The sequence below is a fragment of the Prevotella sp. CAG:255 genome (genome assembly GCF_000431195.1).
Classification (GTDB): domain Bacteria; phylum Bacteroidota; class Bacteroidia; order Bacteroidales; family Bacteroidaceae; genus Prevotella; species Prevotella rara.
The window spans coordinates 81,622-139,292 of the sequence record NZ_HF986820.1; the positions used below are offsets into that span (position 1 = coordinate 81,622).

Consider the following 57,671-nt stretch of genomic DNA (forward strand, 5'->3'; position numbering starts at 1 on the left):
CGCCTGCTGAACCGAGGAAGCCTTCTTCTTCTCCCACGGTGCAGAAGATGAAGTCGGTGTCCTGTTCGGGCACGAATTTCAGCTTGGTCTGTGTGCCGTTCAGAAATCCTTTGCCTTTAAGTCCGCCCGAGCCTATGGCTATCTCGCTCTGGTGGACGTTGTATCCCGCTCCGGCAAGGTCTTCGTCGAGGCCAAGCAGAACGTTGATACGCACCCTCTGGTGGGGCTCCATGATATTGTTGAGCACATAGTCGGCCGAATAGAAGAAGGCTATTGAGCCGATTGTGAACAGCAGGATGTAAAGATAGTGCTTTATGCGCCTGTTCATCCAAAGGTAGACCAGATATCCCACAAGACCTGCGCTGACAGCCAGCTGCACCCATACGATGTCGAACGGGATGACGAACACGGCGAAAAGAAGTGCAAGGAGAGTTATGCCTACAGAGTAGACAAGTATGGTCAGGGCCTGCTGCTTGTCCTTGCAGTAGACGTAGACCATGCCCGACGTGAATATCTGTACGAGCAGCAATACGGCAAACTTGCCTATTGATGTCGTAGTGTCGAACATCAGAGCTTCCTCGTAACGTATGCCCACAACGAAATAGATAACCATTGCAACGCCCGTGAACAGCACGCTGCCGGTCATTCCTTCGCGGTAGAACATGAGGAAGAAGGATATGTAGACCAGTGCCGAGCCTGTTTCTTTCTGTGCCACGATGAAGAGCATCGGCAGCAATACCACCGCGAAGGCGGCCGCCATGTCTTTCCATCTGTGCATGTTGAAGCCGTAGGTGCTCATCAGTTTCGACACGGCAAGGGCTGTGGCAAACTTGGCAAACTCGGCAGGCTGCAGTCGCAGCGGGCCAAGCACGAGCCATGAGCGCGAGCCTTTTATCTCGTGGGGGTTGAATATCGTTGCAAACAGCAGCAACAGCAGTATGGCGTATATGATATAGGCGAACGTGTCGTAGAAGCGGTCGTCGAGCATCAGCAGCACGAAGCCGAGGCAGATAGACGTGCCTATCCACACTATCTGCATGCCCGAGCGTGTGCTCAGACTGAATATGTCGGTGTCGCCGTAGGTATAGCTTGCACCGCACACGCTCAGCCAGCCGAATGCCAGCAGAGCCAAATATATGCCTATCGTCCACCAGTCGAGCGAACGAAGTACGCTTGGTTGTTTATCTGTTTGCTGCCCCATAACTTATACGTCTGCGCTGGAAGTCGGTCGCCCTCTTCTCTGATTCGGGCGAGAGCTTGCCTTTGATATACTGTTCCATCATAAGTGCGCCGATAGGCACACCATAGTCGGCGCCGAATCCGCCGTTTTCAACATACACGGCGATGGCTATCTTAGGATTGTTCATCGGCGCGAAGCCCATGAATATAGAGTGGTCTTGTCCGTGGTTCTGTGCCGTACCGGTCTTTCCGCACACCTCATAGTCGGCCCTGTCGGCGGCGCGGCAGGTTCCTCCGGTTACTGCACGCCTCATGCCTGCCACGATATATTCGTATGCCCTGCGGCTGGCTTTTGTGTAATGTTTCTCTCTGAACTTGGCTTCGAGCTGTTCGCCTTTCACCTTCTTCACCACGTGCGGTGTGTAGAAGTATCCGCGGTTGGCTATCGTTGCCCCGAGGTTGGCTATCTGCAGCGGCGTAAGCAGCACCTCGCCCTGTCCTATGGCGATGCTGATTACGGTCAGGGCATTCCATGAACCCCTGTATGCCTTGTCGTAATATTGTGCGTTTGGTATCAGGCCTCGTTTCTCTCCGGACAGGTCGATGCCCAGTTTGTAGCCGAATCCCATGCTCACCATGTAGTCGCGCCATGTGTTCATGCCTTCCTGTACATTCTTGTATTTCTTCCTGTTGCCGAGCATATAGTAGAGTCCCCAGCAGAAGTAGCCGTTGCAGGATGTTCCTATTGCGGGTACTAGGCTTATAGGTGAGGCGTGGCCGTGGCATCCTACGTGTAGTCCGCGGCAGTAGAATCCGTGGTGACAGGGGAACGATGTTCCCGGGCCGATTATGCCTTCTGTAAGGAAGGTGAGGCCTTGTGTGGTCTTGAATGTTGAGCCCGGAGGATACATACCCATGATTGAGCGGTTGAGCAGCGGCTTCCACGGGTTGCGTGAGAGCATGGCGTGCATCTTTCCGCGCTTGCGTCCAGTTACCGTCCTCGGGTCGTATGTAGGCGATGATACCATGCACAGCACCTCGCCGGTGGACGGCTCGATGGCCACGATGCTGCCTATCTTTCCCTCAAGGAGCCTCTCGCCCAGTGCCTGCAGCTTTATGTCGAGGCTCAGAGTGAGGTCTTTGCCCGGCACAGGCCTGCGGTCGAACTTTCCGTTCATGTAGCTGCCCTGTATCCGGCCGTGGGCGTCGCGCAGCATTATCTGCACGCCCTTCTCGCCGCGCAGCTGCTTTTCGTATGACTTCTCCACGCCCATCTTGCCTATGTAGTCGCCGGGCTGATAGTAGGAATCTTCCTCTATGTCGGCTGCCGACACTTCAGCCACGTCGCCAAGTACGTGTGCGGCATACGGCATGGTGTATTGTCTTACGCTTCGGCGCTGTACGTAGAAGCCCGGAAAACGGTAAATCTTTTCCTGGAATACGCTGAACTCTTTTTCTGACAGCTGGCTCATGAAGAGCTGCTGCGTGAAGCGTGAGTAGCCGGGATTCTTGTTGCGGTCTTTTATCTCCTCCATTCTCTTGATGAAAAACTCTTTTGTTATGCCAAGAGAATTGCAGAATTCGGTGGTGTCGAGTCTTCCTTTCTCCTCGTTCATCACCACCATTATGTCGTAGGCATTCTGGTTGTATACGAGCAGTTTGCCGTTTCTGTCGGATATGACGCCACGCGCCGGAAACTCAACTTTCTTGAGGAAAGCGTTGCTGTCGGCGTTTTTCTTGTAGTCGTCGCTCATTATCTGCAGCGTGAAAAGGCGTATGATGTAGACGGTGACTATGAATATAGCCACTCCCGCAATGACATAACGTCTGTATTCAAGTCCGTATTCCTTGTCCATAATCCGGCCTTTCCTGCTTTTAGAACATTATCTTTTTCTGACGTTTTCGATTACAATTATCAGGATTACGGTGAGCACGGTGCTTCCACCGATGTTTTTGAGCCATTGCAGCCAGTTGAAGAAGTTGAACGACTCAATGGTGAAGAATATGATATTGTAAGCGAAAACGCATATTATCGTGTAGTAGATAAATTTTGCCATGCCCAGCGATCTTATCGTAGGCTTGAGGTCTTCAGGCGAGTCACGCTGTATGAACAGATTGAGGACGTATGGCTGCATCAGGCCGAGCAGTGTGGTCGACGTTGCCGCCACGCCCGGAGTGTTGGAGAAAATGTCGATGCAGAGACCTGTGAAGAAGCTCCAAAGCAGTGTGCCCCATCGGGGATAGTCGTGTCTGAACAGCAGTATGAAATATACATACAGCAGCGGCGTGGCGCAACCGAACAAGTTGATGTGGTTGAGCACCAGGGCCTGTGCCAGACATAGGATGATGAATGTGAGAAACTGTTTTATTATTTCTATGTTCATTCTGTTGTCGTTATCCTTAGTTCTGCTTTATTTTTAATGAGTCTTCAGCCGAGCGGAGCAGGTTGATGCGCTCCTCCATTGCCGAATTGTCAATGATGCATACGTCGCGGATGTTGCCGAAATCAGTTGTAAGACGCACCTGTATTCTGTAAGAGAGTCCGTCGTGCGAGTTGTATACGTGCAGTATCTGTCCTACGATAATGCCCGGAGGGAATATCGAAGAGTAGCCGCTCGTCTCAACAAGGTCGCCGAGACGGAAGTGTGCGTGGCGCGGGATGTCGTCTACATAGGCCAGCTCTGCCGCACCGCCTGTCCAGTGCAGATATCCGTAATAGCCGCGCTTCTTGATGGTGACGCTGATGTTCGACTTGGAGTTGAGCACCGGTATGACCACAGAATAATGCTCTGACACCATGTAAACTACGCCCACGACGCCGTTTCCACAGGCCACGCCCATGTCCTTGCGCACGCCGTCGGCCGAGCCTTTGTCAAGGGTTATAAAGTTGTCTCTCTTGTCGATAGAGTTGGTTATAACCTTTGCCGGTATGAGCTTGTAGTCTTTCAGTATCTCCATCTGTGCGCGCTGAAGGCGTGTAGAGTCGCCCGTGTTGCTCTTTATCTGTTCAGACAGCTTCCTTACTGTCTGCTCGAGATAAAGGTTGCGCGTATTGAGTTGCTGGTTTATCTTTGTCAGGTTGAAGAATGTCTTCACTGCAGCGTCCCATTCGTATACCTTTCCGGTTACGGCATTGGCCGACGAGAAGAACACGCTGCCCTGATAGCTGTTGAATCTGAACAGCAGCGTCAGGCTGATAACTTCAAGTATGACAAAGAGAAACCAGTGGTTATATTTCGCAAGAAATTCCAGTAGGTTGCGCATGGCTTATCTCATCAAGAACGAGAAGCGGTCAACGTTCTTCAATGCAATACCCGCTCCTTTTGCTACGCTGTGCAAAGGATCGTCGGCCACGTGGAACTGGATGTTAATCTTGTCGGTGAGACGTTTGTCGAGACCTCTGAGCAGTGCGCCTCCTCCGGTGAGGTAGATACCGTTCTTTACGATGTCGGCATAAAGCTCAGGCGGAGTCTTCTCGAGAGCAGAGAGCACGGCGTTCTCTATCTTGGCGATGGTGCGGTCAAGACAGTGTGCTATCTCCTGATAGCATACGGGCACCTCCATAGGCAGGGCCGTAATCTTGTTAGGTCCGTGTACTACATAGTCTTCGGGAGCTTCTTCTCCAAGGTCTGTCAGTGCCGATCCTACGTGTATCTTGATGCGCTCGGCCATACGTTCGCTGACCTTGACATTGTGCTGGCGGCTCATGTACTCCTGAATTTCGGCAGTGAGGTCGTCGCCGGCAGTGCGGATAGAGTTGTTCGACACGATGCCTCCGAGAGAAATTACGGCAATCTCGGTGCTTCCGCCGCCGATGTCGACAATCATGTTACCTTCGGGAGCTTCAACGTCGATGCCGATGCCGATGGCAGCAGCCATAGGCTCGAATATGAGGTAGACGTCGCGTCCGTCGGCATGCTCGGCAGAGTCGCGCACGGCGCGCAGCTCAACTTCGGTAGAACCAGACGGCACGCCTATCACCATGCGGAGTGAAGGCGAGAAGAAACGTCTTCCGGTGTGTACCATCTTGATAAGTCCGCGCATCATCTGCTCACAGGCAGTGAAGTCGGCTATGACGCCGTCGCGCAGCGGGCGTATCGTGCGGATGTTGTCATGAGTCTTCTCATACATCATCTTAGCCTTTTCGCCTACGGCTATCATTTTGTCTGTGCGGCGGTCGAGCGCTACTACAGACGGCTCGTCAACAACAATCTTGTCATCACTGATAATGATGGTGTTGGCCGTGCCGAGATCCATTGCGATCTCCTGGATAAAAGAAAAAAATCCCATTACTTGATAAAGTTTATAGCTATAAATATAATTTTATTGTCTCTTCTTGAAGTCTTACGTCTTTCGCCCTGCAGGGCGAAAGACGTCGAGCGGATTGTCTTGTCTGTGTCTTATTTTTCAAACCATTCGTGAATGGCGGTGTCGTAGTGGCTGCTTACGCCGAAGGCGCGTGTAGCCAGCATGCGGCGGTCTTCGATGTCGGTCTGTGCGCCCTTCTTGTTGAGGATGTCGAGCAGCACGCCGTATTCAGCCTTGCTGGGCACGATCACCACGTCTTTGAAGTTCTTTGCTCCGGCGCGTATCAGAGATATTCCGCCAATGTCTATCTTTTCGATTATGTCGGCCTCAGAAGCTCCGCTTGCAACGGTCTGCTCGAAAGGATAGAGGTCTACGATAACCAGGTCGATTTCAGGTATTTCATACTGCTTCATCTGCTCCTGGTCGCCTTCGTTGTCGCGGCGGCCGAGGATGCCTCCGAATACTTTGGGGTGAAGAGTCTTCACGCGTCCTCCCAGGATAGAGGGATATGTCGTTACGCTCTCTACGGCCTGGCATTCATATCCGAGCGACTCGATAAACTTCTGTGTGCCGCCTGTAGATAAAAACTTTACTCCTTCTTCGTTCAGCTTAGCCAGCAGCTCGTCGAGTCCGTCTTTGTGAAACACGGACACGAGTGCGGTCTTGATTCTTTTTGTTTCAGCCATGTCTTTAAAAATTATCTGTTTTTTAGAGTGCAAAGTTACTAAAAAACGTTGATTTTACAATATATTTCAACCAAAAATTATAAATGTTTTGATTTAGGACAATAAATGCGGGCAGTGCATGGTGTTTTGGCGTTTGAAATGTGTTTCGCCGGGTTTTGCCGGGCCTTTCCGGCTTTGGCTGCGCCGGACTTGTCTTTTTGTGGTATGCTGCGTCATGTCTGTATCGTGTTTTGCGTGTATGTTATGGCACGTTGCTGTGCATCTTATGACCTGATACCAAGTGATTTGGCAGTCTTCCGTCCGTATGCTTTGATGCTTGTTTCTGTTCCGGCTGTTGTCTGCCTGCGGTCAGGTTCTGTGTCGTAGGGTGTAAGCATTATGGCTGTTTTATGGTGCAATGTGTCATTATGATTTTGTACGCGTTTCTGCTCGAAATAGAATTTGTGCAGCCGTTGTTTTGCGGCTTGTTCGGAATTTTCTTTACGAAACAATGCAAAAGCATAGGTTTCACATTTCCGTTTGATGCCTTTCGCTATGTAAAAGGCAAGCTTTCGCGTCCGTATTGACCGGCTTTTGCTGCTTGAAACGTGGCTTTTCGTACTGCTTTCCAGTGATTTTTATTGCACATTTTGTCTGTGCCCTTCGTATCGTCCGGTATTACAGTGTTTTATGATTGCACACGATTTGCGCGTTATTTTAAGCCGTATGCGTGTCTGTTTCTGAAAAGCTGAGTTCTGAAGTGTTATTGCAAATCAAAAAGCAAGCGTTTTGCGGCTTATTCTGTCAATGTGTCGTGTGCTGCTGTGGCTTGTCTGATAGTGGTTTATCTGTTACTGCTTGATTTTATTGTCTGTTGTGGTCGTCTTGTTTTGTTATTTATTTTGTGCTTTGTCTGCTTCGGGGTTTCTTTTGTGTGAGCGGCAACTTGTTTTACGTGCAGGCTTTGTCCGTTCATGCGTCAACCGGTTGCCGGTCTTTTTTTTGTTGGTGCGTGTGGGGAGGGTTGGGGCTTAAATTGGCTTAAGAGAATGTAAAATAAAAGAGCCGCAACGTCTGTTGCGGCTCTTGTTGTAGCGGGGGTGGGACCCGAACCCACGACCTCCGGATTATGAATCCGACGCTCTAACCAGCTGAGCTACCCCGCCATCATTTTTCTTTGCGGTTGCAAAGGTAATACAATTTCTTTAAACACCAAAAAATATTTCAACTTTTTATCAAAATCTTATGCAAAAGGCGTAAATTTGTGGCAAATAACCAATGAAATGCCTTTAAACTATGGAGAAAAACAAAGTAAACATTGAACATGAGCTGCGCTCTAAGTCGGCCGGATTTATATGGTCGATGCTGAGCACGCCTGAAGGATTGGCCAAATGGCTTTCGGATGAAGTAAGGCTTAATGGCGATTTGTTTACCTTCACATGGGGTAACGTGTGGAGCGACCATGAGATAAGAACTTCGGCTGTGATAGACAAGAAAAAGTTCGACTATATACGCTTCAGATGGTGCGGCGAGGAGTATAAGGACACGTATTGGGAACTGAAAATGAACAAAAGTGACGTAACGGGTGATTTTGTCCTGATGATAACCGACTTTGCCCCCGAGGGCGAAAAGGATACCGTGGTGGATATCTGGCAGGCAAATCTCAGTGCGCTTAGACGGGCTACGGGGCTTTAGAAGCTTCGTAGCCTTTGTTTTTTGCGTGTCCGTCATCCCGCGTTGTGCGGCTTCGCGGCTCTCGCCGGCATATTGTTTCGTGCCGGTGTCCGTGGCTTTGGCATGCCGTTTGCATGCGCTTTTAGGGCGCGGTGCCGTGCCTTGTGCTGTTGACTGCTTTGCGTTGCGGCGTGGCAGGATGGCGGTGCCTTATACATCTTTTATTAAATAAAAAACGCAAAACGTTGTGGTTTGTGATATTTTTGTGCTAATTTTGCAAGCTGGTAAATCTGCTGTATAAATGTCAGAATTAGCATAAAAATGATTCTTAGAGTCAAAAAATTAGATAAATTTATCGCAAAACAGTTCGGACTCCTCTTTGTCGGAACGTTCTTTATATGTCAGTTCGTGCTGATGATGCAGTTTCTTTGGCGCTATGTCGACCAGCTCATCGGTAAGGGTCTGACCATGGACGTGCTGGCCCAGTTCTTCTGGTATATGAGTCTTATGCTCGTGCCGCAGGCGCTTCCGCTGGCCATCCTGCTTTCGTCGCTTATCGCCTTCGGTAACTTGGGCGAGAGCAGCGAGCTTACGGCCATCAAGGCTGCGGGCATATCGCTTATGCAGGCGTTCCGCTCGCTTGTGGTCATCGTCATATTCATAGCCTTGGGCTCTTTCTATTTTCAGGACGTAGTGGCTCCGAGCGCCAACATGTCGTTCTCGAGGCTGCTCCTTTCCATGAAGCAGAAGAGTCCCGAACTGGAGATTCCCGAGGGCATATTCTATGACGGCATTCCGCAGTGTAACCTTTATGTGCAGAAAAAAGACATAAAGACAGGCATGCTCTACGGTGTGATGATTTATAAGATGACCGACAGCTATGACGATGCCGCCATAATTCTGGCCGACTCGGGCATGCTGCAGTCTACGGCAGAGAAAAAGCATCTTGTGCTTACGCTGCACAGCGGCGAATGGTTTGAGAACATGAAGTCGCAGGAGTTTTCGGCAGGCGTAAGCGTGCCTTATCGCCGCGAGACCTTTGTCAAGAAGAGAATAGTGCTCGATTTCGATGCCGACTTTAACGTTGCCGACGCAAGCGCGCTCTCGAACAACGCACGCGGAAAGAGCATCGGACAGATCAACCGCGACGTCGATTCGCTTAACCACGTGTACGACAGCGTTGGCCGTGTGTTCTACAAAGATGCCAAGATGTCGTATTATTCTCCCGTGGCTGTGTCAAAGAAAGACTCTCTGAGAGCCGTCAAGATGGCCGGGACAAAGACTTACAGCTTCGACTCTGTCTACTCGAGACTTTCTGCCGACAGAAAGCTTGAGGCTGTTGATGCGGCCCTCAGCAAGGTGCAGCGCGAAATGAACGACCTCGACTTTAAGGGCATGATAACGGCAGACGGCGACAAACTTATACGACAGCACAAGATAGAGGCCATCAACAAGTTTACTTTGTCGCTTTCGTGCCTGATATTCTTCTTTATCGGTGCGCCCCTGGGCGCCATCATCCGTAAGGGCGGACTTGGCGTTCCGGTGATTATCTCCGTGCTGGTGTTCATCGTGTATTACATTTTCGAGAATACGGGCTACCGCATGTCGCGAGGCGGTATGTGGGCAATATGGTTCGGTAAGAGCATCGCTACGGCTGTGCTTACGCCGCTCGCAATATTCTTCACATACAAGGCCAACAACGACTCTGTCGTGTTCAATCTCGATCTCTACCGCAACTTCTTCATGAAGATATTCGGACTCAGGATAAAGCGTGCCGTGTTCAAGAAGGAGGTTATAATAACCGATCCCGACTATGCGGCCGACTCGGCAACTCTGACCGAAGTGAACCGTGAGATTGGCGACTATGCCCGCGAACACAATCTTTGGCTTGCGCCTAATATAATTAAGGTGTTCTTCAAGTACAGGCCTGACCATACAATCGAGGAAATCAACGAGAAGATAGAGACTGTCATCGAGGATTTGTCGAACACGAAGGACAAGGTGATACTTTCATGTCTTAACGCCTATCCTTTCATGGCAGTAAAGGCACATACGCGCCCGTTCGACCGCAAATGGATGAATGTGGTTGCGGCAATCATCGTTCCGGTGGGCCTGTTCCTCTATTTGCGCATGTGGCGCTTCCGCCTGCGGCTCATGCGCGACCTGAAGGTCATCAGACAGACCAATGATGCCGTGATAGCACGTATAGAAGAGTTAAATAGCTCAGGCACGTCAAAGGCCTGATATATATAATAAGGTAAACGCTGTTTATGGAAAATTTAAAAATTAATACAATCGAAGAAGCTCTTGAGGACTTCAAGAGAGGCGAGTTTGTAATTGTCGTAGACGATGAAGACCGCGAAAATGAGGGCGATCTTATTATTGCCGCTGAAAAAATTACAGCAGAGAAGGTTAATTTCATGCTGAAGCATGCTCGTGGCGTGCTCTGTGCGCCGATAACGATAAGCAGATGCGATGAGCTTGACCTTCCGCGTCAGGTTGTAGAAAACACTTCTGTGTTGGGCACTCCTTTCACTGTTACAGTGGATAAGCTCGAAGGCTGCTCTACCGGCGTGTCGGCTCACGACAGGGCCGAGACAATTAAGGCTCTTGCCGATCCGGAGGCTACGCCAAGGACATTCGGACGCCCTGGCCACGTAAATCCCCTTTACGCACAGGACAACGGCGTGCTCAGAAGAAGCGGACACACGGAGGCAACAATAGACCTCTGCAAGCTCTCTGGCCTTTATCCGGCAGGTGCGCTGATGGAGATAATGAACGACGACGGTACGATGGCACGTCTTCCGCAACTCGTGGAGTTCGCAGCAAAATATAATCTTAAAGTCATAACAATTAAGGACCTCATTGCATACAGACTGCAGCGAGAGTCGCTGATAAGCGTAGGCACTATGGTGGATATGCCGACTGAATACGGACATTTCAAGCTTGTTCCGTTCCGTCAGACCAGCAGCGGACTCGAGCACATGGCCCTGATAAAGGGTGAGTGGAAAGAAGACGAGCCTGTGCTCGTGCGTGTTCATTCTTCATGCGCCACCGGAGATGTATTCGGAAGCATGCGCTGCGATTGCGGCCAGCAGCTGCACAAGGCAATGCAGATGATAGAGAAAGAAGGCAAGGGCGTGCTGATATATATGCAGCAGGAAGGACGCGGCATAGGACTTATGAACAAGATTGAGGCCTATAAGCTGCAGGAAGAAGGCCTTGATACCGTTGATGCAAACATACATCTCGGATTCAAGCCCGATGAGCGCGACTACGGCTGCGGCGCGCAGATGCTGCGCAAGCTCGGCGTGCACAAGATGCGACTTATCACCAACAATCCTACAAAGCGTGTAGGCCTTGAGGCTTACGGCCTTGAAATTGTTGAAAATGTTCCAATCGAAATAACGCCTAACGAGTACGATTATAAGTACTTGAAGACAAAAAAAGACCGCATGGGGCATACTTTACATTTGTAATTGTAAAAAAAACATTTGTAAAAAAATCATTTTAATAATTGGAATAAAAATATAACATCATTTATTTTTATAGAACGAATAAATTGCTTAAATTTGCAGGAGCATAAATTTAATATATGACAATGGCACAATTATCAGACCGTCTTAATCGCTTGGCACCTTCAGCCACTCTCGCCATGTCACAGAAAAGTGGCGAGATGAAAGCACAAGGTATTGACGTTATTAATATGAGCGTGGGTGAACCAGACTTTAACACGCCAGACCACATTAAGGACGCTGCCAAGAAGGCTGTTGACAACAACTTCTCAAGATATTCACCTGTTCCGGGATACATGGATTTGAGAGAGGCTATTGTTGCAAAGCTTAAGAATGAGAACGGCTTAACATATACAGTCAATGAAGTATTGGTGTCTAACGGCGCAAAGCAGAGCGTTTGCAACGCTGTGATGGCACTCGTTAATGAAGGTGACGAAGTTATCATACCGGCACCATATTGGGTTAGTTATCCGCAGATGGTTAAACTGGCAGGAGGAGAGCCTGTAATTGTAGAGGCAGGGTTCGAGCAGAACTTCAAGATGACTCCGCAGCAGCTTGAGGCGGCTATTACACCTAAAACTAAAATGCTGATATTGTGCTCTCCGAGTAATCCTACTGGAAGCGTCTATTCAAAGGAAGAGCTCGAAGGACTGGCTGAGGTCATAAAAAGACATGAAGACCTGTATGTCATTGCCGACGAGATTTATGAGCATATCAACTATATTGGCAAGCATAACAGTATAGCGCTTGTTCCCGGAATGAAGGAGAGGACAATTATCGTAAATGGTGTGTCAAAGGCTTATGCAATGACCGGATGGCGTATCGGATATATTGCTGCTCCCGAATGGATCGTGAAAGGCTGCAACAAGCTTCAGGGACAGTATACCAGCGGTCCTTGCTCAGTTAGCCAGAAGGCTGCAGTTGAGGCATACACTGCTTCGCAGGAGTGTGTCGAGACAATGAGACAGGCATTCCATCGCCGTCGTGACCTTATAGTAAAACTTGCAAAGGAGATTCCGGGCCTTGAGGTTAATGTTCCCGAAGGAGCTTTCTACCTGTTCCCGAAGTGCAGTAATTTCTTCGGCAAGAGCTATGAAGGGCATGTCATAAATACTTCTACAGACCTTGCGATGTATCTGCTTGAAGTGGCTCACGTAGCTACAGTGGCAGGCGATGCTTTCGGCGATCCTGCTTGTTTCAGAATGAGCTATGCCACAAGCGACGAGAATATTTGTGAGGCTATGAGGCGTATAAAGGAGGCGCTGGCTAAGCTTAAATAACAGCCGAGATAACGATTGCACAAATATATTTTAATGTAAAATACAGAGGAAACGCTGTTAAAACTTATTAATAAATCTTCTTATTGATCATTAATTGTTATCTTTGTGCAGTCTTATTTGGGATCTTGTTTGCAAATATAGGGAAAAACTGTAATTTCATTAATCGGAAACTTTATAACTTAAATTATTAATAACTAAAATTTAAATTCAAAATTATGGCAACTACACAAAAAGCAGCAAGCCCTACAAAGAAAAATCAGGGCTTCCAAGGTATTAGAGCAGCGATCTGGGTTATCGTTGTATGTTTCGTTATTGCGCTTTGCATTTTCAAGTATCTGCTTGGTAATCCGGCAAACTTCGCAGGTAACGATCCCGCAGGTCACCCGACAAACTTGCTCGGTACAATTTACAAAGGTGGTGTTATCGTGCCTATCATCCAGACACTTTTGCTTACTGTAATCGCTCTGAGCATCGAGCGTTGGATCGCTCTTCGTTCTGCATTCGGAACAGGCTCACTTGCTAAGTTCGTTCTTAACGTTAAGGCTGCTGTAAGCAAAGGCGACTTCGCTGAAGCACAGCGCATCTGCGACAAGCAGAGAGGTTCTGTTGCTAACGTTGTTTCTGCTTCTATCCGCGCTTACAAGGAAATGGAAGCTACAGCAGGCATGAAGAAGGCTCAGAAGGTTTCTAAGATCCAGCAGGCTCACGAAGAGGCTACTCAGCTCGAGATGCCTACACTGCAGATGAACCTTCCTATCATCGCAACTATCGTTACACTCGGTACTCTTACCGGTCTTCTCGGTACCGTTATCGGTATGATTCGTTCATTCCAGGCTTTGGCTGCCGGTGGTGGTGGTGACTCTCTGGCATTGTCTACAGGTATTTCTGAGGCTTTGATCAACACCGCATTCGGTATTTTGACTTCTTGGGTTGCTGTTATTTCTTATAACACATTCACAAACAAGATCGACAAGCTGACATACGCCCTTGATGAGGTTGGTTATTCAATTGCTCAGACATACGAAGCCAATCACGCAGACGAAGCTTAATTTTACTAACCCTTTAAAATTTTATTACTATGGGTAAAGTAAAAATTAAGAAAAAAGCGATCTGGATCGATATGACTCCGATGAGCGACGTGATGGTCCTCTTGCTTACATTCTTCATGTTGACATCAACATTCGTTAAGAATGAGGCAGTTAAGGTTCTCACGCCGGGTTCGGTATCGGAGCTAAAGGTTCCGGAGAATAACGTCTTGAGCATACTGATCGACAGTAGGGGCAAGGTGTTCTTGGGCTGGGACAAACCTGGCGATATGGAGGCCGCGCTCAGCACTATGGCTGATCAGTTTGGCGTAAGCCTTAACGGCACTCAGATGAAAAACTCTCGCAGCGCAACCAATATCGGTGTGTCTATGGAAGATATGGGCGCATTCCTGAGTCAGGATGCAGCTCACATGAACGACTATCAGAAAGATAAGGGCGTTCCTACAGACAGTATCGACGGCGGTATGAGCGAGTTCCAGTTGTGGGTTAAGACAGTTACTGACAACAACTCAGATATGAAACTGGCTATCAAGGCTGACGAGAAGACACCCTATAAGGTTATCAAGAAAGTAATGTCTGAACTTCAGGACATGAATCAGAATCGTTACTATCTTATCACTTCTTACAAAAAAGTGGAGGAATAAGTCATGGCAAAGCAGAAAGAAAGCAAACAGAAGAAGATTGACCTACGCGTAGACTTTACGCCTATGGTGGACATGATGATGCTTCTTATCACATTCTTCATGCTGTGTACGTCATTGAGCAAGCCTCAGACAATGCAGCTGACGATGCCAAGTAACGATGAGAACGTGCAGAAAGAGGACAGAACTGCTACCAAGGCTTCGCAGACTATTACAATCTACGTTGCAGGTAATGACAAAATTTATTACGTAGCAGGTATTCCTAATTACAATGATCCTAATTGCCTTAAAGAAACAACTTGGGGCAAGGAAGGTATCCGTAAGGTCCTTATCAACCATGTCACTGAAGACGGTACCATACCGGTGTCTACGATTATGAAGGCTAAGGCCGAGCTCGACAGCAAAAAGTTGAGCAATCCTGGAAAATACCCAGATTCTGTATATAATAGAGAATTGGAGAAGCTGAAAAATGGTGAAGTTGACGGGCAGAAGATTCCTACCCTGACAATCATTATCAAGGCAACTGACAATGCTTCTTATAAGAATTTGGTTGATGCTCTGGATGAGATGCAGATTTGCAGTATAGGTAAGTATGTCATCGATAACATTACTCCTGAAGACAAAGGCCTTCTTACTAAAAAAGGAGTGAAGTAATCGTTGAGTAACATTTAAAATGAAAAGACAATGTCAAAAATAGATCTTATATCTAATGCATGGTGTGACCTCGTGTTCGAGGGAAAGAACCAGGCATATGGAGCATACAAGCTCCGTAAGGGTACCGCAAAACGTAACCTTTGGTCTATCATTATCGTACTTATTGCTGCAGTTGCTATTTTCTCGGCTATAGCTATTAAGAATGTTATTGAGGCGAACCAAAAAGTTGCGATTGTCACTGAGGCTAAATTGTCTAAAATAGACAAGACGCCGAAAGTTGAGAAGAAAAAGGTAACTCCTAAAATCGAGCAGCCCAAAGTTGTAGAGAAGGTAAAGAGCTCTATCAAGTTTACTGCTCCTGTTATCAAGAAGGACTCTGAGGTAAAGCCTGAGGAGGAAATGAAAACTCAGGAAGACCTTCAGAAGACAAAAACTACTATCGGTGCGTTCAACGTAGTTGGTAATGACGAAATTGGCGGCGAGGTGCTCAAAGCTAAGGAAGAAATTGCCCAGCCTGAACCTCCAAAGAACGAGGAGGAGAATAAGGTGTTTGACGTGGTTGAAGAGCAGCCTTCATTCCCTGGTGGACAGGGCGCTTTGATGGCTTGGCTGAGAGACAACATCAAATATCCGGTTGTTGCTGCTGAGAACGGTATCCAGGGTAAGGTTATTGTACAGTTCGTTGTAGGTAAGAATGGTTCTATTTCTAATGTGAAAGTCCTGAGGTCTGTTGACCCGTCTCTCGACAGAGAGGCTGTGCGTGTTGTTAGCAGCATGCCTAACTGGACTCCTGGAAAGCAGAACGGTACGTCGGTTAACGTAAGATATACGTTGCCAGTAACATTCAAACTGCAGTAATTACGTGATATGAGAAGAAAACTATTCTACAATTTGGTAGGATTGATGCTGCTGTCGGGCATGTTGGCCGCTTGTGCCGACAAACCCAAAAGCGGCAGAACAGATACTTATTCGTCAGGAGCGATTTCGTTCGCTTCTGACGAAAGTTTTAGTCCTATAATCGACGAAGAAGTTCAGGTCTTCGAAAGTATATATCGGGATGCCAAGCTTACTCCGATTTATACAAATGAGTATGATGCTATAAAGATGCTGATGAATGATAGTCTGCAGCTGGTTATTGCATCAAGAAATTTCACAAAAAATGAGTTGGAGAATCTAAAGTCACGCAATTATTTGCCCGTGGCTATACCTTTGGCTTATGATGGCTTGTCGCTTATCATAAACAGAGAGAATAAAGATTCTTGTATTTCTGTCAAGAACATAAAGCGTGTTCTCAGCGGAGAGGCAAAGAAATGGAGCGATATAGTTCCCGGTTCAAGTCGCGGCGAGATACTTGTGGTGTTTGACAACAGCAAGTCGAGTACGGTTTCATTCTGTGTTGACTCGATATTGGACGGAAAGCTGATAAACAGTCCGAACATTGTTGCCACAAACACGAGCAAGGAGGTTATCGATTATGTCGAGAAAACTCCTAATGCCATTGGTATCATCGGTTCAAATTGGCTTAATGACAAGCGCGACACAACGAACACTACATTCAAGAAGAATATAACTGTTATGTCGGTAAGCAGGTTTGACTCGGCTACAGCCATGAATAGCTGGAAACCATACCAGGCATACTTACTCGACGGACGTTATCCGTTGGTAAGAACGATATATGCATTGCTTAATGACCCTATCAATGGTCTTCCATGGGGCTTTGCCCATTTTATAGAGCAGCCTAAGGGACAGCTGATAATATTCAAGTCAGGCTTGTTGCCTGTACGTGGTGATATTACAATAAGGTCAGTAAATGTAGGTGATGATTAAACCTTTGCATCCTGAGGCAGTCAATATTAATAAAGGCTGCCTTGTTTATGCAAACGGTTCTGAGTGAGAAAACTTAAACTATTTACAATTTAATTATAGCGATTATGAATGCGATTAAATATTTATTGGCTGGAGCCGCTCTCACATTGTTTTCGGCTCCTATGATGGCGCAGGACGTACAGTCTCAGATTGACGCCATTACTAAAGTTATTGTTAACAGCAAGTCTAATCCTGATGCTGCTAAGGACCAGGTTAAGGACTTTATCAAGGAAAACAAGAAGAATGCAGTTGCTATTGCAGGTGTTGGCCGCGCATATCTCGACATTAAGGACACTCTTAATGCCAAGAAATATGCAGAGATGGCTATCGACCGTGACAAGAACAACGCTGCCGGTTATCTCCTTATGGGTGATATCGAGGTTGTAAACAATGATGGCGGTGCTGCTGCAACATGGTATCAGCAGGCTACTCTTATGGATCCGAAGAATCCTCAGGGCTACATCAAGTATGCAAATATTTACCGTAAGCGCAGCCCGGAGCTTTCTGTCCAGATGCTCGAGAAACTTCGTACAGTTCAGCCTGATTATCCTGTAGATGCTGAAGCAGGACACTTCTTCTATACAGCTAACCGCTTTGACAAGGCCATTGAATATTTCTCAAAGGTTGATCTGGGCAAATTCAATGAGAACTATCTGACAGAGTATGCAACTGCCACATATCTTTCTTCTGATTCAAAGAAGAGCCTTGAGATTTCTCAGTATGGTGTTCAGAAGAATCCGCGTGACGCAGCCATGAACCGTCTCTGCTTCTATAACTACACAGACCTCAAGGATTATCCTAACGCCTTGAAGTATGCTGATGCACTTTTCAACAAGTCAGACAGCGCTAAGTTCTCTGCTCGTGACTATCAGTATTACGGATATGCACTGATGGGTGACAGCGCTTTCGACCAGGCTATTGCTCAGTTTGAGAAGGCACTTGAACTTAACTCTTCACTCAATGATGTTAAGAAGCAGCTTTCTGATGCATATATTGCAAAGAAAGATTATGTTAAGGGACTTGCTCTTTATGATGAATATCTGAAAGCTGTTGAGAAACCTTCTGTAGGTGATATCGACGGATTGGCTAAACTTTATGCTGATCAGGCTGCAAGTATTGCAACTCTTAACGAAGAGAAGATTGCTGCTTTGAAGAAGGCTGATGAGGTTTATGGCATGCTCGGAGAGAAATATCCTACCAACCTGCTTTATGCAACAATAATGAGAGCGCGTATCAACTCACAGCTTGACCCGGAAACAACTCAGGGCTTGGCTAAACCTTATTATGAGCAGTATATCGAGTTGGCTAAGAAGGAGAATCCTGATAATCCGAAGCTTCTTATTGAGCCTTACTCATATCTCGGATATTATTATTACATAAAAGAGGACAAGGCTAATTCTGATAAGTATTGGAAACTTATCCTCGAGATAGATCCTAATAACACTACTGCAAAGCAGGCATTGGGTATCTAATAAAGTAGTAACAACAATACGTAGTTTACATAAATATAGCCTCTGGCGCATTCTAATGCACCAGAGGCTTTTATTTTGTATTGTATGGGTAATTTTATATATGGCAGCTATTTGGCTGATGCAGAAAAGAAAATCCACCATTTCCCGAAAGATGAGAAAATGGTGGATTTTGTTAAATTTATACCTTAATGTGTATTCGACAGCAAACCTTGACTTTTACTCCAAATTGTCTTTATGTTTCGGCCGGATTGCCCGTTTTACATTGATTTTATTGCCATTTGCTTATTTCAGACGCAAACCATGCCAAGGCGAAGCAGATTGTATGCCCGCTATGTGGGATAAAAGCTGTATGAAACTTCTTAAAAACTGAAAATCAAACTATAGATGCCTAGATAAACTCTTAGTTTGCAGAGTGAAGCGTTCGGGCTTAAACTCCTTTTAGGTATTTAGGTGCCCTATGTTCAGCGCTTTGATATCTTCAGTCCTATGTCCGAAATGCCGGGCATAATCTCGCGCTTCATGATATGGCGGACGCATATATGAAGCGAATCGCCTTTGCGCAAGTCTATGTCAGAAACAATGAAACTATACTGAAAGCAGCTTACACCACGTCCGAGCACGTTACCTTTGTCATCAGCCAGCCTGCAGTTCACGGTGTCTGTATATAGCATGTGTCCCGGTTCCACGGTGCGGTCGACAACAAGGCTCAGGCCGGTGAAGGGGAACGAGGTGCTGGTGCGAAGTCCAAGTTCAAGACGGTAACGGCCAGACTCCTTCATTGGAGGTACGTCGAAGGCCAGAGTATCGTTCTTTTCCCATCCTGTCAGCTGAGTATGGTTGTATTTGTCGTACACAACATCGCTGTTACATGAGTACAAAGCCATGGCCACGCAGGCCATGGCTGTAAATATATGTAATCTTAATCTCGTCATTGCTTGTCTGCCTTCTCTTGCTTTTCGGCTCCATGAGGCTTCTGCTGTCCTTTCTCGGCCTGAGCCTTGCCGCGTCCTTTTGCTGAAGCCTGGCGTGCCGGGCGGTTCTTTGAACGGCGCTTCTTCTTGCTCTTGTCAAAACGCGTAAGACTCTCGTTGGCCAGCAGGTCAGCAGGATGACTGCTCTGTTCCTTTATGTTGCCGTCGCTCTGCAGCGACATGGGCTTTTCGCCCCTTCTGTTCATGTCTATTATGTCGAGCGCTCTCTTTGCTGTTATTGTCTCGAGGTTGGCCGGCACCTTCTTGTCTGATGAATATGTTACAAGTCCGGCAAGGATGTCAGACTTGAACAGATAATATTCGCCGTCTTGTGTCTCAAGCACAACTTCGCGGCTTGGCAGCCTGCGGCTCGCCTCGATATAGTTGTCAACCTCGTAGTTAAGACAGCATTTCAGTTTTGCACACATACCTGCCAGCTTCTGCGGGTTTAGTGATATTTCCTGATAGCGGGCTGCACCAGTGCTTACCGACACAAAGTTTTTCATCCAGGTGGCGCAGCACAGTTCACGGCCGCACGGACCTGTGCCGCCAATACGTCCTGCCTCCTGACGCGCTCCGATCTGTTTCATCTCTATGCGCACGTGGAATGTCTCTGCCAGCACCTTGATAAGCTGGCGGAAGTCTACTCGTTCGTCTGCTATATAATAGAATATAGCCTTGTTGCCGTCGCCCTGATATTCAACGTCGCCAATCTTCATCTGCAGATTAAGGTTCTTGGCTATCTGTCGGCTCTGTATCATCGTAGCGTGCTCGCGGCTTTTTGCCTCGCGGTATTTTTCCATGTCCACGGGCTTTGCTATGCGGTATATGCGCTTGATGTCGTCGGCCGATTTCAGGTTGGCCTTCTTTATCTGCAGCTCTACCAGTTTGCCGGTAAGCGTAACTACGCCAATGTCGTGCCCCGGGTTAGCCTCTACGGCAACGATGTCACCCTTTCTGAGGTCAAGGTTGTTGACGTTGTGATAATATCCTTTGCGGGTGTTCTTAAACTGCACCTCAACAAGGTCAGTACTTTGGGCGTTGCCCGGTACGTCTGCCAGCCAGTCGTAGGTGTTCAGCTGGCGGTCCTGCCGGCCACATCCTCTCAGGCACAGACCACGGTCGCACCCGTTGTATATAAAGAATTTCTTGTTTTTATAATCCATCTGCTGTTGCAATTAAAATATATATATGTTATTTCGGCATATTGCCTACGGTTTTCTGATAAGTGAAACTATGATGTGCGTTGCCATATCGAAGAACACTATTTTCGGATTTGCGTTTTGTCCTATGTCTCTTATGGCGCGGCTCATTAGTTCTGAGAGCTCAATGACATTGGCCTCGTTGACAAAGCGCGCAAAGTTTCGCGCAAAGTTTTCCTCGTCCTGCGTCATATAGTTGAGTTCGCCTATGCGGAAGTTGTAGACAAAGTTTTCTCGAATCAGGTGTACAAAATATGTGAGCATCCTGCGCTGGCGTTCACGCCCGTATGCCGCAGCCGTATCGCTCCATTTGCGCAGCTCCTTGATGTTGCGCGTATAGGCAAGTCTCATCAGGCTGACAAACATGTCGAGAAATAGCTTTTTCTCACTGTCTGAGTTGAGAGCTTCGAGAGCGTTAAGCCAGCTTCCGTTTGCGGCTCGTGCTATGCGGCGCGCTGCGTCTGCATCTATGCCCCTGCGGTCAATGAGAGCAGTCTCGATGCTTTCTGTCTCAATGCGCTTAATGTCTATGCGCTGGGCGCGACTCCTTATGGTGTCCAGCAGCTTTTCGGGCTCTTCGCACACCATTATGAACACTGTCTTGTGTGGAGGTTCCTCTATAATTTTCAGCATCTTGTTGGCGCATTCGGCGTTCATGCGTTCAGGCAGCCATATTATGCACACCTTATATCCGCCCTGACTCGACTTCAGACTAAGCGCACGCATCACCACATCGCTTTCGCCCACACCCATCTGAGCCTGCTGGTTGGCCGCACCCATGGCCGCAAGCCATTGGTCCATTGTGAAGTATAGCCCCTGAGACAGCAGATGGCGCCACTCGCCCGTAAAGTCCTCACTCGACATCTTGTGTTCAGAGCCGGTGCCCGACGGACGTATGACAGGGTAGGAGAAATGAAGGTCAGGATGAGCCAGCTTATCTGTCATGACGCACTGTCGGCAAGATCCGCAGCAGTCGTCGCCCGAATTGTTCTCGCACAACAGATATGAAGCAAAGGCAAGGGCCAGAGCCATTTTGCCGCAGCCTTGCGGGCCGCACAGCATAATGGCATGAGGCACACGGTCTTCTGCAACCATCTGCCGCAGACGCTCTTTGGCGTCGTCCTGTCCGATAACTTCGCTGAACTTCATGTCTACAAAATATGCAATTTGGTGCAAAAATACAGAAAACCGCCGTAATAAACGAAAAAAATAAATTAATAATGAATAATTATGACAACCGGTAGCGCGAAATTTATTACCTTTACAGGCAGAATAAACACAAGTGGTACGCCCTTCTCCTAGCAATACATCGTCTGCCGATAATCGGCAAGATGCTGTGTCAAATACAAAAATACATCGAAACACACAATAAAACATAGGGATTAGGGTTTTATAAACGTAATAAAACGGAATAATATTTATCTTTAACTATAATTAAAATCTAATCAAACAATGAATCAAGACAAAGGCGGTAGCAAGGCCTACCTATTTTCAATTGTGCTTGTGGCTGTATTGGGAGGACTCCTCTTCGGATACGACACGGCTGTAATTTCAGGAGCCGAAAAAGGACTTCAGGCATTTTTCTTAGGAGCAACAGACTTCAGATATACAGATGCCATACATGGCTTTACATGTGCCAGCGCTCTTATTGGCTGTATCATCGGAAGCGGAATATCAGGCTATCTGGCATCAAACTGGGGACGAAAAAAGTCGCTCATCTTTGCCGGAATAATGTTTTTCATTTCTGCGTTAGGCTCAATGGAGCCCGAGTTTCTGATTTATGAGCATGGCGTACCGACATACTCACTTCTCGTAACATTCAACATCTATCGCGTCATCGGCGGCGTGGGCGTTGGTCTGGCTTCAGCCATCTGCCCTATGTATATAGCCGAGGTGGCTCCGTCTAACATCCGCGGAACGCTCGTTTCATGGAACCAGTTTGCCATTATTTTCGGCCAGCTGGTAGTATATATGGTCAACTTCTGCATCCTCGGCGACCATACCAACCCCGTAATTGAGTCTATCGGACAAGGCTTCAACGCCGTTGCTCCGGGCAGCGATCCCTGGACAATCTCTACAGGCTGGCGTTATATGTTCGGAAGCGAGGCTGTGCCGGCAGGACTTTTTGCCATATTGATATGCTTCGTACCCGAGACTCCGCGCTATCTCGTTATGGCAGGACGCGACAGCAAGGCTCTGTCTGTACTGCAGAAAATCAATGGTGTGGCTGAAGGACAGAAAATTCTCAATGAGATAAAGAATACTATTACAGAAAAGACCGAAAAGGTGTTCACCTATGGTGTGCTGGTTATCTTTGTCGGCATCATGCTCAGCGTGTTCCAGCAGGCTGTCGGCATCAATGCCGTGCTCTATTACGCACCGCGAATATTCGGCGACATGGGTATGGAGAATCCTATGGTGCAGACCGTCATCATGGGCGTTGTGAACATCCTGTTTACGCTTGTTGCCGTGTTCACTGTTGAGAAGTGGGGCCGCAAGCCGCTGCTTATCACCGGTTCAATAGGCATGGCCATTGGCGCTTTCGGTGTTGCCCTCACATTCGGCAACATGGACATGGCCGTCGTAACAATGGTCAGCATCATGATCTACAGCGCATCGTTCATGATGTCGTGGGGACCTATTTGCTGGGTGCTCATTGCAGAGATATTCCCCAACACCATCCGCGGCGCAGCCGTAGCCATAGCCGTTGCATTCCAGTGGATTTTCAACTGGATTGTCAGCGCTTCGTTTGTGCCCATGTTCAACATGCAGCTCGAGAGCGACGCCAACTTCGGCCACTGGTTTACTTACGGCCTTTACGGCACAATCTGCGTTCTCGCTGCTCTGTTCGTATGGCGACTTGTGCCTGAGACAAAAGGCAAGACGCTTGAAGATATGTCTAAACTCTGGAAGAAGGAAGACAAATAAGCCGGTGTCAGTTGGTTTGTATCCGAATGTGATAATTTATATATGTGGGTTGCTTAATCATTTTAAGCAACCCTATTTTTTATTCAGCATGACGATTTCGCGTTGATTTCATAAGAGGGAATCGGTATTCAGCTTTTATTCGTCTATATGTTTTCTGTTATCGTCTTGCCGTCTGATTTTTCTTGATATACCGGTAGAAGCCGTACAAAGTTTTTTGTTTATCGTCTTTTTCATCCCGGCTTGCACGGCAAGCCTGCGTCAGGCATAAAACAAACCTATGGTTTGCGTGTAGAAAACAAGCCACTTTCATATAAAAAGTGGCCGAGTTTTTGGTCGTAACTCGGCCACTAACAGTTTGAAAGTAAATGAATGTGGTTGCCTTAATAGATTGCTGCTAAATGCTGTGCAGGCTTCCTGTATAAAACATATTAAGGCAGATAAGTTACGGTTTTCAGAGTCTTTTGGCATTCGTTGGTCATGATGCCATATGAAATAGGCTGATTTCGCCTTGTAGGGCAATGGATTATTATGGCCGGCTTTGCCTTGGGGATGGTTCTAGGTTATTTATATATTTGCGCCTTACCGCGTTTCTCAGTCATCACGTAAAGCCTTAAATCCGCTCATGGCTATCGGCACTGCAAGGCCGAAAGACAATACGTCGGCCCATGCCTGGCACATCTCTACACCAAGAAGACCGAAGAAATGGGGCAGGATGATTATCAGCGGAATGAAGAACAGGCCGCTGCGGGCAGATGCGAGCACATTGGCCTGCCATGGCTTGCGGATGGTCTGCATCATCATGTTGGTGTACATGACGATGGCACCTAACGGAAGCGTGGCCAGCTGCCAGCGCAAGGCAACGGTGCCGATAGAAACAACGTCGGGGTCGCGGCGGAACACGTCGATGCATTCCTCGCTGAAGAAGAAACCGAGCACAGCGCATACGGCCATAAACAGAAAGCCTACACGCACTATGAACCAATAGCCTTCGCGCACACGTGCGTATAATTTTGCGCCATAACAGAAGCCGCACATAGGCTGAAATCCCTGTCCGAGGCCAATCATGGCGGCAAATATCACGAAGGCTATGCGGTTGACGATAGACATGGCCGCTATGGCGGCATCACCGTAAGCTCCGGCAGCCACGTTGAGCAGTGCAACGCTGATGCTGGCCATTCCCTGACGTGTTAACGATGGGGTGCCTCCGGCAAATATCTCTTTCAGCATAGCCACGCTTGGCGTAAAGTTGCGGTGGCTGATATGTATGTTGCGCTTCATGCGGCTCATCCACAACAGCACAAGCATGCTGCACGACTCACCCGTAAACGTGGATATGCCGGCACCGGTTATGCCCATGTCGAACACAAATATAAGGATAGGAGCCAGCACGACGTTGATGCATGCTCCCGTAAGTATGCCGAACATTGAATAAGCTGCGTTGCCCTGAAAGCGCATCTGGTTGTTCAGGCATAAGGCGCCGCACATGAACGGTGCAGCCATAAGCACAAACGACAGATAGGTTTCGGCATAGGGCAATATTGTCGGCGTTGAGCCTAGGAGCAGCGCGAGCGGACGCAGAAATATCAGTCCGATAAGGGCAATGACAAATCCTGTCCCAACGGCAAGAAAGAAGCCCGTGGAGGCCATGCGGCATGCATTGTCGTGTCGCTGCGCGCCAAGTTCGCGCGATATGTAGTTGCCCGAGCCCTGCCCGAAGGTGAAGCCTATGGCCTGTATGATGGCCATAACCGAGAAGGCTATGCCCACGGCGGCAGTGGCCTGTGTGCTGATGCGGCCAACGTAGAATGTGGTTACGATGTTGTAGATACTGGTAACGAGCATACTGATAATGGTCGGAACAGCCATTACTAGCACTACATGATGAACAGGTGCAGAAGTTAGAAACGTAAAATTATCCCTGTCTTTCATAAAACTTGCAGCATTCAAATAGACAAAAGCGCACGCAGCCAAAATAGAGAATATGTATCAAGGACATGCGCTTTGACACTGCAAAATTAAGAAAAACAAAGTTATCTGCAAAATTTTACTGACAATTACCTTCCCTGATGCAGGGTTAAGTTGAGTTAAAAGCCCTCTGCAAGATATATGTCAAGCAGCTGTAATTGTCTGTAAAACAATCAGTTATTTAAGTTATGCACAATAGGGGCACAACAGTGGATAAAACCACGTTACAGAAAAGAACATAACTCAAAAAGCAAGAAAAATGGCGCATAGAAACAACCAGCATAAGCAATGCCGGTCTTATGCCACATAAACATAAACGGCAAACACAAACCGGCCGCGCCCAGGCAGCCGTTATTTGTGTTTGCGGTTGGCGCGTGCTTCGCGGTATTTGGCTTTCTGTCGTGCCGAGCCGCTGCCATGAGCGCCGGTGATATATTTCTTCTTCTTGGCCTTGGTTTTCACCTTGCCGTCATTGCCGTTGTCTGTCTTTGCCTTTCGGAACACTATTCCGCCACCGGCAATTATGTCGTCGATATCGCTCATAAAATGTAAAAACTAATTATGCTTAATGAGAAAAAGAGCCGGGAGACAGACTCTTGATACGGGGCAAGCCTTGTGCCGCCCTTGAGAATGATGACTCCCGGCGCTGAAAAAACAGTTTATCAATGATGGAACAGACGAACGCCGGTGAAGGCCATTGCTATTCCGTATTTGTCGCAGGTCTCGATGACATTGTCGTCGCGTACAGAGCCTCCGGCCTGAGCTATATACTCAACGCCGCTCTTGTGTGCGCGCTCAATGTTGTCGCCGAACGGGAAGAATGCGTCGCTGCCCAGAGCCACCTTGGTGTTCTTGGCTATCCATTCCTTCTTCTCCTCCATGGTCAGCACTTCGGGTTTCTCCTTGAAGAGTTTCTGCCATGTTCCTTCGGCCAGCACGTCGTCGTGCTCGTCGCTGATATACACGTCGATGGTGTTGTCGCGGTCAGCGCGGCGTATGCCGTCAACGAAAGGCAGGTTCATCACTTTCGGATGCTGGCGCAGCCACCATATGTCGGCCTTGTTGCCAGCCAGACGTGTGCAGTGTATGCGGCTCTGCTGTCCGGCGCCGATGCCTATGGCCTGTCCGTCCTTCACGTAGCATACAGAGTTGCTCTGAGTATATTTCAGCGTGATAAGACTTATTATCAGGTCGCGCTTAGCCTCTTCGGTGAATGTCTTGTTCTGTGTGGGTATATTCTCAAAGAGTGACGGGTCGTCGAGCTTAATCTCGTTGCGTCCCTGCTCGAATGTTATGCCGAACACCTGCTTGTGTTCAACCGGAGCCGGAACATATTCGGGATCAATCTTTATTACGTTGTATGTGCCCTTGCGCTTGTCTTTCAGTATTTCGAGGGCTTCGGGTGTGTAGCCCGGCGCAATCACGCCGTCGCTCACCTCACGCTTGATCAGCGTTGCGGTAGCCTCGTCGCATACGTCGCTCAGAGCCACAAAGTCGCCGTAGCTGCTCATGCGGTCGGCGCCGCGTGCGCGTGCATAGGCACATGCCAGGGGCGAAAGCTCAATCTTTACGTCGTCTACAAAATAAATCTTCTTCAAAGTGTCGCTGAGCGGCAGACCCACTGCGGCTCCTGCGGGCGAAACATGCTTGAAGCTGGCTGCTGCAGGCAGTCCTGTTGCGGCTTTAAGCTCCTTTACAAGTTGCCAACTGTTAAGTGCATCGAGGAAGTTGATGTAGCCCGGACGGCCATTCAGCACCTCAATAGGCAGTTCACCTTCTTCCATGTATATGCGCGAAGGTTTCTGATTCGGATTGCATCCGTACTTTAATGCTAATTCTTTCATGCTCGATAAAATTTCTTCTTCGGCTGCAAAGATAGTGCAAATTGGGCGCAATACAAAATAAATGTCGATTAAACCCCTGCCGGCGGCCGGCTTTTTGCCGTTTCTAGCCTTGCCGGATGTGAATAAAAGAACATACGGCACATGTGCCCGGCGGCAGTCAGGCGTGCGGATATATCAATAAATCAGGCATATAGCATCTGTCTGCGAGGCATGGCAGATATGCGCCGAGGCGACAAAAAGAACAGAAAATGCGCCAAAGTAGTTAAATAATGAAAGACTTATTTCTTAAAGAATGTAAAGAAAAATGGTTGAACCTTTTTTGCAGTTATTTTGGTCTAAATTACACTATAACAACACTTAACGGCTTGTGGAGCTTTGCCGTGGCATGCTTTTTGCTTATCCCAAAAGATGTAAACAAACTTTGATTTCCGGCATTTTTTCGTTAACTTCGCAATCGTAAAATCAAGAAAACCCCTTCATTATACTATTACAGAAAACATCGAACATGAAGAACCTGAAAATATTTGCCGTTGCCATGATGCTGTTGACCGCAGGAACGCCTGTGATGGCCGACAACGAGAAGGACGGCGACAATAAGGAACAGCAATGCGAAGAAATAGATAACTACGATTTTCTTTATAACAACGAGAATTATGACGAGGACTTCGAGTTTGAGCCTATAAACGACGTGCTCGACGAGGCTTTCTCGCACATGGGCGCACGCTACCGCTCAGGTCAGGCAGGTCCTAACGCCTTCGACTGCTCTGGATTCACGAGCTATGTTTTCAAGAACATGGGCATAGACCTCAACCGCTCGTCGCGCGCGCAGTTTAATCAGGGCGACCCTGTTGACAAGGACAAGCTGCAGATAGGCGACCTGGTGTTCTTCACCAGTCCGCGTTCGGGCCGCTCAATAGGTCATGTAGGCATTGTGGTCGACGTTGATCCGATAAGCGGAAGCTTCAACTTCATACACGCAAGCACCAAGGGCGTAAAGGTAAGCAACTCTAACGAAAGATATTATTCACGCAGATACGTAGGAGCACGCCGCGTAATGTAACATGAAACCACATATTTTTATTATATCTTTGCTTATATGCGGGTCGGCTGTGGCCTGCACTACAACGGGTACCGGCAAAAAGCTGCCGGTGCCCGTTGTCGATATTGACAGCGCAGAGCAGAAAGCTGAGGACAGCATACTGAGCCATATTCAGGACACGTTCACGATAGCCATGGCCGGCGACATCATGATGGGCACCACTTACCCCAAGCCTGCCCTGCCGGCAGACGAGGGCAGGGCACTGTTCAGAGACGTAAGGCACATCCTGCACAGGGCCGACATCGCCGTGGGAAACCTTGAGGGAACGCTGTGCGACAGTGCCGAGAACAAGAAGGAGAAGTCGGTTTACAACTATTCGTTCCGCACGCCGCTGAGTTTTGCGCCACGCCTGAAGGAGGCCGGGTTCGACTTTCTGAGCATGGCCAACAACCACGCCTTCGACTTCGGCATAGAGGGAGTCAGGTCAACGGAGCGCGCCTTAAGGGATATAGGCATAAAATATGCCGGACTGAGAGGCAGGACAGACGCCGCCATAATAGAGCGCAACGGCATAAGATACGGCATGTGTGCGTTCGGCCACAACTCTTACACGCTGAAGCACAAGGAACTGTGGACGGTGAAGGGCATACTTGACAGCCTGCGGGCCAATGCCGACGTGGTGATAGTGTCGTTCCACGGCGGAGCCGAAGGCAAGCAGTACAGCCATCTGCCATACGGCAAGGAAGAGTATCTTGAGGAAGACCGCGGCTCGCTGCGCGACTTTGCCCACTTCTGCGTAGACAACGGCGCCGACATAGTTTATGGCCACGGCCCGCATGTGGTAAGATGTGTCGAGGTGTATAAGGGCAAGTTTATAGCCTACAGCCTGGGCAACTTCTGCACGCCTTACGGAATAAGCATAACAGGAATATCGGGCTATGCGCCGGTGATAGAGGCAAAGGTGAACCGCAGGGGCGACTTCATTGAAGGCAAGATCCACTCGTTCATACAGCGTCGCGGCCTCGGTCCGCGCAAGGACACGGCCAACGCCGTGGCCCAGCAGATAAAACGGCTCACACAGAGCGACATAAAGGACAGCAAGATAACCATTAGTGCCGACGGAACGATAAGGCTGAAAAGAAATTGATAAATGAGAGAAACTAGGTTTGGCTCAGACCGTTTGTGGCTTGCCTTATCGTCAGGGCTTTGCTGTTGATTGAGCCAATGTCCGGAAAAAGATTTTGTTAAAAAACTCGTCTCTCGTCACATCGCATTATAATGTTTTGTAAATCAGATAGTTACGGTGTGACGAGTTGGCGTTTCAACTCGTCACACCGTAATGTGTTGTCTGTTAGGAGCTTATGCCCGAATGTGACGAGTGATGAGTTTATAAGAAAAACTTTTTATGCTTATTGTCGGCCTGTTTTCCTTGTTTCGGTTGACTTCAAACATACATTTTCCTGGTTAGAGTTTACTCCGCTTAGGCTTATGCCTGCTGTAAGCCGGCTTTTATGTTCTTGCGATACATGCCCTTTCATGCTGCGAAAGGTCATCTTTCAGCGTGCAAAAGCATACCTTTCGCGATGTAATTAGCCATGTTTTACAAAAGTTCGATATTATGTATTGTTACAAATAACAAAGAAGCAGACCTGACGCAAGGACAAGTCTGCTTCTTTATTTCTTAAAGATAAGATTTCAGAATTAGTTTTTCTTCTCTGTGATAACCTTCTTCTCAGCGATACGAGCTTTCTTACCTGTAAGTTTACGGAGGTAATAAAGTTTAGCGCGTCTTACCTTACCGTGCTTGTTAACCTCAATGCTGTCGATGTTCGGAGACTCGATAGGGAAGATACGCTCTACACCTACTGTACCTGACATCTTGCGCACTGTGAAACGCTTCTTGTCACCATGACCAGAAATGCGGATTACTACACCACGATAGAGCTGGATACGCTCTTTTGAACCCTCAACGATTTTGTAAGCGACAGTGATAGTGTCACCTGACTTGAACTCAGGGAACTTCTTGCCGGTTGCAAATGCTTCTTCAGCAACTTTAATTAAATCCATTATTATTTGATAATTAAATTTGTTTATCGTTCCGGCGTAACATAACTAGGCTACTCTTCTTCCTGTCAGCGATTACGCGGAAAGCGGTGCAAAGTTACTACTTTTTCGTTTCTCTTCCAAATATGCGAGGTTTTTTTTATCTTTTTCTTTGACTTAATAGCGTTTTTAACTAACTTTGCATCACTTTTCTAAGATTATCCTTATGTATAAGAAGTTGATTTTATGCGAATTGGCATCACTTGCGATGCTTCTTGCATCATGCTCATCACACTATCAGCTCACAGGCGTGAGCCGTTCGAGAATACTCATTGACAGCACTTACGACAGCAGGCCCGACGACAGGGCGTGGAGCTTCATAGCTCCCTACAAGCTGAAGGTGGACAGCATAATGAGCCCCGTGGTGGGCAGGGCTGCCTCATATCTGAATGCCGAAAGGCCCGAGAGCAAGCTCTCCAACCTGCTTGCCGACATACTCGTATGGTGCGGCGGCAGCTACGGCGAGAAGCCCGACTTTGCCGTTTACAACATCGGCGGCATGCGCTCGGCATTTGCCAAGGGCGACATAACATACGGCGACGTGCTCGACGTGGCGCCGTTTGAAAACAAGATATGCTTCGTAACGCTAAAGGGCAGCAAGGTGATCGAGCTGTTCGGCCAGATAGCATCAGTGGGCGGCGAGGCCGTGAGCCATGGCGTCAACCTGGTTATCAGCAAAGACGGCAAGCTGCTGTCGGCCAAGCTTAACGGAAAGGACATCGACCCCGAGGCCGACTACCGGGTGGCTACGATAGACTATGTTGCGCAGGGCAACGACAAGCTTGAGGCCTTTAAAAGCGCCACCGGGATGAAATCGCCATCGGGTGCCGATGACAACGTGCGCCAGGTAATAGTGAAATACATGAAGGCTAAGATGGCTCAGGGCGAAGACATCGACTCAAAGATTGAAGGACGAATAATAATAGCAGACAAATGAAACGCATACTTACAATACTGACAATAGCCGTGGCCGTAACCCTTACGGCGGCTGCAAAGGGCAGACAGCTGCTCATTCTGCACACCAACGACACTCACAGCTGCGTGCTTCCGCTCAACCCCAACCTTGCCGACACCATGCTCGCCGGCCGTGGCGGCTTCTTGCGCCGTGCAGCCATGATTGACCAGATGCGCAAGGAGGACAAGGACCTGCTGCTGCTCGACAGCGGCGACTTCTCGCAGGGCTCGCCATATTACACCATGTTCAAAGGCGACGTTGAGACAGAGCTGATGAACATCATGGGATACGATGCGGCAACGATAGGCAACCACGAGTTCGACTTCGGTCTCGAAAACATGGCAAGAATATTCAGAAAGGCAAAGTTCCCCATCGTCTGCGCCAACTACGACTTTACGGGCACCGTGGTAGAAGGCCTTGTTAAGCCCTACGTCATAATAAAGCGCAAAGGAGTGAGGATAGGCATCTTCGGACTTTCGCCAAAGCTCGACGGTCTGGTCATGGCAAGCACCTGCGCCGGAGTCAGATACAGCGACCCGATAAAGACGGCAAACGCAGTGGCCGACAAGCTGAAGAACGAGGAGAAGTGCGACGTGGTGATATGTCTGTCTCACCTCGGATGGGACGAGGCCGGACTCAACGACATGGAGATGATGGCAAAGACACGAAACATCGACCTCGTGCTGGGTGGCCACTCTCACTCTTATTTTAAGACGCTCAACCATGTGCGCAACCTCGACGGCAAGGACGTTCCTAACGACCAGAACGGCAAGCACGGCATATTTGTGGGCAAGATAACGCTCAGCCTCGAGAAGAGATAAACCCGCCGGTGCACTTACGTCATGGCTTATGACATGTGCCGGGATGTCATTTTTATGCCTTTTTCACACAGCCGGATGTAATATCGGCGTCAATAAATCGTTATATTATCAAATGAAAAGACTGTTCACCATAATAACCGTCCTGACAGCTGCACTATGCGCCATGGCACAGGGCAAGACCGTTCAAAACAGACCTTACACCGACCTGAGGCCGTTTCACTTCGGAGTGGTGGTAGGCATGCACCTTCAGGACATCGAGTTTATGAACGTCGGTCCGCAGATTATTACAGGCGCCGACGGGACAACGGCCGAAAAAGTCATCACCTGCGACCAGGACAGATGGGACCCGGGATTCACCGTGGGCGTGCTGGGCGAGTTCCGCCTGAGCAATAATTTCGCGTTCCGCATAGCTCCCGCCATGTATTTCGGCAACAGGCACATCACCCTGACAAACCTCACCGACAAGCTTGAGAATGGTGAATATGTCACGCAGAGACAGGATCTTAAGACGGTGTATATATCATCGGCACTCAATCTTCTGTTCAGCGCCCCCAGACTCAACAACACGCGTCCGTATCTCATGGCCGGAATAAACCCCATGATAAATCTTTCGGGCAAGGACAACGACTACATAAAGCTGAAGCGTTACGACGTGTTCCTCGAATTTGGTCTGGGCTGCGACTTCTATCTGCCTTATTTCAAGCTGCGCCCCGAACTGAAGTTCTGCTATGGACTTATCAACAGTCTCGACACCAGCCATCCCGACAAGCTGAAAGACCAGAACATGATCATGTATGCCAAATCGGTCAAGGAGGCACGCAGCAAGATGATAGTATTGTCGTTCTATTTTGAATAGACAGACCGCAATCGTTAAATAAATTAAAAACAGATACCTAAAATTAGGTATTTAAAATAAAAGCACTACCTTTGCAATGTACGAAAATAGGTACAAAAACATTATTAATTAAATAAAAACAAGATTATCATGGCTTACGTAATTGGTGACGATTGTATCGCTTGCGGTACATGTATCGACGAATGTCCGGCAGGAGCTATTTCTGAAGGCGAAAAATATTCTATCAATCCTGACATGTGCACAGAGTGTGGCACTTGCGCAGATGTTTGTCCTTCAGAGGCTATCAGCCTTCCTTAAGGAATTGCTCCAGGAAATTCTATTAAGGCGGTCCGTTTGTTACGGCCGCCTTATTTTTATTTTATGCCTCTACACGGCCGTCAACGCTTAAATTACGGGTACAGACTTGTTATTCTTTTGACACAATCATATTACCTATAAAAACACTCTTGTAAATATTTTGGGAAAATAACAGCAAACAGATATGAAAATAAAAGTATTGTGCGGCATATTCTGTCTTTCTGCACTTACATGTGCGGCACAGACTGCAACACCCGGCGATTCGCTGCGGATGGACAGCATCATACACAATCTGCCGGAAGTGATGGTGAGCGGCGAACGCCCCATGGTGAAAGTTAAAGGCAGCGCACTGGTGTATGACATCAAGCGAATAACCGAAAAGAAGCCCGTAGACAACGCATACGACGCGCTGAAGGAACTGCCGGGCGTGGTGGAAATGAACGGACAACTGACACTTGGCGGACAGGGCGCCACGGTGATATTGGACGGACAGGTGACAAACCTTACAAAAGAACAGCTCACGCAGGTGCTGAAGAGCGTGCCTAAAGACAGACTTGCAGATGTGGAGATAATGTATAACGCACCGGCTAAGTATAACGTAAGAGGTGCGTGCATAAACATAAACTTCCTGCATGAGACGGCGCAGGAACAGAGGCTGACGGGCGAGGTGTTCGGCGTTTACGACCAAAGTCACGACGCTGCGTTTCAGGAACGTGCCAGTCTGGTGTACGCCGGCAAGAAAATGAGCATCGACTTCATGTATTCGCACGACCACGGAAACTCGTACAAGACAACTGAAACCGACTCGCACCATAGTCTTAACGACGGCAACGTGTATGACATCTCGACATATCAACGCAGCCGTACACGCGGACACAACCACCAGATGCGCCTGTCGATGGGATATAACTTTGCCGAAAACCATAATCTCAACGTAACTTACTACGGCTCTTACGCTCCGGGACACACGAAACAGGAAACCACGGGGTCAATAAATTCAAAATATGGCATAGACACTGACCCGTGGACCCATGACATTGCTGCCGACTACAAGATGCCGTTCGGCACTAACATCGGCGCTGAATATACGTTCTATAAGGCTCCGCAGACGCAGACACAAAGCAGCATATTGACTGACGGCTCGCTAGACTATGTGTCTGACAGCCGGCAGAAGCTGAACATCTGGAAGGTGTATGTAAAGCAAGACCATACGCTGAAGAACGGATGGGGACTGAACTACGGCGCAACTTATTCTACAAGTTCGGACAACAGTTATCAGAATTACCTTAGCACGGTAAACAGACCTCAGGACCTGCCTGACAATATCAGCGCAAGCAAGCGCGAGAACATCGTGAACATATACGCCGGATTCAACAAGAATTTCAACAACAAGCTGATAATAGACGCGTCGCTGGCTGCCGAATATTATAACAATCCTTCATGGAATGAATGGAACTGGCTGCCTACCGTCAACGCAACATGGATTCCGTCGCAGGGACACATCCTTCAGTTCGGCTTCAGCAGCTACAGCACTTATCCCGAATATTGGGCAGTGCAGAACTTCACGAGCTACAACAACGGCGGATATGGCGTGATTGTGGGCAACCCGGACCTAAAGCCCATGCGCGAATATTCGGCACAGCTCACTTATGTGCTGAAAAACAAATATGTGTTCAGAGGATGGTTTACGCACACTGATGACCTGTTCATGCAGACTCTTTATCAGCAACCTGACGAACTGAGGGAAACATTCAAGGTAATGAACTTCGACTTCCAGCAGCAAGCCGGACTTATGGCTGCAGTTCCGCTGAAACTTGGCAAATGGTACAGTGCCAACCTTACGGCCTTGGGTGTATGGCTCAGACAGAAAGACTCCGACTTCTACGACATTCCGTTCGACCGCGACATCGTGTACGGAATGTTCACGTTGCGCAACGACTTCCACATTTCGTCGCAGCCAGAAATAACACTTTCGGTAAACGGCATGGTGCGAACCAAGGCACTTCAGGCCGACTATGACCTGCCGGCATCGGGCAACGTGGACGCAGCCCTGCAGATAAAGTTCCTGAAGAACAAGCGCGCAACGCTGAAACTCTACTGTGCGGATATATTCGAGACGGCGCAGATTAATCCCTACATAAACTTCAAGGGGCAGCGTCTTGACATGGACATGTCGAGCTATCGCCATTTCGGCGTGTCGTTCAGCTATGCTTTCGGCAATTATAAAGAAAAAGAACACAAGAAAGTTGACACATCGAGATTTCTGAAATAGCATCTTTGCCAACTTGCCCATGCTTCAGTTATGCTGACGACACGCGCAGCAGATGCGGTCATATAGATAATATTTACAGAATCATCACGCAACAGGCATCCGGCTTCATCGTCAGTCGGATGCCTGTTTTTGTTTTACACAAACCATAATAAAGCATATGCCGTATTGCCGTTTTATCCAAAATCAGGTATCAGGATACAGTATGTATTTTTCTTTATATTGAGCTTATTGCCGTTCGCTTTAACGTCCGTCGCAATATGTGCCAACACAATTTTACCTAAATGTAATTTGTTCAACATATCATTGACACATCTATTTTGCAACTTTGCGGCAGAAACATTTAGAACGTAACGAAGCGGCTGTTGCCGTCTGCGGCAGCCGGCATTCGCTCGAAATATACTTTATGACATTATGCGTCTGCGTAAATTTTATTCAACGATAGTGCTGTCCGACATACATCTTGGCACGACACACTCAAAGACAACAGAAGTTACTGATTTTCTGAAGTCGGTAAACTGCCGCCGCCTCATTCTCGACGGCGACATAATAGACGGCTGGGCACTGCGCAAGGGCGGCACGCGCAAATGGCAGCCCAAACACACCGACTTCTTCAAAGTGATAATGAAGATGATGGAGAAGCAGGGCACCGAAATAATATACGTCAGGGGCAACCACGACGACTTTATCGACAGCATGGTGCCGTTCACGTTTTACAATATACGCTTCGTCAAGGACTTTATACACGAGAGCCACGGCCGTCGCTATTATGTTACCCACGGCGACATCTTCGACACCGTCACTACCAACATGAAGTGGCTTGCCATGCTCGGCGACGTGGGCTATACGTTTCTGTTGTGGCTTAACAAGATATACAACAACTACCGCACCGCCCACGGCAAGCCTTACTATTCGCTGTCGCAGGCAATCAAGCAGAAAGTGAAGTCGGCTGTGTCTTACATATCCGACTTTGAGCAGGAGCTTGTAAGGCTCGCGAGGGCACGCCGCTGCGACGGAGTTATTTGCGGACACATACACCATCCGGCCGACACATATTATGGCGACATCCACTATCTCAACTCTGGCGACTGGGTTGAAACGATGTCGGCACTTGCTGAAGACGAAAACGGCAACTGGTCGGTGAAAAGATACGGCGATATGCTTGCCGGCAACCGCATGCCTGAAAGGCAGATTGCATCGTGACGGCTGCGCGGCTGTCCGTGCGCAGAAGATGCTGCGCGATAAGCAATATTCAGATTCTTTTCCTCCCGGCTGTGACAGTCGGATTATCACTATACTGATTTTTTATTGGTACAAGACTTGTGGCTGATTGCATGTTCTTGTTATGACAGACGGCCGTGCTCCGCAGGATTTTTCCTCGGGGCACGCCTTTTTCTTGTTTTTCTGTAACGGCTTTTCCCTCTGTTTTTCCCTTTTATACAAGACTTTCCACGGTCTGCAAACATTTTTTTGAAAAAAATGCGGAAACAGGATAGGGGTATTTTGTTGAGGCTGCGTTATAGGGGCAAAGAGAGACAAAAGTAAATAATATTAACAATAAAAAATCAAGCATTATGAAATTTAAAGTATTTGTATTATCTTTGTGCATTTTCGCAGGTGTCAACATGGCTAACGCCCAGGACAACAGACATGAGATACGTGTTTCGGTGAGTGACGGACTGACACAGAGCGCCGTCGATGTGCTTGGACTCGGACTTGCAGATGCCGTTACCGGCAGCAAGCGCACAGACGAGAAAGCCTCGATAGTTTACGGACTCGGCTACCGCTATGCCGTCGGACGCTTCCGCGTAGGTGCCGACCTCGGCTTCGCCCACACAACAAGCAAGCTGACGCTCTCGGGCGACAAGATGCCTTCGATAAAAGAACGCGAGCTCAACTTCATGATACTGCCCACGGCAGAGTTTGTTTATCTTAAAAGCAGACTTGTTGAGCTTTACGGAAATGCGTCGGCCGGAGTGAGCCTGAAGCGCCACACCGAGACCGGACTGACCGAAGCCGGAAAGGCTGCTGCCGCCAAAGCCGACCTTAACACGTCGTTTGCATATCAGGTTAATCCTATAGCGCTGCGTGTTGGCAACGAGACGATAGGTGCGTTCGTTGAGGCCGGACTCGGTCACAAGGGCTTCGTTACAGCCGGCTTGAGCTTCAGATTTTAGTTATTTGTAATTATATGCGTACGCAATGATGAAAGTCAGTAGAAAAGAGCTTTTTAAATCGAGATTTCTGAAACATTATCCGAGGCTATGCTGCATAGCCTACGGATATGTTTCCGACAGGGCCGACTCTGAAGACATTGTTCAGGAGCTGTTCGTTAGCGTGTGGGACAAGAATCTCGACGACATGCCCGAAAATGAGTTTGCCGCATACATAACCACAGCCGTGCGAAACCGCTGCATTTCGTTCTTGCGTAAGCGTACATGCGACATTGTGCCGATTGACGGCCGGCAGGTAAGCGCCGAGACAATGACTGCCGACGAAGTACATTGCAGCGATGAGCCTACTATGGAGGAGAGGCTCGAGGCCGCCTTGGCTACGCTGCCCACGCGGTGCCGGGACATCTTCATGATGGCCAAGCTGCACGGAATGAAGTACCGCGAGATAGCCTCGAGCCTTAACCTGTCGGAAAAGACTGTCGAAAACCAGATGACAAAGGCTCTGAAGCTGCTGCGTCAGTATGCCGCCGCCAACAGTTTTGTAGTGACGGTTCTTGTAACAATCATTTTATCAATTATTTTAAATCGGGAATAAAGATGAACAGCAATGAAGATATCAACGGGTTGCTTGCGAGGCATTTTGCCCATGAAGGGCTTACGCCGCGGCAGCAGAGCGTGCTCGACAGCTGGATAAAGGCTAATGAAGGAGAGTATGAAAAGCTGAAGAAGCTTATGGGTGCGCCTGTTGCCACGCCCGACCCGGCCACATTCGATGCCGGTGCTGCCTGGCGCAAGGTTGAGCCGCGGCTCAGCGGCAGCCGTTTATGGCACGGTCTGCACCGCAGGGCTATGCTTATTGTGTCGGTGGCGGCTGCGCTGCTGCTCATGGTTGTCCTTGCGCTGCCGTATCTTTCGGGCAGCCGCGGCTCGGACGTTATGCAGTATGCCAACAACGGAACCGTGGAGCAGCACATCATCCTGCCCGACAGTTCGGAGGTGCTGCTCTATCCTGAAGCCACGCTGGCCTACAGCGACAAGGGTGTCGACAGGGTGCGCACAGCCCGCCTGAGCGGCAAGGCCTTCTTCAAGGTCAAGAAACTGCACGGCGCAAGCTTTAAGGTAGAGACTGGCGTGATGAACGTTACGGTGATGGGCACCTCGTTTCTTGTAGACGCCACTCATGGCGGCCACGCCGGAGTGTATGTCAAGACCGGCAAGGTGAAGGTTGCCACAGATCGCGCAAGCGTTGTCATAGAGGCAAACGAGAAGGCCGAGCTCATAGACGGAGAGCTGCGCACCGGAGTGATAGGCTCGCCCGCCACGCGTTTCGGCAGCGATGATGCCGACGTGTCGATGGTGTTCAGCAACGAGCCTCTGCCAAAGGTGGTGAGCGAGATAGAGAGCAACACCGGCATACGCATTGACCTCGGTGCTGGCCTTGACGACAACCTCATAACAACCCGCATCGACGGTGCCGACGGCGACGAGATAGTGAAGGAACTGGCATTTGTCTGCGGATGCAAGTATAAGACGGTGGTGGCCGGTAAACATTACATGCTATATAAATGAACATACGAAGAATACTGTGGGTATTAGTCCCTATTCTGTTTCGGATAACTCTGGCGCACGCGCAGACAACGGACAATGCGCGTGCGCTTACCGAAGAGACTTTGCGCGTTGAAGCCTCTTCTGCCACCGTGCAGCAGTGGCTGTCAAGGATAGAGACCGGCCTCGGTATTGTCATTTCATATAACCCCGCACAGATCGACGTCGATAAGGTCAGGCGCATCGACCGTCCGGGCGTCTACACCGTGGGGACTTTGCTCTCTAAGGTGCTCGACGGATATAAGGTGCGCACGGCCTTTGTGCCTCCGCGCAAGCTGCTGATTCAGGCAGAGAAGATAGAGAACGTATGCCTTGGCGGAATGGTGCTCGAGGAGGAGAGCGGCGAGCGCCTTTACGGTGCCGTTGTAAGTATCGACAACGGCGGGGGCAGGCGCACGGCTGCCATTACAGACGCCAACGGCGTTTACCGCCTTTACGTTCCTCCGGGCACTTATGTGCTCAATGTTTCTTATATGGGATATGCCCCTTCGAGCCGCCGCATAAGTGTGAGCGGCAATTGTCATATTGTTACGCATCTTGAGCCTTTGCCGTTTGAGATAGAAGAGATAACCGTAGAGACATCCAGGCGCGACGGCGAACTGGGCGAGACAACGCCCTCAAGCATGCTCTCGTTCAGCCGTAACGACCTGTTCTCGCAGATATGGATTCTGCCCGGAGTGATATCGTCGATGGCAGGTAGCAACCTGCAGGTGGACGGCGGCAGCAACGACGAAAACCTGTTTCTGCTCGACGGCGTGCCCGTGTTCCATCCGGGACATCTCAACTCGCTGCTGCCCATATTCAACGGCGACGCCGTAAAGAATGTGGTGTTCCACAAGGGCTTCTTCTCCACTCGCTTTGAAGGGAGGCTCTCGTCGGTTACTGAGGTTAATCTTAAAGACGGCAACAAAAACGAATTTGTCAACACCCTCTCGCTCGACATGCCCGCCGCATCGGTAACACTTGAAGGACCGATCGTGAAGGACAAACTTTCATATATGGTGGGCGCACGGAGAAGCTGGCTCGACTTCTTCGACAACATGCGGTCGGAAGACGACCGCCTTAACCATTCAGCCTACGACTACAATGCCAAGCTGTCTTATTCAATCTCGCCGCAGACATCGCTCAGCGCCATGGCCTACGGTGCGCGCGACGACTATCACATGCCGCTCTACGACGGCGAGACCGGCACGGTGCTCAGATGGAGCAACGACATCTGCCAGCTTTCGTTCAACACGCAGGCGGGAAAGCTGGGCAACACCACGTCGCTCTTTTACTCCGGACACACCAACCGCGCGCGCATAGACTTGCTCGGAGTCGACTCTACGGGCTACGTCAGAAGCGGCATACGCTCGTTTAACGCCTCTACAGAGTTCAGCTACACCCTCGACAACGTTTACAGTGCGCGCTGGGGCGCCAAGTATTCTTACGACACCTACCGCATAGCGGCTTTCGGCAGCGACGTCCGCACCCGGCGCGAGCTTATCAGTCAGGCGTCAGTGTTCTATGACAATCACATACGTGTGTCGCAGCGTCTCTCGGTTCAGGTGGGTGTCCACGGCGTAGGCTATTTTCCTCACGGCAGCAAAGACTATTACAGCATACAGCCGCGCCTGTCTGTCAGATATTTCCCTACAGACAGCGACCTGCTCTATCTGCATTTCTCAAAGATGGAGCAGTTTTATCATTGCCTGCGGCTTTACAACTGGGACCTGCCTACCGACTTCCGCATGCCCAGCATAGACGGCTACAAGCCGCGTTCGTCGGAGCATTATGAGGTGGGGTGGAAGCATTTCCTTACCGGCGGTCTGTTTGAACTGTCGGCTTTCTATAAGACACGCCGCAACGTAGTGGCCATGCGCCCCGATGTTTTTGTTGACGACGGCGGCTGGGATCAGTATGTCATGGTGGGCAGCGGCGACAGCTATGGCCTCCGCCTTTATCTCAACAAGAGCTGGAGGCGCTGGATGCTTCAGTTCTCGTATGCCTTTTCGCGCAGCCGCGAGTGGTTTGACGACATGCCCGACCGCGGCCGCATGCCGTCGCTATATGATGTTCCCCATCAGTTGGCTGCAGCCTTGTCGTATAAGCTCAATGCCCATTCGCTCGTTTCCGTCGGCGGCATGATGCGCTCCGGCAAGGTGCTTGAGTTTGGCGATGATTTCAACACACCGCCCGAGGAGCAGTTCCGCACCATGCGCGAGCCGCTGGTTTATCGTGTAGACGTGGGCTATTCGTTCGAGAAAGCCTTCGGCCGCAAGCTCCTTGCCCTGCGCTGCGGTCTGTATAATGTGGTGGGCCGTCCGTCCGACGAGGATGTCCTCAGCTTTTATTCTGCCACATGGCACGGCAACTGCCTTCCCTATGCGAGCATCAGCTTTAAGTTTTGAGTCTTGTTATGTGCTTATTCCGCTATGTTAAAATGTAAAATAAACGGATTATTTCCGACCGTTTGACGCTCTCAGAATGCCGTACTTCCTCACGGTTCTGTCTTTTCTTCTTAAAAATGTCGTAATTTTTATGTTTTAGTTAAGCTGTTGATTTACAGCTGATTATGCTATTTTAAGAAGAAAATGACAACAGTTAAAAAATATTACTCTGCCGTTTACGATGCAAAAGTGGCCCGTTTACGTTCTGAAATAGCCCTTTTTGTTAGTCAAAATCCATTGATTTGACCAACAAAATCATTCTTTTTATGGCAAAATAACGGCATAAACGTAAATGTATGTTAATGGAATGTCGCTATAAGTATGCACATATTAACATCCGTTATATATTTATTTTCTATTTCCCAAAAATCTTTTGTCCTGATTTTTCCGTTAAAATTTTTATTCACAATTTAGCTTCCATTTTATTATAAATAAATTGTATTAATTTCGGATCACAGATCCTGATACTCAATTCCGGCAGATTGCAAATCAGCCGGCACATTAGTCTTGTTGCGAAACAATTTCTTATAGCTGTAATTATCCAACATAGCATTTGACTTTAACTCCTTTAACTCCTAATAATAAAAGCATTTGTCTTAACTCCTAAATAATAAAAATTCCCTTTCTTTTCTCAATTATTTTTCTAGTAGCATGTAATATTAGGCTCTGTTGTTTAGAATCCGCAAAGCAAATGTTCTGCCGGATATGTTATCCGGCAACATAAAATATAAGGATTTTCAATCCGCTTAACTTCCTTTTTATAAATAATTTGTATTAATTTCGGATCACAGATCCTGATATTCAATTCCGGCAGATTAATCTTATTGATTGTCGGCACATTAAAGTGAAAAACTAAGAGTGAAAAGTGAAAAATCCAATTGCTGAACAGGTTTATAGCAACAAAACATTTGACTTTAACTCCTAGCCAACTTGTTGGCGATAACTACTCTAACTCCTTTAACTCCTAATAATAAAAGCATTTGTCTTAACTCCAAAATAATAAAAAATTCTCTTTCCTTTCTCAGTTATTTTTCTTATTTTTGCGATATAAGAATAATTTATTCACAACACCCTTGAAAGCAAAACTGTTAATTATACTGATTATTATGGCAACACACATTTCTCAGTCATGCTCACGCAGTGCAGACGATATACGTAAGCCGGCCGTTGCCGGGCAGTTTTATTCAGCCTCGGCAGACACGCTTGCCAATGATGTCGACGGCTTTCTGAAGTCAGCCGGAGTAAGTCATGCCGACGACGTGTGCGCCGTCATTGTGCCCCATGCAGGCTATGTCTTTTCGGGAGCTATGGCGGCAAAGGCATATATGCGCATAGATCCGGCAAGAGAATATAAGCGGGTGTTCCTGTTGGGACCGAGCCATAAGGCAGCCTTCGACGGCGCTTCGGTCGACAACCAGTTCGGCGCTTATGCCACGCCGCTTGGCAACGTGGAGATAGACATCGACGTGTGCGATAATCTGTTGCGTGCCGACAGCGTGTTCTGCAGTCTGCCCAAGGCACACGACGGCGAACACTGCCTAGAAGTGCAGTTGCCTTTCCTGCAACGCCATCTCGACAAGATGCCGCCCATAGTGCCCATTATAATAGGTACGCAAGATCTTGACAAACTGCAGCGCGTGGCCAAGGTCCTGCAGCCATACTTCACCGCTGACAACCTGTTTGTCATAAGCAGCGACTTCTCTCATTATCCACGTTATGACGACGCCGTTGAGGTGGACGGCATAACGGGGCAAGCCATAGAGAAGGCTTCGCTGACAGAGTTTGTAGGTGCAATTAACGACAACGCCTCGCGCAACATTTCTAACCTCTACACAAGTGCCTGCGGACAGTCGCCCATAGCCGTGCTGCTCATGATGATGAGTGATGGCGGCGGCCTGACCATGGAGCATCTGGGATATTGCAACTCGGGCGACTCACCCTACGGCGACCACGACGGCGTGGTGGGCTATCATGCCTTTGCCGTTACGGGCGGAAAAACCGAAGGCGGCGGAGCAGAAAAGGATGCGGCGTTTGGTCTTACGGCAGACGAGATGCGCACCCTGCTCGGCATAGCGCGCCGGACAATAGAGAATACGCTTAACGGAAACGGCGGACAGCCGTGCGACACAACCAAACTTAGCGAAACGCTGAAGGCACGCTGCGGAGCCTTCGTAACGCTGACGTCAGGCGGCCGTCTGCGCGGATGCATAGGCAATCTTGTAGGTTACAGGCCGCTGTATGCCACGGTTGAGGAGATGGCTAAGTCGGCAGCTTTTGAAGATCCGCGCTTTTATCCCGTGCGCAAGGATGAGCTTAATGACATTAAGATAGAGATATCAGTGCTGTCGCCGCTGCGCCGCATATCGTCGATAGACGAGTTTCAGCTCGGCCGCCACGGTCTGTATATTGTCAAGGGTGCCAGCTCGGGCACGTTCCTGCCGCAGGTGGCAGATGAGACTGACTGGACTAAGGAAGAGTTCTTCGGCCACTGCTCGCGCGACAAGGCCGGACTAGGCTGGGACGGATGGCGCGATGCCGAGCTGTATGTTTATGAGGCCGAAGTGTTCGGCGAGGCCGACGGCGAATAAATATTAAGGATATGGAGCACGAAGCACAATTTTATGAAGCCGCTGAAGGCGGCAGGGTGGTGTGCCGCCTGTGCCCTCACGGTTGCCGTCTGGCAGAGGGCGAGCGCGGAAAGTGCCGCAGCAGGGTATGCCGCGGCGGGCGTCTCGTGGCAGAAAACTACGGTCGTGTGTGCGCATTGCAGATAGACCCGGTGGAGAAGAAGCCGCTGCTGCATTTTCATCCCGGCGGCAGCTGTCTGTCGCTGGCTGCGGCGGGCTGCAACCTTTCGTGCCTTAACTGCCAGAACTGGGACATATCGCAGGCGTCGACGGCCGACGTGCCCTACAGACAGCTTGGTGCTGCCGACGTGGCGCGGCTGGCTGAAACAAACGGATGCCGTATGGTGGCATATACTTACACCGAGCCGCTGACATGGCTAGAGTACACGCGCGACTGCGCCGTGGCGTGCCGTGAGCGCGGACTGAAGAACATACTGGTTACGGCAGGCTATGTCAACGCCCGTCCGCTGGCAGGTCTGCTGCCGTATATCGACGCCGCCAACGTAGACCTCAAGTCGTTCTCCGACGACATCTACCGCTCTGTCAGCGGTGTGCGGCTTGCCCCTGTCCTGCATACGCTCAAAAGTATGCTCGATGCCGGCGTGTGGGTAGAGATAACCAACCTCTTGATACCCGGCGTAAATGACGACATGGACATGATAGCCCGCATGTGCCGCTGGCTTGTCGACAACGGCTTTGTCGACTGTCCGCTCCATTTCAGCCGTTTCTTCCCGCAGTATAAGATGCAAGGCCCCATGTCGGTGCTTGCCGTTACGCCCATGGGCGTTAAGGATGCCGGCGCGAGCTTTGTGCCAACGCCCCTGCCGCTACTCGTTGAGGCACGCCGTGTGGCCATAAGTCAGGGCATGCGCCATGTCTATCTCGGCAATGTCTCGCTTCCCGGAGCCGAAGACACCCTTTGCCCCCGTTGCGGCTCTGTCCTCATACGCCGCACAGGCTACGACGTGGCCCTTGGAAACTTCAGCGGTGTCTGCCCTAAGTGTGGCAGCAAGATTGCCGGTGTGTGGTGATGCTTAAGCATTAGTTTGCGTAAAGGGCAGAATAAGAGTTAAAAGAAATAAAACAAGATGCATAGGTGTATGAAAACAATATAGGAAAAAAGAAAAAATATGATATTTATATTGAATTAAAAATATAAATATGATATCTGTTAAACTTAAATTCAGACCTTCTGTAAACATTGACAAAGAAGGTTCATTGGTGTTTCAGCTTATTCACGGACGTTTAGTCCGCAGAATAACCAGCAAGTACAAGATTTTCAGCAGCGAATGGGACGAGCGCAACGGTTGCATCATTCTCCCCATGAAGTCATCGCCGCGCTATGAGCAGCTAAGTCTTATCCGCTTTAATGTGGAATGGGAACTGCGGCGGATAAACAGCATTATCCGGGACACTGTCGTTGACGGCAGTCAGTTGTGCGTTGACGATGTCATCAGCCGGTTTTTGCTTTGTGATGATATTAAGCAAAGCGTGTTTAACTTTATCCGTACCCAGATTATGCATAAGCAGAAGCTTGGCAAGATACGTTCAAGCGAGACCTATAAGTCGACGTTAAACAGCTTCATGCACTTCAGGAAAGGTGTCGACCTGCCTTTCAACATGATTGATTCAGAGCTGCTTGAACTTTATGAGGCGCAGATGAGATACCGCGGCTTGTCGCGCAACACGACATCGTTTTACATGAGAATTCTGCGCACCAACTATAAGATGGCGGTAGAGAAAGGCCTGACTAAAGACTGCCACCCGTTCAGGCATGTCTATTGCGGCATGGACAAGACCATAAAGCGGAGCATATCTTTTGTTGAGATTAATAGGATAAAGGACCTCGATCTGTCGAGAAAACCCATTTGGGACTATGCCCGCGACATGTTCATCTTCAGTTTTTGCACCAGAGGCATGTCTTTTGTAGACATGGCATACCTGAAGAAGAAAGACCTACGCAACGGTTACCTTACTTACCGTCGTAAGAAAACGGGACAGCTGCTCATAATAGAGTGGACACGCCAGATGCAGGATATCCTTGATAAATATGAGCCTAACAAGACAAAATATCTGCTGCCGATAATAATGCGTGAAGACGGAAAAGAGCGGCAGCAATACCTTAATCAGATGATGAGAATAAACAGACATCTGAAGGAGATTGCCGGCTTGGCCAATCTGTCAGTGCCATTGTCTTTATATTACAGCCGTCACAGCTGGGCAACCATAGCACGCGGCAAGGACATTCCCCTGGCTGTGATAAGCGAAGGACTGGGGCACGAGTCGGAAGCTACCACCCAGATATATTTAGATTCGATTAAATCTTATGAGGTGGATGAGGCAAACAGGAAAATATTAAACGGTCTCTAAAACTTATTAAACATTGTGGAGGGACATTGGTGTGTGTCCGTGCTGTTTGTGCTGAAGGCAAAAGCAGCATCGCCTAATAAGCATCATTGTCCGAAAATAAAGTTAATTCTTCGATTTATAAACCTCACCATATTTTACGCTTTTCAGTAAAGTAACAGACGCAAATACTATTCTTAAAGTCATTCGTTTTTTTGAATGATGTAATCCAAAAAGGACTTGATTCGTTTCACGAAAAAGACCATCTCCTAATAAGAGACGGTCTTTTGTATGCAAAGGTACAAAAAATAATTACTTATGCAATTATTTTAACAATTTTATTCGATTATTTCACCGCAAACGTTTATTTGCTGATTTTTTCTTTACAAAAGAAACACATGGAAACCCGATAAATAAAATGTTTCACGTAAATGACTATCTCTTATTAGGAGATAAGCAAAAATAACTAGGTGATAAATAAGCTTTACACTGATAAAGTCATTTAAAAAAGCGTTTTAATAATGCTTGACGAGAATGAGAGAAGTCTAGATACAAAAACTCATAACTGCTTGTTATACTGCAATTTACGTTAACTCGCAGGACTAGAGAGTATGCCTTTAAGGCATTAATATTAGTAACCAACACATTGCTGACTATGACTAAAGAAGAGCAGATTATAGCTTTTTCTAGGAGTGACGCGCCCCAATGGTTCGTTATGCGCGACCTGAAGCGAAACAATGCCAAGCTTCCTGCGTATAAGATGCTTAGCGAGATGAAAATCGAGATATTCACTCCTATGAAGTGGAAAATTGTGACCAAAGAGAAAAAACGCATCCCCCAGAAAGTTCCTTTTATGCAAGACTTGCTGTTCGTGCATGTCACCAGAAAAATTCTTGATCCTATCGTCGAGAGAACCAGCACACTGCAATACCGCTACTTGCGCGACGGATTTAGAACTCCCATGACGGTAAGGGACACGGATATGGAGCGTTTTATACGTGCAGTTGAATCTGCGGACAATCCGCAGTTTTATGCTCCAAAGGATATCCTTCCTAGTATGATAGGCAAAACTGTGCGCATCATCGGCGGTCCTCTGAACGACTATGTAGGAAAACTCCAGAAGATGCAAGGCTCAAAAGTGAAGCGCATCTTTATTGAATTGTCTAACCTCTTGACTGCATCTATTGAAGTGCAGCCTGAATATATACAGATATTATAAGAAATAACGAATCTTTATCTTATGCCATTTTGTTGTTTCTGCTGGCGCCAACAGGCAGAAATTGTTATGATGAAACTACTTTCGTAAATCCCATAAAACGAAAATATATAAATACAAAACCCGAGCCGGGCGTTATGGTTCAGCCGGTATCTTCGCTTTATATTGAACAGACTTTCGTTCGCTCTTTAGCAGCATAGCGTGCTATGTCAAGAAGAAACATACGGAACTCAATAGTAAACAAAAAGACGGCTGAAAGCAGAAATACACAAAAGAGATAAAACGATATGCAGACCAACGGTCGGTTTGTGCTAAATTATTGATGTAAATAAATTAAATGACCACGCAACAGGAAAATACAAAACGGATTGCAAAGAATACATTGATGCTATATGTCCGCATGCTTTTTGGCATGTTGATATCATTATACACTTCGCGTGTGGTTTTGCAGGCCTTGGGCGTTGAAGACTATGGCATCTATAATGTCGTAGGCGGTGTGGTGGCGATGTTTTCTTTGTTGTCGGGTTCCTTATCTGCAGCAGTAAGTCGTTTTTTGACTTTTGAGCTGGGGAGAAAAGATTTAGAGCGTTTGAAGAAGGTTTTTTCTTCTGCATTGTGCGTACATGCTATATTAGCTCTTGTGGTCTTTGTCTTATCTGAAACCATTGGACTGTGGTTCTTGAATTATAAGATGAATATACCTGCCGACAGAATGGTTGCGGCCAATTGGGTATTCCAATTTTCTTTATTTTCATTTCTGTTAGGACTATTCAGTGTTCCTTACAATGCATCTATCATTTCTCATGAACGGATGGGTATTTTTGCTTTTGTTGGTATTGGGGACACTATTTTGCAGCTGTGTATAGTTCTTCTAATTGCTTATGGTGGAATAAATGCAGATAGGTTGATTCTTTATTCAGGTCTTTTAGTGTTAAAAGGACTGTTGTTTCAGTTTTTCTATTTTTATTATTGTCTTAAGTCTTTTGAGGAATGTCGTTTTAGATTGATTTTGGACAAACCTTTATTGAAGGACATGACGGGATTTGCTGGTTGGAATTTCATCGGAGCATCATCTGCAATTTTACGTGACCAAGGTGGTAATATACTCTTAAATCTCTTTTATGGTCCGGCTTTAAATGCCGCACGTGGAATCGCAAACCAAGTTAGTAGTGCTATAGGGGCATTTGTCGGTAACTTTATGGTGGCATTAAATCCACAAATAACCAAATCATATGCAGCAGCTGAATATGAATATACGTTTTCATTAATTTTCAAGGGGGCACGGTTTTCCTTCTATTTATTGTTATGGTTGGCTCTTCCGGTTTTATTGAATACTCAATATATATTATCCATTTGGTTGAATGTAGTGCCTGAACATGCCGTATTTTTTGTCCAGCTCGTTCTGATATTCTCCATGTGTGAAGCAATATCTAACCCTTTGGTCACTGTTATGTTGGCTACAGGTAAAATCCGAAATTATCAGATTATCGTGGGAGGATTGCAGATGATGAATTTTCCATTATCGTATCTGTTTCTTAAGATGGGTTTTTTGCCGGAAGTGGTTGTAATGATAGCTATTGCCCTTTCATTGGTTTGCTTAGTAGCACGATTAATAATGTTACGTGGTATGATTCAACTGCCGGTATCCCGCTTCTTACATAATGTGTGCGGTAAAATTCTTTTAGTAACTGTATTATCCGTTATTATTCCTCTCCTCGTCCGTTGGGAATTACCTGCCAATTTGTATGGATTTATAATATCTTGCATTATCTGCCTGATTTGGACGGCAGCTATTCTTTTCATATTTGGATGTTCTGTTTCTGAACGGAAATTTCTGAGAGATAAGTTGCATGTTTTATCAGTAAAATGGTTAAATAGATGATAACAATAAAAGATAAATCTGCTTGCTGCGGATGTAGTGCATGTGCCAATATTTGTGCCCATCATGCTATCACAATGAGGCCGGACGGTATGGGCTTCTTATATCCCGAAGTAGATAAAAGCAAATGTATAGACTGTGGCCTCTGTAATCAGGTATGCGCATTTAACGATGATTATGACAAATCTAGAAACTTGGAAGAACCAGATGTTTATGCTGCACGCCACAAAAATATAAATGAAATTAGTACTAGTAGAAGCGGTGCTGTCTTTATAGCTTTGTCTGATTGGATATTAGAACAAGGAGGTGTCGTGTATGGTGCTGGCTATGAAGACCACTTTCGTGTTGTACATAAAAGAGCCACAAATAAAGAACAACGTGATGAGTTTAAGGGAAGCAAATACGTACAAAGTGATTTGAAAGATACATTCTGCCAAATAAAAAAGGACTTGAAACAGGGATATAAGGTAATGTTTTCTGGAACTCCGTGTCAGACGTCAGGCCTATTGTCTTATTTGCAACTATTGAAACAAGATATCTCTCAATTATATGTCGTAGATCTTGTTTGCCATGGAGTGCCTGCTCCTTATGTATGGCGTGATTATCTCAAATATATTGAAAAGAAATATCATGCAAAAATAACTGATGTTAATTTTCGTGATAAATCACAATTGGGTTGGTCTGCGCATAAAGAGTCCTTCAAACTTGGAAATAAATACTTATGTGTATCAACTTATACAGACTTGTTTTATAAACATCTTATGTTCCGTCATTCTTGTGGAGTATGTCATTTTACTAATTTAAAACGTCCATCAGATTTGACTATTGCAGATTTTTGGGGTTGGGAAAAGGTTGATCAACATATTAATGCCGATAATAAAGGCGTCTCTTTACTTTTGGTCAATACGGAAAAAGGCAGACAATTATTCTCTGAAATAGCAGATCAAATTCATTATTTGGTGACTGATACAAAGCATTGTCTGCAACACAATTTGGAGTATCCATCTATTATCAGTCCATTAAGGGAAGAATTTGAACAGAATTTTATATCGCGAGGATTTGTCTATTGTGCTAAGAAATATGTGAACATTGGTCTCAGACATCGGATATACAGTCTCCTTAGAAAGGTGAAACATAAAATATTAGGATAATGAAAATTGGAATATTCACATTTCATTGTGCAGCTAACTATGGAGCTGTATTGCAGACCTATTGTCTGCAGGAAGTATTAAAAAATATGGGACATGAAGTCTGTGTTATAGATTATCGTCCGAAATATCTTATAGAGCCATACAAAACATTCTCATACGATTCTGCATCTTTTAATTCATTCTTTTCAAAATGTAAAGGATTAATAAGAGCTTGTTTGGTCGCTCCTATCCGCTGGAAACGTAATAGTGTATTCGCACGATTCATTCATGATTATATAAATCTTTATCAATTGGACTTAAATGATGCATCAAACGATTTTGATGTCTTTATCTTTGGTAGTGATCAGATTTGGAATCCGAAAATTACTAATGGATTTGACAAAATATATTTAGGCGACTTTCCTGCTGCAAAGGGGAAAAAATTGATTGCGTATGCAGCAAGTGCTGGAAGTGTCTCGAATTTTTCAAATGAGAATGTTAATTATTTCTTATCAAGACTGAAATATTTTGATAAAGTTTTAGTTCGAGAAAAATCTTTAGCTGAATTTATAAGACGAAAAACATTTATAATCTCAGAAGTTGTATTTGACCCTGTTTTATTGGCAGGACCTACAATTTTATATAAATTGTTAGATAATAATGAAATAAAAAATCAAAAGCAACCATATTTATTATTGTTTCAATTGATTAGAAATGATGATATCGCAAAATATGCGGCAGATGTAGCTAAAAATAAAGGACTTAAACTGATAGAGGTTGCAACGATGCGTGAATCCATCTTTAATGAAAACCAGAAACAGACTCTATCGGTTAAGCAACTATTATTCTATTTTGTCAATGCAGCTTACATTATAACGTCTTCTTTTCATGGAACAGTGCTTTCTATATTGTTTAATAAGCCATTTAATACTATTTCACTTAATAATAGTATAGACGAAAGAGCATCGTTTTTATTAGATTATTTGAATCTGTCTGATAGAATGTTAAACATATATGGTAAAGTAGTATCTTCAACTCAGATAGATTATACAGACGCAAATAATTTATATAATATAAAAAAAATAGAGTCATATAATATTCTTAATAATTTTTTATTATGTCTCTGATTTCTGTTATAGTGCCTGTTTACAATACTGAAAAAACTCTTAATAGATGTATTGATAGTATTTTGAATCAGACATTTTGTGATTGGGAATTATTGCTCGTAGATGATGGCAGTACAGACCAATCAGGTGAACTTTGCGATGAATATGCCGCAAAAGATAAAAGAATAAGAGTTTTTCATAAAACTAATGGTGGAGTAAGTTCTGCGCGAAACATGGGATTACAATATGCGAAGGGTGAATGGATCTCTTTTGTGGATGCGGATGATTATTTAAATGTTCAATCTTTGAACGATATGATAATTGGGTCAGATGATTCAGATTTAGTATTGTCTTCAATAAAAATATGTGGCTGTCAGGAGAAAATAGTAAAATTGGATAATAATTTATCTAACGATGTGCATGAAATAGGCAACTTATTAACTTCTTTGAATGATTATATGGGGTTAACTGTACCATTTGCAAAACTTTTAAAATCATCCATAATCAATAACAATAAAATAAGATTTGATTGTAGGTTTTCTTCTGGAGAAGATACGTTGTTTATGTATCAATATTTATTTTATATAAAAAAAATCCGATGCATAGATGCAGTTTCTTATAATTATATTCTGTCAAATGGGTTGTCTAATAGAAAGTTGTCATTAGGTAGTATAGATAAAATATTACAAGAAATAACAGACGCTTTAAATGAACTATATATTAAGTTCAATTTTGATATAAGGAGAAGATATTATGATTCCATAGAATATTTTGTAACAAAATATGATTTTACAAATAAAAATATTAAATCCTTTTATAAGGATTTTTTATATTTCTCCAAAAGAAAATATTTCAAAGATATGATTAATGACAGAACTTATATATGCAAAGGGTTTAAACGAAAATTATTTGATAAATTGTTCATGTATAAGTTATATGGTATTATAGTGTTATGGATTTTCAAAATTAAAAAAATATATTTGTAAAAATAATTAACAAGTTCTATAACAACGATTTTAAATTATTTGTATTTTTTAATGATATGGTGTCTGTTGTCGTTCCTGTTTATAATGCGGAAAAATATATTCAACAATGTGTTCGTAGTATTTTAAATCAGTCATATTCTGATTTAGAACTCATTTTGGTTGATGATGGTAGTTATGATTCTTCTGCTTCCATATGTCATGAGTTAGCTCAGAAGGATGCTAGAATTAAATACTATTATCAGCCAAATAATGGGGTTACGAGTGCGAGAAAAAAAGGAGTGGAATTAGCATCTGGAGAATATGTTACATTTGTTGATGCAGATGATACCATTGAAAAAGATTTTCTTAAAATTTTAGTTGATAAGATAACTAAAGGATTTGATATGGTTATTTGTGGAACTTCATTAGAAGGTGAGATGGATGGTGATACGTTTGTTTCTGCTATATTAGAGAACAAGTTGCCTGTAACTATTTGGGGGAGACTCATAAAAAAAAATATCTTATCAGATGAAGTTTTTAATATCTCTCGTGATTTGCCAATAGGTGAGGATGTTATCATGAATATCCTAATAGGCTTGCGTGTCCATCATTCTATTTATGTCCTTAATAAAAGCTACTATAATTATGAAGTTCACGATACATCTGTCACGAATGGACGTGTACCTACCTTGGCTTACGAGGAAACTTATATATCAAGAATAAAAGAAGCACTTGGAGATAGGTTTTGGGATTTCTGTGCATCATATTTGTTTCTGAAATTGCATGTATTAGAGAACCTTATTGTGTGTAGGGCTAAAATACCATATCGAAAAGATTGGATTTGTTCAACTTTGCAAGATGCAAAGAATTTGGATTTATCATGTCGTGAAAGAATTGTAACCTATGTTCATAATTCTTTTCTTTGTCGTTATTTATTAGCTATTGAACGTCGTTTGCGTTTGATGGGTATAAAAAAATAATAGCATGGTTTCGATTATTATTCCCGTATATAATTCCGAAACAACGTTAAGACGTTGTTTGGAAAGTGTCATTAACCAATCAATATCTGATTGGGAACTTATATTGGTTGATGATGGAAGTAATGATAAATCTGGTGAAATCTGTGATGAATATGCAGAAAAGAATCAACGAATTAAAGTCTTTCATAAGAAAAACGGAGGTGTCAGTTCTGCTCGTAATATAGGACTTGATAATGCGAAAGGAAAATGGATTGTATTTATAGATGCTGATGATTTTGTAAAAGAATCTTATTTGGCAAATCTATTGGAACATTCACAAAAGCAAGTTGATTTGGTGATATCTTATGCTGAGATTCATAATGGTGATGATATCAATAAAGAATCGTATCCACCTAAATTGATAGACGATACGAATTTTGAGTCCATGTTTATAGAAAATGATATGAATTGGCATACCTCTCCTTGGAGTAAATTATATAAAAGAAGTATTATAGAGGAACATCGTTTACGCTTTTGTGAGGGTATGCATATTGGGGAAGATGCAGTATTCCTATATTCATATATGTTGTGCTCTAATAGAATTTATATATCTAATGATACGGATTATTGCTATTTTGCTTACAACGAAGGTTCATTAACAAAGCGTGTGAATTCTTTAGATTCAGAGACTCTCGCTTACAACCAAATTTTGGCAATCGTAGAATCTATGATTGCCAAAAAATCAATAAAGAATTTTATTGCTTTGAAGAATCTCAATTGGTTGATTGCTTCATACCAAAGACGTATTCTAAATGCACTGTACCACAATAAAGTACAAAAGCCAAAAAGATTATCGATTTTACTAAATATTAATTGGGGGTATTATATTAAACATATTAATTCAAATTCTATAAACGAAAAAATACAAATAGCTTTATTAAAAAAACATCATTATAGATTGTATGATTTTATTAGAAGTATTGTAATTCTAATAAGAAAGATAAAATTATCTATGTGAGAATTATTTTCTTGATCAGGTAGCATATTTACACAAAATCTTAAGAAATTTAAATAAATGGAATATACAGCTGTTATCCGCACATTAGGCACTGCCAAAGAAAAATATCAAACTTTATTAGACTCTATAAAGCGGCAAACTGTTAAGCCTTCAAAAATATTAGTATATATTGCGGAAGGCTATACAATACCGAAAGAGACTATTGGAAAGGAACAATATATTTATGTAAAAAAAGGTATGGTGACACAACGTGCTTTGCCTTATGATGAAGTAGATACAGAATTTGTTTTATTCTTAGATGATGACGTGTATTTACCTGAAACAGCGGTAGAGCAGTTGTATGGGTATTTAATTGATTATGATGCTGATGTTATTTCTCCTGATGTATTTCCAAATGCAGAACGTTCTTTCTTAGGTAAATGTTTGATGATGCTTTCTGGGAGAATGTTAGCAAGAAAGGATGATGGCAAATGGGGATATAAGGTGATGCGTAACTCTGGTTATTCCTATAATAACCATCCGAGTCCCGGAGTTTATTGGTCTCAGACAAATGCCGGTCCTTGTTTTTTCTGTAAAAAGGCGGATTTTCTAAAAATTCATTTTGAAGATGAACTTTGGCTCGATAAAATGAAATATCCTATGGGTGAGGATCAGGTTATGTTTTATAAAATGTACCTGTATGGGTTAAAGCAATTAACATGGTTCCATAGTGGAATAAGGCATCTAGATGCGGGATCGACCATGCTAAATGAAGATAAAGAAAAAATGTTGATATATTCTGATTTTCGTTTTAAAACGATATTCTGGCACCGTTTCATATATATGCCTGACAGAAACTTTTTTAGTCGGTTATTGAGCTTAGTTTCTATTGGATATGCCTTTGGCTTTACGTTATTTATATCTGCTCTAAAATGTAATTTTAGCATTTTAAGATTGAAGTATAAAGCAATAAAAGATGCTTGTCAATTTATAAAGAGTAAAGAATATAAAAAACTTCCATTAATAGAAAATTTAATTTGATATGAATATTGTACCTATAGTTTTTGCCTTTGATAATAATTTGATTTTACCAGCATGTGTTTGCATATCATCATTGATGATGAATGCTAATGAAGATACATTTTATGATATTTTCATCTTACATTCAGCCCATATAAAATTAAAAAAAGAAGAATTGGATAAACTACCGTTGTATTACAAAAATTGCCGTATTCAATATAAGCAGGTAGACGATACATTTGATTCTTCTTTTGAAATCCGAGGAATAACAACACCTGCATATTATCGCTTATTAATCCCAGAATTGATTACAGAGTATGACAAAGTGATATATTCAGATGCCGATATTATTTTTAGGATGGACTTGTCAGAGTTGTATCATTCTGATATATCGCAATATTATTTAGCTGCAACCAAAGATGTATGGTTAAATTTTAGCGATGACGGAATGAAATATATTTCTTCTGTAAATGGTTTGCGGCAAGGACGATATTTGCAGTCAGGATTTATTATGATGAATTGCAAAAAAATGTTGGAAGACAAATTGGTTGACAAATTCCGCAATTTTGCTAAAGAGAAACTGAAATATCAAGATCAAGATATTCTCAATCTCACTTGCGGTGAGAAAGTATTGTTTCTATCCATGAAATATAACATGACAGATAATTTATATTACTTTCTCAATAAAGAGAGAGATAAAATAGCCTCCATTCTGTCAGGAGAAGATATTTGTAAAGCGATGAATAATGGAAACATACATTTTAATGGTCATAAGCCATGGAAAAAATACAGTATAAACTTTGATGTCTGGTGGGAGTATTATCGAAAATCACCTTTCTTCGATGAAAGATTTTATTTCGACTACTTTTATTATCGATTGAATATATTTGACCAATTGTCTTTATGGAAAAGAATTAAAATATTGGTGAGATATTTTGTATATGGAAAACGTATAATTTAAACTAGGAAGAATGAAGATTGTTTATTGCTTACCGTCTACATACCTTTTAGGAGGAGTGGAGCGGATTGTATCAAGTAAAGCTAATTTACTTTCTGAAATGGGACATGATGTATCAATCGTTACTACCGATCAACAAGGAAAACAACCATATTTTAAGATTAACAATAACATAAAATGTTATGATTTAGGTATCAATTATTGTTTAAATGGTCAACGCAGTTTTATAAAGAAATTATTTTATTTTTTTTATAACTTCTATCAACATAAAAAGAGGTTAAAGAAATTGTTGTTGGAATTGAGGGCAGATATAGTCATATCAACTTTTCGTACCGAAATGGGATTTCTACCAAAAATAAAAGATGGTAGTAAAAAAATTGTTGAGTTTCATGTATGTAAACCTATGTTCCGTATTACTAGAAGAAAGGGGATAATGGGTTATGTAGATGATTTTATGATGCCTAAAATGATTCATTCATTACGAAAATATGACCGCTTCGTAGTTTTAAGTCATGAGGATGCAGACAATTGGAAAGAATTAAATAATGTTTCTGTTATTAACAATTTTTGTTCTAAGAACTTTGCAGAAAAGGCAAAATTAGAGAAACATCGTGTAATTTCTGTGGGCAGATATGAATATCAAAAGGGCTATGACCGATTGATCAATGCCTGGGCTTTGATTGCCAAACAAGTTCCTGATTGGACTCTTC

Annotated in this window: 49 protein-coding genes and 1 tRNA gene (1 of these 50 running past the window's edge); 36 read left to right on the forward strand and 14 right to left on the reverse strand. The window is 45.8% G+C overall.

The annotated features are described in order from the left end of the window. The 7 genes from rodA to QVO66_RS09425 all read right to left on the reverse strand — a co-directional run. Window positions 1-1,201, reverse strand: a 1,201-nt coding sequence (rodA, locus tag QVO66_RS09395) for a rod shape-determining protein RodA (protein WP_288172781.1), incomplete at its 3' end; no start/stop codon positions are given. After that, on the reverse strand, window positions 1,182-3,035 hold the full coding sequence (gene mrdA / locus QVO66_RS09400) for a penicillin-binding protein 2 (RefSeq protein ID WP_021855232.1): 1,854 nt from the start codon (window positions 3,033-3,035) through the stop codon (window positions 1,182-1,184). The genes mrdA and rodA, both read right to left, overlap by 20 nt. Before the next feature lie 27 nt (window positions 3,036-3,062). Then, entirely contained in the window at window positions 3,063-3,563 is a 501-nt protein-coding gene (gene mreD, locus QVO66_RS09405; protein WP_021855233.1) for a rod shape-determining protein MreD, read from the reverse strand. 16 nt (window positions 3,564-3,579) lie between these two features. Continuing rightward, window positions 3,580-4,443, reverse strand: coding sequence for a rod shape-determining protein MreC (gene mreC / locus QVO66_RS09410; RefSeq protein WP_021855234.1), 864 nt, complete (start codon window positions 4,441-4,443; stop codon window positions 3,580-3,582). Window positions 4,444-4,446: 3 nt separating this feature from the next. Then, complete coding sequence (locus tag QVO66_RS09415) at window positions 4,447-5,469, reverse strand: rod shape-determining protein (RefSeq protein WP_021855235.1); 1,023 nt, start codon at window positions 5,467-5,469, stop codon at window positions 4,447-4,449. 110 nt (window positions 5,470-5,579) lie between these two features. Beyond that, on the reverse strand, window positions 5,580-6,173 hold the full coding sequence (locus QVO66_RS09420; RefSeq protein WP_021855236.1) for an IMP cyclohydrolase: 594 nt from the start codon (window positions 6,171-6,173) through the stop codon (window positions 5,580-5,582). Between the two features lie 1,071 nt (window positions 6,174-7,244). After that, window positions 7,245-7,318, reverse strand: a tRNA-Met gene (locus QVO66_RS09425). A 130-nt stretch (window positions 7,319-7,448) separates the two neighbouring features. Here QVO66_RS09425 and QVO66_RS09430 point away from each other — a divergent pair. From QVO66_RS09430 to QVO66_RS09475, 10 genes are all read left to right on the forward strand, one after another. Continuing rightward, complete coding sequence (locus tag QVO66_RS09430) at window positions 7,449-7,847, forward strand: START-like domain-containing protein (RefSeq protein WP_021855238.1); 399 nt, start codon at window positions 7,449-7,451, stop codon at window positions 7,845-7,847. A 303-nt stretch (window positions 7,848-8,150) separates the two neighbouring features. Beyond that, the gene (locus tag QVO66_RS09435; protein ID WP_082335109.1) at window positions 8,151-10,070 is read left to right on the forward strand and encodes an LptF/LptG family permease; all 1,920 of its coding nucleotides are present in this window, start codon (window positions 8,151-8,153) and stop codon (window positions 10,068-10,070) included. 26 nt (window positions 10,071-10,096) lie between these two features. After that, complete coding sequence (locus QVO66_RS09440) at window positions 10,097-11,305, forward strand: bifunctional 3,4-dihydroxy-2-butanone-4-phosphate synthase/GTP cyclohydrolase II (protein WP_021855240.1); 1,209 nt, start codon at window positions 10,097-10,099, stop codon at window positions 11,303-11,305. Window positions 11,306-11,427: 122 nt separating this feature from the next. After that, window positions 11,428-12,621 carry a pyridoxal phosphate-dependent aminotransferase gene (locus QVO66_RS09445; protein WP_021855241.1) on the forward strand — a complete coding sequence of 398 codons (1,194 nt, stop codon included), beginning with the start codon at window positions 11,428-11,430 and terminating at the stop codon, window positions 12,619-12,621. A gap of 215 nt (window positions 12,622-12,836) precedes the next feature. Beyond that, on the forward strand, window positions 12,837-13,670 hold the full coding sequence (locus tag QVO66_RS09450; RefSeq protein ID WP_021855242.1) for a MotA/TolQ/ExbB proton channel family protein: 834 nt from the start codon (window positions 12,837-12,839) through the stop codon (window positions 13,668-13,670). A gap of 29 nt (window positions 13,671-13,699) precedes the next feature. Then, a complete protein-coding gene (locus QVO66_RS09455) occupies window positions 13,700-14,311 on the forward strand; it encodes an ExbD/TolR family protein (protein WP_021855243.1) in 612 nt (203 codons plus the stop codon). Window positions 14,312-14,314: 3 nt separating this feature from the next. Beyond that, a complete protein-coding gene (locus tag QVO66_RS09460) occupies window positions 14,315-14,962 on the forward strand; it encodes an ExbD/TolR family protein (RefSeq protein ID WP_021855244.1) in 648 nt (215 codons plus the stop codon). A 30-nt stretch (window positions 14,963-14,992) separates the two neighbouring features. Next, window positions 14,993-15,820, forward strand: coding sequence for an energy transducer TonB (locus tag QVO66_RS09465; protein WP_021855245.1), 828 nt, complete (start codon window positions 14,993-14,995; stop codon window positions 15,818-15,820). A 9-nt stretch (window positions 15,821-15,829) separates the two neighbouring features. Next, window positions 15,830-16,789 carry a PstS family phosphate ABC transporter substrate-binding protein gene (locus tag QVO66_RS09470; protein ID WP_021855246.1) on the forward strand — a complete coding sequence of 320 codons (960 nt, stop codon included), beginning with the start codon at window positions 15,830-15,832 and terminating at the stop codon, window positions 16,787-16,789. A 104-nt stretch (window positions 16,790-16,893) separates the two neighbouring features. Next, entirely contained in the window at window positions 16,894-18,300 is a 1,407-nt protein-coding gene (locus tag QVO66_RS09475) for a tetratricopeptide repeat protein (RefSeq protein WP_021855247.1), read from the forward strand. A gap of 461 nt (window positions 18,301-18,761) precedes the next feature. Here the strand turns inward: QVO66_RS09475 and QVO66_RS09480 are convergent, their stop codons facing one another. From QVO66_RS09480 to QVO66_RS09490, 3 genes are read right to left on the reverse strand one after another with little or no spacing between them, the layout of a single operon-like run. Next, window positions 18,762-19,232, reverse strand: coding sequence for a gliding motility lipoprotein GldH (locus QVO66_RS09480; protein WP_021855248.1), 471 nt, complete (start codon window positions 19,230-19,232; stop codon window positions 18,762-18,764). Beyond that, complete coding sequence (locus QVO66_RS09485; RefSeq protein ID WP_021855249.1) at window positions 19,229-20,437, reverse strand: PSP1 domain-containing protein; 1,209 nt, start codon at window positions 20,435-20,437, stop codon at window positions 19,229-19,231. The genes QVO66_RS09480 and QVO66_RS09485 overlap by 4 nt, the downstream gene beginning before the upstream one ends. Window positions 20,438-20,482: 45 nt before the next feature. After that, window positions 20,483-21,622 carry a DNA polymerase III subunit gene (locus QVO66_RS09490; protein WP_288172782.1) on the reverse strand — a complete coding sequence of 380 codons (1,140 nt, stop codon included), beginning with the start codon at window positions 21,620-21,622 and terminating at the stop codon, window positions 20,483-20,485. 303 nt (window positions 21,623-21,925) lie between these two features. On the opposite strand from QVO66_RS09490, the gene xylE reads away from it, so the two are divergent. After that, on the forward strand, window positions 21,926-23,401 hold the full coding sequence (gene xylE / locus QVO66_RS09495) for a D-xylose transporter XylE (RefSeq protein WP_021855251.1): 1,476 nt from the start codon (window positions 21,926-21,928) through the stop codon (window positions 23,399-23,401). 591 nt (window positions 23,402-23,992) lie between these two features. Here the strand turns inward: xylE and QVO66_RS09500 are convergent. The 3 genes from QVO66_RS09500 to QVO66_RS09510 form a co-directional block, all read right to left on the reverse strand. Continuing rightward, the gene (locus tag QVO66_RS09500) at window positions 23,993-25,330 is read right to left on the reverse strand and encodes an MATE family efflux transporter (RefSeq protein ID WP_021855252.1); all 1,338 of its coding nucleotides are present in this window, start codon (window positions 25,328-25,330) and stop codon (window positions 23,993-23,995) included. Window positions 25,331-25,717: 387 nt separating this feature from the next. Beyond that, the gene (locus QVO66_RS09505; protein WP_021855253.1) at window positions 25,718-25,909 is read right to left on the reverse strand and encodes a hypothetical protein; all 192 of its coding nucleotides are present in this window, start codon (window positions 25,907-25,909) and stop codon (window positions 25,718-25,720) included. Window positions 25,910-26,028: 119 nt separating this feature from the next. Beyond that, window positions 26,029-27,210 (reverse strand): phosphoribosylaminoimidazolecarboxamide formyltransferase, encoded by a 1,182-nt coding sequence (locus QVO66_RS09510; protein ID WP_021855254.1) that lies wholly within the window; start codon window positions 27,208-27,210, stop codon window positions 26,029-26,031. A gap of 505 nt (window positions 27,211-27,715) precedes the next feature. On the opposite strand from QVO66_RS09510, the gene QVO66_RS09515 reads away from it, so the two are divergent. Further along, complete coding sequence (locus QVO66_RS09515) at window positions 27,716-28,270, forward strand: C40 family peptidase (RefSeq protein WP_021855256.1); 555 nt, start codon at window positions 27,716-27,718, stop codon at window positions 28,268-28,270. A gap of 1 nt (window position 28,271) precedes the next feature. After that, window positions 28,272-29,396, forward strand: coding sequence for a CapA family protein (locus tag QVO66_RS09520; RefSeq protein WP_021855257.1), 1,125 nt, complete (start codon window positions 28,272-28,274; stop codon window positions 29,394-29,396). A 554-nt stretch (window positions 29,397-29,950) separates the two neighbouring features. On the opposite strand, the gene rplS is transcribed toward QVO66_RS09520, so the two are convergent. Then, window positions 29,951-30,316, reverse strand: coding sequence for a 50S ribosomal protein L19 (rplS, locus tag QVO66_RS09525; RefSeq protein ID WP_021855258.1), 366 nt, complete (start codon window positions 30,314-30,316; stop codon window positions 29,951-29,953). A gap of 202 nt (window positions 30,317-30,518) precedes the next feature. Here rplS and QVO66_RS09530 point away from each other — a divergent pair, with 202 nt between their 5' ends. From QVO66_RS09530 to QVO66_RS09640, 23 genes are all read left to right on the forward strand, one after another. Beyond that, window positions 30,519-31,289, forward strand: a complete 771-nt coding sequence (locus QVO66_RS09530) for a 5'-nucleotidase C-terminal domain-containing protein (protein ID WP_021855259.1) — start codon at window positions 30,519-30,521, stop codon at window positions 31,287-31,289. After that, window positions 31,286-32,128 (forward strand): bifunctional metallophosphatase/5'-nucleotidase, encoded by an 843-nt coding sequence (locus tag QVO66_RS09535; protein ID WP_021855260.1) that lies wholly within the window; start codon window positions 31,286-31,288, stop codon window positions 32,126-32,128. The genes QVO66_RS09530 and QVO66_RS09535 overlap by 4 nt, the downstream gene beginning before the upstream one ends. Before the next feature lie 112 nt (window positions 32,129-32,240). Next, window positions 32,241-32,984 (forward strand): type IX secretion/gliding motility protein PorT/SprT, encoded by a 744-nt coding sequence (gene porT / locus QVO66_RS09540; protein WP_021855261.1) that lies wholly within the window; start codon window positions 32,241-32,243, stop codon window positions 32,982-32,984. Window positions 32,985-33,113: 129 nt separating this feature from the next. Then, the gene (locus tag QVO66_RS09545; protein ID WP_021855262.1) at window positions 33,114-33,281 is read left to right on the forward strand and encodes a 4Fe-4S binding protein; all 168 of its coding nucleotides are present in this window, start codon (window positions 33,114-33,116) and stop codon (window positions 33,279-33,281) included. A gap of 184 nt (window positions 33,282-33,465) precedes the next feature. Continuing rightward, a complete protein-coding gene (locus QVO66_RS09550) occupies window positions 33,466-35,553 on the forward strand; it encodes an outer membrane beta-barrel family protein (RefSeq protein ID WP_021855263.1) in 2,088 nt (695 codons plus the stop codon). A gap of 411 nt (window positions 35,554-35,964) precedes the next feature. Then, window positions 35,965-36,753 (forward strand): UDP-2,3-diacylglucosamine diphosphatase, encoded by a 789-nt coding sequence (locus tag QVO66_RS09555; protein ID WP_288172783.1) that lies wholly within the window; start codon window positions 35,965-35,967, stop codon window positions 36,751-36,753. A gap of 371 nt (window positions 36,754-37,124) precedes the next feature. Further along, window positions 37,125-37,727, forward strand: coding sequence for a hypothetical protein (locus tag QVO66_RS09560; protein WP_021855265.1), 603 nt, complete (start codon window positions 37,125-37,127; stop codon window positions 37,725-37,727). Window positions 37,728-37,752: 25 nt separating this feature from the next. Next, entirely contained in the window at window positions 37,753-38,319 is a 567-nt protein-coding gene (locus QVO66_RS09565) for an RNA polymerase sigma-70 factor (RefSeq protein WP_021855266.1), read from the forward strand. Window positions 38,320-38,321: 2 nt separating this feature from the next. Beyond that, the gene (locus QVO66_RS09570) at window positions 38,322-39,293 is read left to right on the forward strand and encodes a FecR family protein (RefSeq protein ID WP_021855267.1); all 972 of its coding nucleotides are present in this window, start codon (window positions 38,322-38,324) and stop codon (window positions 39,291-39,293) included. After that, window positions 39,290-41,719 carry a TonB-dependent receptor gene (locus QVO66_RS09575; protein ID WP_021855268.1) on the forward strand — a complete coding sequence of 810 codons (2,430 nt, stop codon included), beginning with the start codon at window positions 39,290-39,292 and terminating at the stop codon, window positions 41,717-41,719. Before QVO66_RS09570 ends, QVO66_RS09575 begins: the two co-directional genes overlap by 4 nt. A 1,145-nt stretch (window positions 41,720-42,864) precedes the next feature. Further along, on the forward strand, window positions 42,865-44,346 hold the full coding sequence (amrB, locus tag QVO66_RS09580; protein WP_021855270.1) for an AmmeMemoRadiSam system protein B: 1,482 nt from the start codon (window positions 42,865-42,867) through the stop codon (window positions 44,344-44,346). Between the two features lie 11 nt (window positions 44,347-44,357). Then, on the forward strand, window positions 44,358-45,416 hold the full coding sequence (gene amrS, locus QVO66_RS09585) for an AmmeMemoRadiSam system radical SAM enzyme (protein ID WP_021855271.1): 1,059 nt from the start codon (window positions 44,358-44,360) through the stop codon (window positions 45,414-45,416). A 130-nt stretch (window positions 45,417-45,546) separates the two neighbouring features. After that, window positions 45,547-46,755 (forward strand): tyrosine-type recombinase/integrase, encoded by a 1,209-nt coding sequence (locus tag QVO66_RS09590; RefSeq protein WP_021855272.1) that lies wholly within the window; start codon window positions 45,547-45,549, stop codon window positions 46,753-46,755. A gap of 631 nt (window positions 46,756-47,386) precedes the next feature. Then, complete coding sequence (locus QVO66_RS09595) at window positions 47,387-47,950, forward strand: UpxY family transcription antiterminator (RefSeq protein ID WP_021855273.1); 564 nt, start codon at window positions 47,387-47,389, stop codon at window positions 47,948-47,950. A gap of 334 nt (window positions 47,951-48,284) precedes the next feature. Next, complete coding sequence (locus tag QVO66_RS09600) at window positions 48,285-49,829, forward strand: lipopolysaccharide biosynthesis protein (protein ID WP_021855274.1); 1,545 nt, start codon at window positions 48,285-48,287, stop codon at window positions 49,827-49,829. Continuing rightward, the gene (locus QVO66_RS09605) at window positions 49,826-50,977 is read left to right on the forward strand and encodes a Coenzyme F420 hydrogenase/dehydrogenase, beta subunit C-terminal domain (RefSeq protein ID WP_021855275.1); all 1,152 of its coding nucleotides are present in this window, start codon (window positions 49,826-49,828) and stop codon (window positions 50,975-50,977) included. The genes QVO66_RS09600 and QVO66_RS09605 overlap by 4 nt, the downstream gene beginning before the upstream one ends. Further along, a complete protein-coding gene (locus tag QVO66_RS09610; protein WP_021855276.1) occupies window positions 50,977-52,083 on the forward strand; it encodes a polysaccharide pyruvyl transferase family protein in 1,107 nt (368 codons plus the stop codon). Before QVO66_RS09605 ends, QVO66_RS09610 begins: the two co-directional genes overlap by 1 nt. Then, window positions 52,074-53,048: a glycosyltransferase family 2 protein gene (locus tag QVO66_RS09615; RefSeq protein ID WP_021855277.1), complete on the forward strand. Its 975-nt coding sequence runs from the start codon at window positions 52,074-52,076 to the stop codon at window positions 53,046-53,048. The genes QVO66_RS09610 and QVO66_RS09615 overlap by 10 nt, the downstream gene beginning before the upstream one ends. A gap of 56 nt (window positions 53,049-53,104) precedes the next feature. After that, window positions 53,105-54,007 carry a glycosyltransferase family 2 protein gene (locus tag QVO66_RS09620; RefSeq protein WP_021855278.1) on the forward strand — a complete coding sequence of 301 codons (903 nt, stop codon included), beginning with the start codon at window positions 53,105-53,107 and terminating at the stop codon, window positions 54,005-54,007. Between the two features lie 4 nt (window positions 54,008-54,011). Next, the gene (locus QVO66_RS09625; RefSeq protein WP_021855279.1) at window positions 54,012-55,004 is read left to right on the forward strand and encodes a glycosyltransferase family 2 protein; all 993 of its coding nucleotides are present in this window, start codon (window positions 54,012-54,014) and stop codon (window positions 55,002-55,004) included. A 57-nt stretch (window positions 55,005-55,061) separates the two neighbouring features. Next, window positions 55,062-56,024 carry a glycosyltransferase family 2 protein gene (locus QVO66_RS09630; protein ID WP_021855280.1) on the forward strand — a complete coding sequence of 321 codons (963 nt, stop codon included), beginning with the start codon at window positions 55,062-55,064 and terminating at the stop codon, window positions 56,022-56,024. Window position 56,025: 1 nt separating this feature from the next. Further along, window positions 56,026-56,964 (forward strand): glycosyltransferase family 8 protein, encoded by a 939-nt coding sequence (locus QVO66_RS09635; RefSeq protein ID WP_021855281.1) that lies wholly within the window; start codon window positions 56,026-56,028, stop codon window positions 56,962-56,964. A 10-nt stretch (window positions 56,965-56,974) separates the two neighbouring features. Continuing rightward, window positions 56,975-57,671, forward strand: partial view of a glycosyltransferase family 4 protein gene (locus QVO66_RS09640; protein ID WP_021855282.1) — the 5' portion only. The gene runs 434 nt beyond the window's last position; only the first 697 of its 1,131 coding nucleotides appear in the window; its start codon is at window positions 56,975-56,977; its stop codon lies off the right edge, out of view.

What these genes read in the sequence shown, in the direction of transcription:
- QVO66_RS09515 (WP_021855256.1), top strand. Translation starts at nt 27,716, where the DNA reads ATGAAGAACCTGAAAATATTTGCCGTTGCCATGATGCTGTTGACCGCA.
- QVO66_RS09470 (WP_021855246.1), top strand. Translation starts at nt 15,830, where the DNA reads ATGAGAAGAAAACTATTCTACAATTTGGTAGGATTGATGCTGCTGTCG.
- QVO66_RS09505 (WP_021855253.1), bottom strand. Translation starts at nt 25,909, where the DNA reads ATGAGCGATATCGACGACATAATTGCCGGTGGCGGAATAGTGTTCCGA.
- QVO66_RS09600 (WP_021855274.1), top strand. Translation starts at nt 48,285, where the DNA reads ATGACCACGCAACAGGAAAATACAAAACGGATTGCAAAGAATACATTG.
- QVO66_RS09510 (WP_021855254.1), bottom strand. Translation starts at nt 27,210, where the DNA reads ATGAAAGAATTAGCATTAAAGTACGGATGCAATCCGAATCAGAAACCT.
- mreD (WP_021855233.1), bottom strand. Translation starts at nt 3,563, where the DNA reads ATGAACATAGAAATAATAAAACAGTTTCTCACATTCATCATCCTATGT.
- QVO66_RS09485 (WP_021855249.1), bottom strand. Translation starts at nt 20,437, where the DNA reads ATGGATTATAAAAACAAGAAATTCTTTATATACAACGGGTGCGACCGT.
- QVO66_RS09520 (WP_021855257.1), top strand. Translation starts at nt 28,272, where the DNA reads ATGAAACCACATATTTTTATTATATCTTTGCTTATATGCGGGTCGGCT.
- QVO66_RS09555 (WP_288172783.1), top strand. Translation starts at nt 35,965, where the DNA reads ATGCGTCTGCGTAAATTTTATTCAACGATAGTGCTGTCCGACATACAT.
- QVO66_RS09445 (WP_021855241.1), top strand. Translation starts at nt 11,428, where the DNA reads ATGGCACAATTATCAGACCGTCTTAATCGCTTGGCACCTTCAGCCACT.
- QVO66_RS09440 (WP_021855240.1), top strand. Translation starts at nt 10,097, where the DNA reads ATGGAAAATTTAAAAATTAATACAATCGAAGAAGCTCTTGAGGACTTC.
- QVO66_RS09560 (WP_021855265.1), top strand. Translation starts at nt 37,125, where the DNA reads ATGAAATTTAAAGTATTTGTATTATCTTTGTGCATTTTCGCAGGTGTC.
- amrS (WP_021855271.1), top strand. Translation starts at nt 44,358, where the DNA reads ATGGAGCACGAAGCACAATTTTATGAAGCCGCTGAAGGCGGCAGGGTG.
- QVO66_RS09415 (WP_021855235.1), bottom strand. Translation starts at nt 5,469, where the DNA reads ATGGGATTTTTTTCTTTTATCCAGGAGATCGCAATGGATCTCGGCACG.
- porT (WP_021855261.1), top strand. Translation starts at nt 32,241, where the DNA reads ATGAAAAGACTGTTCACCATAATAACCGTCCTGACAGCTGCACTATGC.
- QVO66_RS09420 (WP_021855236.1), bottom strand. Translation starts at nt 6,173, where the DNA reads ATGGCTGAAACAAAAAGAATCAAGACCGCACTCGTGTCCGTGTTTCAC.
- QVO66_RS09465 (WP_021855245.1), top strand. Translation starts at nt 14,993, where the DNA reads ATGTCAAAAATAGATCTTATATCTAATGCATGGTGTGACCTCGTGTTC.
- QVO66_RS09575 (WP_021855268.1), top strand. Translation starts at nt 39,290, where the DNA reads ATGAACATACGAAGAATACTGTGGGTATTAGTCCCTATTCTGTTTCGG.
- xylE (WP_021855251.1), top strand. Translation starts at nt 21,926, where the DNA reads ATGAATCAAGACAAAGGCGGTAGCAAGGCCTACCTATTTTCAATTGTG.
- QVO66_RS09625 (WP_021855279.1), top strand. Translation starts at nt 54,012, where the DNA reads ATGGTTTCGATTATTATTCCCGTATATAATTCCGAAACAACGTTAAGA.
- rplS (WP_021855258.1), bottom strand. Translation starts at nt 30,316, where the DNA reads ATGGATTTAATTAAAGTTGCTGAAGAAGCATTTGCAACCGGCAAGAAG.
- QVO66_RS09570 (WP_021855267.1), top strand. Translation starts at nt 38,322, where the DNA reads ATGAACAGCAATGAAGATATCAACGGGTTGCTTGCGAGGCATTTTGCC.
- QVO66_RS09455 (WP_021855243.1), top strand. Translation starts at nt 13,700, where the DNA reads ATGGGTAAAGTAAAAATTAAGAAAAAAGCGATCTGGATCGATATGACT.
- QVO66_RS09530 (WP_021855259.1), top strand. Translation starts at nt 30,519, where the DNA reads ATGTATAAGAAGTTGATTTTATGCGAATTGGCATCACTTGCGATGCTT.
- QVO66_RS09610 (WP_021855276.1), top strand. Translation starts at nt 50,977, where the DNA reads ATGAAAATTGGAATATTCACATTTCATTGTGCAGCTAACTATGGAGCT.
- QVO66_RS09535 (WP_021855260.1), top strand. Translation starts at nt 31,286, where the DNA reads ATGAAACGCATACTTACAATACTGACAATAGCCGTGGCCGTAACCCTT.
- QVO66_RS09500 (WP_021855252.1), bottom strand. Translation starts at nt 25,330, where the DNA reads ATGAAAGACAGGGATAATTTTACGTTTCTAACTTCTGCACCTGTTCAT.
- QVO66_RS09635 (WP_021855281.1), top strand. Translation starts at nt 56,026, where the DNA reads ATGAATATTGTACCTATAGTTTTTGCCTTTGATAATAATTTGATTTTA.
- QVO66_RS09545 (WP_021855262.1), top strand. Translation starts at nt 33,114, where the DNA reads ATGGCTTACGTAATTGGTGACGATTGTATCGCTTGCGGTACATGTATC.
- QVO66_RS09460 (WP_021855244.1), top strand. Translation starts at nt 14,315, where the DNA reads ATGGCAAAGCAGAAAGAAAGCAAACAGAAGAAGATTGACCTACGCGTA.
- QVO66_RS09430 (WP_021855238.1), top strand. Translation starts at nt 7,449, where the DNA reads ATGGAGAAAAACAAAGTAAACATTGAACATGAGCTGCGCTCTAAGTCG.
- mreC (WP_021855234.1), bottom strand. Translation starts at nt 4,443, where the DNA reads ATGCGCAACCTACTGGAATTTCTTGCGAAATATAACCACTGGTTTCTC.
- QVO66_RS09550 (WP_021855263.1), top strand. Translation starts at nt 33,466, where the DNA reads ATGAAAATAAAAGTATTGTGCGGCATATTCTGTCTTTCTGCACTTACA.
- QVO66_RS09450 (WP_021855242.1), top strand. Translation starts at nt 12,837, where the DNA reads ATGGCAACTACACAAAAAGCAGCAAGCCCTACAAAGAAAAATCAGGGC.
- QVO66_RS09605 (WP_021855275.1), top strand. Translation starts at nt 49,826, where the DNA reads ATGATAACAATAAAAGATAAATCTGCTTGCTGCGGATGTAGTGCATGT.
- mrdA (WP_021855232.1), bottom strand. Translation starts at nt 3,035, where the DNA reads ATGGACAAGGAATACGGACTTGAATACAGACGTTATGTCATTGCGGGA.
- QVO66_RS09620 (WP_021855278.1), top strand. Translation starts at nt 53,105, where the DNA reads ATGGTGTCTGTTGTCGTTCCTGTTTATAATGCGGAAAAATATATTCAA.
- QVO66_RS09480 (WP_021855248.1), bottom strand. Translation starts at nt 19,232, where the DNA reads ATGACGAGATTAAGATTACATATATTTACAGCCATGGCCTGCGTGGCC.
- QVO66_RS09490 (WP_288172782.1), bottom strand. Translation starts at nt 21,622, where the DNA reads ATGAAGTTCAGCGAAGTTATCGGACAGGACGACGCCAAAGAGCGTCTG.
- QVO66_RS09595 (WP_021855273.1), top strand. Translation starts at nt 47,387, where the DNA reads ATGACTAAAGAAGAGCAGATTATAGCTTTTTCTAGGAGTGACGCGCCC.
- QVO66_RS09615 (WP_021855277.1), top strand. Translation starts at nt 52,074, where the DNA reads ATGTCTCTGATTTCTGTTATAGTGCCTGTTTACAATACTGAAAAAACT.
- QVO66_RS09630 (WP_021855280.1), top strand. Translation starts at nt 55,062, where the DNA reads ATGGAATATACAGCTGTTATCCGCACATTAGGCACTGCCAAAGAAAAA.
- amrB (WP_021855270.1), top strand. Translation starts at nt 42,865, where the DNA reads ATGGCAACACACATTTCTCAGTCATGCTCACGCAGTGCAGACGATATA.
- QVO66_RS09590 (WP_021855272.1), top strand. Translation starts at nt 45,547, where the DNA reads ATGATATCTGTTAAACTTAAATTCAGACCTTCTGTAAACATTGACAAA.
- QVO66_RS09565 (WP_021855266.1), top strand. Translation starts at nt 37,753, where the DNA reads ATGATGAAAGTCAGTAGAAAAGAGCTTTTTAAATCGAGATTTCTGAAA.
- QVO66_RS09475 (WP_021855247.1), top strand. Translation starts at nt 16,894, where the DNA reads ATGAATGCGATTAAATATTTATTGGCTGGAGCCGCTCTCACATTGTTT.